We start from the raw sequence: 57671 nt of genomic DNA on the forward strand, positions 1-57671 counted from the left end.
CCGCCCACGGACGGGTCGACCTCGCACACCGACATGCGCCAGCCATCGGGGCCGAGCATCCACTTCTCGAGCAACTCGGGCTCCTGGTGGGCGCGCCACACGAGGTCGATCGGGCCTTCGATGAGCCGGGTGATGCGCACGTGGGTGTCGTCGAGGATCTCGGTCTGCGTCCCCTTGCCGGCGGAGTAGGCGCGAAGCCCTTCGAGCACGCGGTCCAGCTGGTTGATCGCCATCGTCGAGCCCTCGACCGCGCCGAAGTCGACGACCTGCTGGAGGGCGTCGGCCGACGCGAAGTGCGACACGTTGACCATGCGCGAGCCGGTCTCGGTCGGCTCGAACGTGAAGACCACGCGCATGACGGGCATGCCCTCGAGCGGGGCGCCGTCCTCGTTGGCGAAGTTGTCGAGCACCGTGAAGCTGCGGGGTGCGTCGATGTCGAGGAACTCCCACGAGCCGTAGGACTTCTCGCCCTGCGGGCTCGTCATGTAATACACGGCCCTGCCGCCGACCTCGAGGTCGAAGGTCGGGAAGCTCGCCGGCCAGCCGGGAGGGCCCCAGAACCGCTCGAGCTGCCGCGGATCGGTGAAGGCCTGCCACAGCCTCTCGACCGGGGCGGCGAAGTCGGCCGTGAGCGTCAAGGTGAGCGCTTCGGCATCGGTGGTGACGTCGGTGACGGGCATCGTCATTCTCCTTCGTTCCTGGTGTGATCGTTCTTCGGTTCTTCAGTCGGACCGGACGCGCCGGCGGGTTCGGCGAGCAGCGCATCGAGGCGGTCGATGCGTGCACGCCACAGCTCCTCGTAGCGGGCGAGCAGTGCGCGAGCGCGGGCGATCATCGCCGGGTCCGCCCGGACGAGGCGTTCGCGCCCCTCGGCGCGCTTGACGATGAGGCCCGCGGCCTCGAGCACGGTGACGTGCTTCTGCACGGCCGCGAACGACATGTCGTACTCGCGGGCGAGCGCCGACACGGAGTACTCGCCGGAGAGCGTCCGACGCAGGATGTCGCGCCGGGTCGCCGCCGCGAGTGCGTGGAACACGCGGTCGATCTCGTCATCGCTGAGCTCAATTCCTACAACCATTTGGTTGTACGTTACGACGGGACGCCGCATCCGTCAACCCCCTCCTTCGAACTGTCACGGGCAGAGGGGCGCCGGTTCGGACGAACTAGACTGTTCGGGTCCGGCATCCCCGAATTTCTGGAGCTGAGCCGCGTGACCACCCCCGCTTCGACCTCTGTCGCCGACACCGTCGAGAACGCCACCGCCACGCCCGAGAAGGAGCAGCCGTACGCGGCGCTCGGTCTCAAGCCCGACGAGTACGACAGGATCCGCGAGATCCTCGGCCGTCGCCCCACGTCGGGCGAGCTGGCGATGTACTCCGTCATGTGGTCGGAGCACTGCTCCTACAAGTCGTCGAAGATCTACCTCCGCAAGTTCGGGGAGAAGGTCTCGGACGAGATGAGGGAACGGCTCATGGTCGGCATGGGCCAGAACGCCGGCGTCGTCGACATCGGCGAGGGCTGGGCCGTCACCTTCAAGGTCGAGTCGCACAACCACCCCAGCTACATCGAGCCGTTCCAGGGCGCCGCGACCGGCGTCGGCGGCATCGTGCGCGACATCATCTCGATGGGCGCGCGTCCGGTCGCCGTCATGGACCAGCTGCGCTTCGGCGCCGTCGACCACCCCGACACGGCGCGCGTCGTGCACGGCGTCGTCAGCGGCATCTCGTTCTACGGCAACTGCCTGGGCCTGCCGAACATCGGCGGTGAGACCGTGTTCGACGCGGTCTACCAGGGCAACCCGCTCGTCAACGCCCTCGCGGTCGGCGTCCTCCGCCACGAGGACCTCAAACTCGCCAACGCCACCGGCGCGGGCAACAAGGTCGTGCTGTTCGGCGCCCGCACGGGCGGCGACGGCATCGGCGGGGCCTCCATCCTCGCGTCCGACACGTTCGCCGACGGCGGCCCGACCAAGCGCCCCGCGGTGCAGGTCGGCGACCCGTTCGCCGAGAAGGTGCTCATCGAGTGCTGCCTCGAGCTGTACCGCGGCGAACTCGTCGAGGCCATCCAGGACCTCGGCGCCGCCGGCATCTCGTGTGCGACGTCGGAGCTCGCCGCCAACGGCGGCTCGGGCATGCGCGTCGACCTCGAGAAGGTGCTGCTGCGCGACCCCTCGCTCACCCCCGAGGAGATCCTCATGAGCGAGAGCCAGGAGCGCATGATGGCGATCGTCGCGCCCGAGAAGCTCGACGCGTTCCTCGAGGTCGTCGGCAAGTGGGACGTCGAGACGTCGGTGCTCGGCGAGGTCACCGGCGACGGGCGCCTCCAGATCTTCTGGCACGGCGAGCAGATCGTCGACGTCGACCCCTCCACCGTCGCCGTCGACGGACCCGTCTACGAGCGCCCCGTGGCCTACCCGACGTGGATCGACGCGCTGCGTGAGGACTCGGCATCCGCTCTCCCGCGTCCGACCGACGCGGAGACGCTGCGCGACCAGTTCACGAAGCTCGTCGCGAGCCCCAACCTCGCCGACACGTCGTGGATCACGAACCAGTACGACTACTACGTCATGGGCAACACGGCGCTGTCGTTCCCCGACGACGCCGGCATGATCCGCGTCGACGAGCACTCGGGGCTCGGCTTCGCGATCGCCACCGACTGCAACGGCCGCTACTGCCAGCTCGACCCGTACCAGGGGGCGAAGCTCGCGCTGGCCGAGGCGTACCGCAACGTCGCCGTGAGCGGCGCCGAGCCGACGGCCGTCACCGACTGCCTCAACTTCGGCTCGCCCGAGAACCCCGAGGTCATGTGGCAGTTCTCGCAGACCGTGGACGGCCTGTCGGACGCGTGCCTCGAGCTCGGCGTGCCCGTCACCGGCGGCAACGTCTCGTTCTACAACCAGACCGGCGACCAGCCGATCTTCCCGACGCCCGTCGTCGGCGTGCTCGGGATCATCGACGACGTCGCCCGCCGCATCCCTTCGGGCTGGCAGGACGCGGGCGAGAACATCTACCTGCTCGGCGTCACCTCGACCGAGCTGTCGGGCTCGCAGTGGGCGGGGACCATCCACGACCACCTTGGCGGACGCCCGCCGGCGGTCGACCTCGCCCAGGAGAAGAAGCTCGCCGAGCTGCTGCACGCCGGCGGCCAGCAGTCGCTCATCTCGTCGGCGCACGATCTCTCGTCGGGCGGCCTGGCACAGGCCCTGGCCGAGGCCACCATGCGCTTCGGCGTCGGCGCTCGCGTGTGGCTGAACGAGATCCAGGAGCGCGATGGAGTGGATGCCGCCACCGCCCTGTTCTCGGAGTCCACGGGCCGCGTCATCGTCTCGGTGCCGCGCGAGGACGACGTGAAGTTCCGCGGCCTGTGCGAGGGCCGTGGCTACCCCGTGCTGCGCATCGGCGTCACCGACTCGGCGGCGGACGGGGACGAGCCGGCACTCGAGGTGCAGGGCCTGTTCACCGTCCCGCTCGCGGAGCTGCGCGACCTGTCGACCTCGACGCTACCCGACGCGTTCGGCCCGATCATCACCGAGCACACCGCCTGAGCTCGTTCCTTCCCCCGGTTCGGGGCGCGCCGCGTCCGTTCGGGGCGCATTGGATGCGCCCCGAACGGACGGGACGCGCCCCGAACCCACAAGTAGGATGGGCGCATGGCGGCGGAAGACGACGAGTACAACGGTTTCAACGACACCCGGCAGCGCCGCGTGAAGATCGTCGCCTGGGTGACGATCGTCGCCCTCATCCTCGTCGGCGGCGGCGCCACCGTGTTCGCCCTGCTCTTCGGCTGACGTCATGCGGTTCGCCGAGGTGTCAGCAGACTCCCGGCGACAATTGCGCTATATCGCGATTACCATGGCAGGGTGGAGCCCATCCTCCTCATCGTGTCGAGCTGGTGGTGGATCGCTCCGGCTGCCGCAGGCGCCGGGGCGGCGACCTATGCGGGCATGACTACGCGCAGCCGCCGGGCACGACGCCTGGAACTTGACGCCGCGCGCGCCGAGGAGTCTCAGGCATATCGCGACCTCGTCGCCGCCAAGGCGCGGCTGCGCACGGCCCAGGCCGACATGATGACCGCGAAGTCGCGCTCCTCCGCCCCGCCCGCGCACGCCGCCGAGGCGCGACGCGAGTTGCAGGCCGCCAGGCAGGATGAGAAGACCGCATCCCTGGCCCTCCGGGCGAGCCGCACTCGCGTGAAGGCGGGCTGGGCGCAGTACCGCGCCGCCTCCTCCGGCGATCCGCTGCCCATCGACCGCCTCTACGCCGCGCACGATGCCGTGAACACGCGCTGGCTCGCGTACGAGACCGACGTCGACAAGGCGCTGGCGTTCCCGCAGATGACGGATCCGCGGCATCCGGCGACCGTCGTGTTCCTGCGCGCCCAGCGCGAGGCCCTCGCGAAGCGCCCGACCCTGCGCGACCGCGTGACGCCGCAGCAGTTCCTCGAGTACCGGGTCGCGGTGCGCCACCTCGAGGCGACGTTCTCCGAGGCCGAGCGGCAGGCCGGCGTTCCGGGCGCGTCGCGTCCGAACGGCGCCGGGGCGACCGCCGCCGCAGGGCTCACCGCCGCGGCCGCGGTGCTGTCCGAGATCGCCGACCGTCTTCCCGCGCTCATCGCCCGGATCCCCCCGCCACGGGCGAATGAGCCGCCCGCTGGCAGGGTGCCCTGAGCGGACCACGCGGCGGCGACCGGCCGTTAGCATGACAGGGTGGACCAGTTCTGGGCCTTCGCCGGCGACTACTGGTGGCTCGTGTTCCCGCTCATGGGAGTCATCGGGTGGATCGGCAGCGCCTGGGAGCGTGGCGCGCGCATGCGCCACAAGCGCCGCCTCGAGGTGATGCACGCGAAGGCCGAGCTCAAGGCCGCGCAGGCTGCGGCGCGGGGCAAGGCGGTGCCCGCGGCAGCCCTTCCGCCGATCACGGCGGCGACGGCGATCGCTCCGCAGGGCGCTTCGGCATCACGTGAGACCCAGGTGACGCAGCTCGATCGACTGTTCGCCACGCACGACGCGGTCACCGCGCGCTGGCTCGAGTACGAGCTCGACGTCGCGAAGATCATCGCGTTCCCGGCCATGAGCGACGGGCGGCAGCCGCTGACCGCCGCCTTCCTGCGCGCGAAGCGCATCGCCGACGGACTCCGCCCCGCCTCGGCGAAGGCGCGCCTCTCGAAGGAGCAGCTGGCCGAGTACCGCAACGCCGTCGCCGACTTCGAGGTGGCGTTCGACGTCGCCGAGCGCGACGCGCGGCGCCTGCGCGACTCGACCTTCACCGAGGACGAGCGCAAGCGCCTCGACACCGCCAAGAAGCTCCTCACGGTCGCGGTCGACGAGGCCGCGACGCCCGCCGAGCGCCAGCTCGCGTACCGCCGCGTGCGCGAAGAGCTCGACGGCCTCATCTCCATCTCGGATGAGGCCATCGAGGTGCTCGAGAACAAGGTGATGCTCGAGATCGGCCCCGTCGCCTCCACCACGCCGACGGCGACGGATGCTGCGGCCCCGCCGCGTGCGGAGCCCCCTGCGTCGCCCGAGCCCGAGCCGCTCCCCGCGCCGAAGCGGCCGAGCACGACGCCGCCACCGACGGCGACCTGGCCCGTGCCCTCTCGCGGCAACGGCGATTCTCCGGGCCGCGTGACGCACCCCAAGCCCCACCGCTGACCCGCCTGCCCAGGCGGGGTCAGGCGGCGAGCTCGGGGTGGGCGTCGATCCAGCCGTCGATGCGGGCGAACCAGTCGAAGAGCCACGCGGCCCGGGCGTCGAGATCGTCGGGGATCTCCGATCGCGGCACGCGCCAGGCGCGCATCGTGATCCCCTTGTCCATCGGCAGCTCGCGCCAGATGTCGCGGAGGGTGACGAGCCGGTCGAGGCCGGTATGCGCGATGAACACGACGTCCGCGTCGGGTGCGGCGTCCAGCGCCGCGTGCATCCCGCCCGGCTGCGGCGCCATGACGTGCGTCATGGCCTCCGCCCGCTCGGCCATGGCCTCGCGGCCCGCGTCGCGCAGCCGCTTGATGCGCGAGCGGCGTCTCGTCGGACTGACCTGACCCCCCTCGGGGAAGATGACGAACGCGTCTTCGGGTCCGAGCCCCGTCGCCAGTTCACGGAGCGCCGCCTCGACCGAGGCGCCGCCGCCCTTGCGCCCGTGGCCGAACCCCGACGGCACGATGAAGCGCGCCGGGATCCGGTGCAGCAGGATGTCGATCGCCGGATCCCACTGCAGCGTGTACTTGAGCACGATGCGCGGCCGACGGGCGACCTCGTTCAGCAGCGTGTGGATGAGGATGAACGAGTCGCCCGGCCCCCCGTGCCGGCTCGCCACGACGAGCGGAGTGCCGGGGGCGAAGAGCGCCTCGAACGCGGTGCGGCGGGTGGCGGGATCCGCGTCGTCAGAGCCGGTCGTCGTGATCGTGAGCCGCAGCACGCCGCCGAAGATCCAGAACAGGAGTCGCAGCGCCCAGGCACCGAGGCGGTAGTGCGCCGTCACGAACCCCGGCCGGCGCACGGCGTAGCCGAAGCCCGACGCGATCCACAGGGCGAACAGCGCGATCACGAGCATCGCGTCCCACAGCAGGTACACGGTCACGAGCCACAGCACGCGCGGCAGCCGGAAGCGTCCGGGGACGAGTGACGTGAGCGCCAGCGCGACGATCAGCCACAGCGGCGTGAGCAGCAGCATGAGGAGCGCCGCCACGATCACGAGCGGGGCGAGAAGGATGCGGCGCACCCAGGTGGGCAGCATCCGCATCACGTCTCCCGGCTCTCGGCACCCAGCCCGCGCTCGGCGAGGAACTCGCGGCTGGCCTCGTAGGCCGCGTCGATGCGCCGGTGCACGGTGTCCATGCGCCGGTACGACATGAGCGAGTCATCGCCGTCCAGCCCGCCGCCGCTCGGCAGCACGTGCAGCGCGACGCCCTCGGGCAGGGTCGCGACGTCGCGGGCGTAGCGGTGGCGGCGTGCGATCTCGAAGGCGACGCGGGCCGTGTCGACCGCCGACTTCGGAGCGACCAGCGGGGTCTCGATGCGGCCGACCTGCAGCACGTAGACCGTGGTCGCGCCGACCTGCACCGCCTGCTCGATGGGGATCGAGTTGACGATCCCGCCGTCGATGAAGTGCTCGTCGCCGATGCGGGTCGGTGGCAGCAGCCCGGGCACCGAGGCGGAGGCCAGGATGGCCTCGATGAGCGGCCCCGACTCGAACACGTGCTCCGCGGCGCGCTCGATGCTCGCGGCGACGACGCGGAGCCGCACCGCGAGGTCCTCGAACGTCGTGTCGGCGCCGAGCGCCCGCTCCAGCAGGTGCTGCAGCGGAGCGGGCGAGTTGAGGTGCGTCTTGGTCTTCACGAGCCGCGTGAACTGCGCGAACAGCGAGTCGCCGTACACGGCGTTCGCCTCGGGTGAGGTCCACGCGCCGAGCAGGCGCTCGATCACCGCCGGCGTGGGGTCGCTCGCGACCAGCGCGCCGTTGATCGCGCCGATCGACGTGCCCACCACGACATCGGGACGGATGCCGGACTCCAGCAGCGCCCGCAGCATCCCGATCTCGACGGCGCCCCGCACCCCGCCGCCGCCGAGAACGAAGGCCACCGTCATGCCCACACCCTATTGCGGCGCGGGCATGACGGCCGGAGATCAGCGGGTGAGGCTGTCGACCCAGTCGCGGTTGTCGGCGATCCACTTCGCCACGACGGGGCCGTAGTCGTCGCCGTCGTACTCGCCGAACATGGCGTCCTCGAGCGAGTAGAGCAGCTCGTTGTCCATCCGGAACTCCTCGAGCCACTCCGAGACCTCGGGGAACTCGCCGGCGAACGCGGTCGATGCCACCGTGTGGATGCCCTCGGCGTCGCCGAGCAGCCCGTCGGGGTCTTCGAGGTCCTTGAGCGGGAACGCGTTGTACGCCCAGTGCGGTCGCCACAGGGTGACGGCGACGTCGCGCCCGGCGTCCGTCGCGGCCTGCAGCTCGGTGAGCATCGCCGGCGTGGAGGACGTGACGAACGCCATGCCCTCCAGCCCGTAGCCGGGGATCACGTCGTTCTGCGTGACGGTCACGAGGCCCGACCCCGCCTCGATGCCCACGAGCCGGTTGCCGAACACGTCGGCGTTCGCGGCGAGCTCGGTGAGCGAGTCGACGGGCGCGTCCTCGTTCACGGCGATCGTGAGCTTGGCCTCGTCGTTCCAGGCGCCGAGATCGACGAGGTCGTCGCCGTACGTCTCCATGTAGTCCGCATGCGTGAGCGGCAGCCACGTGTCGAGCGTCAGGTCGTAGTCGCCCTTCGCGATGCCGGTGTAGGCCGCGGCCGGATCGGCGTAGGCGAGGTCGACGGTGTAGCCCTTCTCCTCGAGCACGGCCTTCCACAGCTCGGACGCGGCGATGCCCTCGTCCCAGCCATTGAACACGGCGATCGTCAGGCGGCCCTTGTCGGAGCCGCCCGCGCCCGTCTGCGCGAGCGCGCCGTTGACGAGCAGGGCCGCCGTTCCGGCCAGGGCGAGTCCGGCGGCGATGATGCGGCGCGTGGTCATGTCGTCTCCTCCTGTCAGGCCGGGACGGGCTCGGGTCGCGGGGCGGCATCGTCGGCGGGCACGGATGCTGCGCCCTCGGCCGCCGCAGCGGGCTTGGCGTTCACGGGTGCCGGGGTGGCAGCATCCGTGTCCCCGTTCGCGATGCCGGGGGTGCGCGGCCTGCGGGTCCGCGGCTGGGAGAAGCCGGACGTGACGCGGTCGAGGATCATCGCGAGGATGACGACTGAGAGGCCTGCTTCGACGCCGAGGCCGATGTCGATGCGGCTGAGGCTCTGCACGACCTGGCCGCCCAGGCCGCCGGCGCCGACCATGCCGGCGATGACCACCATCGACAGGCTCAGCATGATCACCTGGTTGACGCCGGCCATGATGCTCGGCAGCGCCAGCGGCAGCTGGATCTGGCGCAGGATGCGACCGGGCGAGGCGCCGAAGGCGTGACCGGCCTCGACGATCTCGGGGTCGACGCCGCGGATGCCGAGCTCGGTGAGGCGCACACCGGGCGCCAGCGCGAACGCGATGGTCGCGACCATGCCGGGCACCGGACCGACGCCGAAGATGAGCATCGCGGGGATGAGGTAGACGAAGGCGGGCATCGTCTGCAGGAAGTCGAGCACGGGGCGCAGGATCGCCGAGACGCGGTCGCTGCGCGCCGCCCAGATGCCGAGCGGCACCGCGATCGCGATGGCGACGACCGCGGCGAGGATGACGAGGGCGAGGGAGTCCATCGCGTTCGGCCACTGGCCGACGGCGACGATCACGAGGAGCCCCAGTGCGCTGCCGACGGCGAGCAGGAGGCCCTTCGACCAATACGCGAACGCGGCGATCACGAGGATCACGGCCCAGAACGGGGGCGTCGACAAGGATGCGTCGAGCCAGTCGTAGAGGCCGCGGAAGATCACGGCGACGACGTCGAAGAAGCCGCCGAGCGCATCGATCACCCAGCGCACGCCGGTCTCGACGACATCGCCCAGGGGAAGGCGGATCAGGTCGTTCATCGCAGGGCTCCTTCCGCGGCAGCGGCGGGTTCGTGGGCGCCGACCTCCATCGGAGCTGCGGCCCGGCCCCCCGGCGCGGCGGGATGCTCCACCACCTCGAGCGTCTGGGTCATCACACTCGCCGGCACCGTGGCGGGTACGTCGATGATCGGGTTCTCCCGGGTCACCGGCGGCACGTCACCGAGGGCGGCGAGCAGGGTCACGCGCGGGATCGTGCCGACGAGCCGCCCGGCGTCGTCGATGACGGCGACGGGCACCGGACTCTCGACGGCGCGCTCCACCACGTCGGTGAGCGGGTCGTCGACGTGGACGGCGGGCCGGCTGCCTCGCACCAGCGAGCGGAGATCGGTGCGGCCGTCCTTGACGGCGCGGATGACGGCGCGGTCGGTGACCGACCCGAGGAACCGGCGGTTCTCGATGACCGACACCGAGCCGACCTGCAGGTCGCGCATGACGCGCAGAGCGCCGCGCACGCCCGCGCTCACCGGCGTCGTGGCGACCGGAGGAGCCATGACCGATCCGGCGGTGAGCACGCGGGCGCGATCGACGTCCTGCACGAACTGGGCGACGTAGTCGTTCGCCGGGTCGGTGAGGATCTCCTCGGGCGTGCCGTTCTGCACGATGCGGCCGTCGCGCATCACCGCGATGCGGTCGCCGAGGAACATCGCCTCGTTGAGGTCGTGCGTGATGAACACGATCGTGCGGCCGAGTTCGCGCTGCAGCTCGATGAGCTGCTCCTGCATCTCGCGCCGGATGAGCGGGTCGAGTGCCGAGAACGCCTCGTCCATGAGCAGGATGTCGGTGCCCGAGGTGAGTGCGCGGGCGAGTCCGACACGCTGGCGCATGCCGCCCGAGAGCTCGTCGGGCATCGCGTCGGCGCGGTCCGCGAGGCCCACCTTCGCGAGGATCTCACGCGCCCGGGCCCGGCGCTCGTCGCGGCCGACGCCCTGGATCTCGAGGGCGTACGCGGCGTTGTCGAGAACGGTGAGGTGCGGCAGCAGCGCGAAGTGCTGGAACACCATCGAGATCGAACGCTGACGGATGCCGCGCAGAGCCTTCGCGGAAGATGTTGTGACGCTCTGCCCCTGCACGAAGACGTCGCCGGCGGTGGGCGGCAGCAGGCCGTTGAGCATCCGCAGCACGGTGGATTTGCCCGAGCCCGACAGGCCCATGATCACGAAGATCTCGCCGGGCTGGACGGTGAAGCTTGCGTCGATCACGGCGGCGGTGCCCGCGTCGGCGACGTCGGCGCGCGTGGCGCCGGCGCGCAGCCGCTTGACGGCGTCGCGCGGGTTTCGTCCGAAGACCTTGAAGAGATTCCTCGCCTCGATGGCAGGCGGAACGGTCACTGTGCACCTCGGCAGCTCCGGTGCAGGAGCTGCAGCGGTCGCGCCCGGGTGGCGGCCGTTCCCGCAGCGGATGTCGGATCCGCGCCGCGGCCGCCGACCATACGCTCACCGGTCTGACGCTCGGGCGACACCAGCGACCGCGGACTGGTCGGGAGGGCCCAAGAAGGACCTCATCCACCGTTTCATGCCGCCGCAGGGGTCGCAAATTCGACACCGACCGGCCGTTTCGGTACCTCGCGCACGCGTGATATCACCCCCACGGGCGAAGAGGGGCCGGGTCCATCGCAAGGGCACTGGTTGACGGCATCCGACTTCCATGGTTACTTAGTCAAGTAACTAACCGACCAAGCGGGGGTGGATGTGATCGAAGAAGGCCGGGCGCTGTTCCTCCAGATCGCCGAGAGCGTGGAGGACGCGATCATCGACGGCAGCCTCGCCGAGGAGTCGCAGGCGCCGTCGACGAACGAGCTCGCCGCCTTCTACCGGATCAACCCCGCCACCGCCGCGAAGGGAGTCGCGATGCTCACCGACAAGGGCGTGCTGTACAAGCGGCGCGGCATCGGCATGTTCGTGGCGCCCGGTGCGCGCGAACTCCTGATGAACGAGCGCCGCACGGCGTTCGCCGACCGCTTCGTCGAGCCGCTGCTCGCCGAGGCCCGCAAGCTCGGGCTCGGGCCCGACGACCTGGAACTGCTCATCCGCGACCGCGCTTCGGCGCAGGTCGCCACCACCACGGAAGGGAACGCACGATGACGACCGGGACGCACGTCATCGAGGTGAAGAATCTCACCAAGCGCTACCGCGACGTCGTCGCGGTGGACGATGTGAGCTTCACCATCGAGAAGGACACCATCTACGGCCTGCTCGGCCGCAACGGCGCCGGCAAGACGACGGTCATGTCGATCCTCACGGCGCAGAACTTCGCGACGTCGGGCGACGTCCGCGTGTTCGGCATGCAGCCGTACGAGAACGCCAAGGTGCTCTCGCGCATGTGCTTCGTGCGCGAGAGCCAGAAGTACCCCGACGACGCACTGCCGAGGCACGCGTTCGACACGGCGAAGCTGTTCTTCCCGAACTGGGACGACGAACTCGCCGCGCAGCTCATCGACGACTTCCAGCTTCCGCAGAAGACACGCATCAAGAAGCTGTCGCGCGGTCAGCTCTCAGCTGTCGGCGTGATCATCGGGCTCGCCTCGCGCGCCGAGATCACGTTCTTCGACGAGCCGTACCTCGGCCTCGACGCCGTCGCGCGTCAGATCTTCTACGACAGGCTGCTGGAGGACTACACCGAGCACCCGCGCACGGTGATCCTCTCGAGCCACCTGATCGACGAGGTGTCGAACCTCATCGAGCGCGTGCTCGTCATCGATCACGGGCGGATCGTCATGGACGAGGCGACGGATGCCGTGCGCGACCGTGCCGCGAACATCGTGGGCGACGCGAGCGCCGTCGACGCGTTCGTCGCCGGGCGGCAGGTGATCCACCGCGAGAGCCTGGGGAACGTGGCATCCGTCACCGTCCTCGGCGCCCTCACGCTCGCGGACCGCGAGCGCCTCGCCGCGGCGCGCCTGGACGTCGCTCCGGTCTCGCTGCAGCAGCTGATCGTCCGCACCACACAGAACGCGGCATCCGAGTCCGCGGCGTCCGAGGAAGGAGCACTGCGATGAACCGCACCGTCAACGTCGTGCGCATGCAGCTGATCAACAAGCAGACGTTCGTCTGGGTGCCGCTGATCGTGCTCGGCTCGTCGTTGGCGATGTCGCTCGTGATCTACGCCATCCTGAGCTCCTCGGGCCTTCCCGGCCCCTTCTACGGCGGCGGCTCGCAGGCACCCCTGTGGGTGCTGCTGTTCGTGGGGATCTCGTCCCTGACGCTCACCTTCCCGTTCTCGCAGGCGATGAGCGTCACGCGCCGGGAGTTCTTCCTCGGCACGATGCTCGCCGCGGCGATGTGCGCGGTGCTGCTGGCGGCGGTCTTCGCGATCGGCGGCATCATCGAGGACGCGACGGACGGGTGGGGCATCAACGGGTACTTCTTCGCGCTCGACTGGGTCGTCGAGAACGGCCCGCTCGGCGCGGCGTTCTTCTACTTCGTGATGGCGATGCTCATCTTCATGCTGGGGTTCTGGTCGGCGACCGTCTACAAGCGGTCCGGCGCCCTGCTCCTGACCCTCATCTGGGTGGGCGTCGGCGCGCTGCTGCTCGTCGCGATCTGGGCGATCACGCGCTTCGAGGTGTGGGGCGACGTGATCACGGCGCTGGTCGAGCTCGGCGCGGTGGGTCTGGCCGCGTGGGGACTCGTCCTCACGCTCGTGCTCGGCGGGATCTCTTACCTCACTCTGCGGCGCACGGTTCCCTGATCCCCTCCCGCTCGCTGAGCGAGCTTGCGAGTCGGAACGGATGCTGCCACCCGGCGATCACGCCGGGTGGCAGCATCCTCTGTTCCACGTGAAACGGAAGGTCAGCGGGAGTCGGCGGCCTCCGTGTGGTGACGGATGACCTCGGCGACCACGAAGTTGAACCACTTCTCGGCGAAGGCCGGGTCGAGGTCGGCCTGCTCGGCGAGGCTGCGCAGCCGCGCGGTCTGCTGCTCCTCGCGGGCCGGGTCGGAAGCGGGCATGCCGTGCTCGGCCTTCAGGTGGCCGACCTGCTTGGTCGCCTTGAAGCGCTCGGCGAGCAGATACACCAGGGCGGCGTCGATGTTGTCGATGCTGCTGCGCAGCCGGGCCAGCGTCGTCGTGGGGTCTTCGGTCATGGCGCTCCTTCTCGCCCCTCGACGATACCCGAGCACCTGAGCCGCTCCGCCGTGATGACGGCGCCTCATGCCATCCGGGTGAAGTTTGCCGCGCGTACCTCGTGGCGCGCACTCCCCAGCCCTAGAGTGTGACCCATGACCGATGCCTCGCCTTCAGTCGGTGCCACCTCCGCCGAGGCCGCCGAGCCGCTTTCCGCCGACCCCGCAGCCGGCACCGACGCGGCGGCGGTCTCGCCCGGCGTCAACGGCGCCGCGTCTCCGGAGGCGACCCCGGTGTTCACCGGCGAGGCGCCGGAGGGCAAGACCTTCTGGGCGAACCTCAACAGCCCGTTCCGCCTGGGGCTGGTGCTCACGCTCGGCGGGCTGGCCGCCATCGCCCTGGGCCTGGCGTTCTGGAACCTCTCGACGATCATCATCTACGTCGTCTTCGCGCTGTTCGCGGCGCTCGGCCTCGACCCGGTGGTGCGGTGGTTCGGGCGCCACAACGTCTCGAGGCCGTGGGCCATCGTGATCGTCTACACGGCCTTCGCGCTCGTGTTCGCCGGCGTCATGCTCCTCGTGATCCCGGCGCTCGTGAAGCAGATCACCGCGTTCTTCAGCGACCTGCCCCAGACCGTCGACGAGTTCCAGCAGTCCGACTTCTACGCGTGGCTGAGCTCGACGTTCGGCTCTCAGGTCGGCGCGATCACCGACCAGATCGAGAAGTTCCTCACCAACCCGGCGAACATCGCGGCGATCGGCGGCGGCGTCGTGAACTTCGCGATCAACGTGGGGACGACGATCTCGGGCCTCATCATCGTGCTCGTGCTGAGCCTCTACTTCCTCGCGGGGCTCCCGGCCATGAAGGTCGCGTTCAACCGCTTCGCGCCGGCTCGCAACCGCCCCAAGGCGGCGGCCATGACCGACCAGATCACCGATTCGATCGGCGCCTACCTCATGGGCATGGTGGTGCTGGCGTTCTGCAACTCGGTCGTCGCGTTTCTGCTGCACCTGTTCCTGGGGCTGCCGTTCCCGGCGCTCATGGGCGTGCTCGCGTTCCTCATCACCCTGATCCCGCTCATCGGTTCGGTGCTGTACTGGATCACGGCGACGACGCTCGCGCTCTTCACCGGCTGGGTGCCGGCGCTGATCTTCGCGATCATCTACCTGATCTACATGCAGCTCGAGGCGTACGTGCTCACGCCCAAGGTGATGAACAAGGCGATCTCGGTGCCGGGTGCGCTGGTCGTGATCGGCGCCATGGTCGGCGGCACGCTGCTCGGCCTCCTCGGCGCGCTGGTCGCGATCCCGGTGACGGCGTCGATCCTCCTCATCATCAAGCAGGTCTTCATCCCCAAGCAGGACGCCAAGATCTGACCTACAGCGCGCAGCAACGCCGGGCACAGCGGACTGCCCTCCTCCGGCGGATCAGCGCGCGGGGAGCAGGCAGGTCGGCGACGGGGCCTCGCTGCGGTGGCGCACGCGCCCCGGAACCCCCGTGCGCACGTCGAGCGTGAGCGAGGCCACCTCGTTCGACAGCTGCCCGGCGACGAGCAGGATGTCGCGCACCACGACGTGGTGGCGCGGCCAGTCCACCCCGGCGTCGACCAGGGCGACCGGCTCGACGTACTCGCCTGCGCCGCGCACGCGCAGCGTCGCGAGCGTGTTGCTGCCGCGCACGCCGGCGTAGAGGAACTCCCCGTCGCGTGACGCCGCGAGCTCGGCGGCGCTGTCGCCCGGGAGGGTGCCGGCGCCGAGCGGCGTGCCGCCGACGAGGCTCCACGTGCCGTCGGCCGCCGGCGCGAGCACGAACAGCTCGCACGAGAACTCGGTCACGACGTAGAGGTGCCCGCTCGGGTGCCACGCCATGTGCCGTGGGCCGCTGCCCTGCGGCAGCGCGACCTGCTGCACCTGTCGCAGCCCGTGCGTTCCGTCCCGCCAGAACCGCACGACGTCGTAGCCGAGGTCGGTCGTCGCGATGAGCGCACCCGGCAGGAACACCGCTTCGTGCGCACGGGAGGGACGGGCGACGGATGCTGCGTCCTCCGCCCCGTCGGTCGCCGCGGGCTCTTCGCGGTCGTGGTCGGGAACGAGGTGCGCGTACTCCTCCCCGGCAGCCTCGCGCAGTGCCCGCGCCGCCGCGGCGAGGTCGATGTCGCCGGCCTGCTCCAGCGCGCCGTCGGGCCCGTAGGGGTCGGTCGCCGCAGGAGCGATCACCGGCGACGAGGGGCGGCCCGCAGCATCCAGGTCCATGCGGACCACGCGTCCGTCGCCCCAGCAGCTCGCGACGAGGAAGCGGCCGTCGGGCGACACCGCCACGTGGCACACCGCCTCGCCGGCGGCGACGGGCGCGCCGAGCGCCGCGAACGTCGCCTCGCCGGTGCGGCGGAAAGCCTGCACCTGCGCCCGGGCTTCGAGCGCCGCGAACACGACATCGCCCGGCGCCACGGTCAGCGACCCCGGGTGCGGTGCGAGCCACGACGGCGAGTCCGCGGTGGCGACCTCGCCGGCGAAGGCCAGCGCGCCGCCCGCGGAGGCGTCGTCCGCGGCGCCGGCGAGCAGCATCCCGAATCCGGACGCGCTGCCGCCCATGTCGGCGGTGTATCCGCCCAGCCAGAACCTCATGAGTCTCCGTATGGCTCGAGACGTCTCGTCTCTGCGTTTCGTCTCGCCAGCTCGCTCAACGACCGCGTTCCTCGCTCGCTCAACGACCGGGCAAGGGGTCAGTCGACGAGGTCGTGACGCACGATGACGGCGTCACGGGCCGCGCCCACGCCGATCACCGAGATGCGCGTGCCGCTCATGGCCTCGAGCGCGAGGACGTACTCCTGCGCTTCGGGCGGCAGCTCGTCGAAGGTGCGGGCTCCCGAGATGTCCTGCTTCCAGCCGGGGAAGTACTCGAGGATCGGCTTCGCGTGGTGGAAGTCCGACTGGTTGACGGGGATCTCGTCGAACCGCTCGCCCTCGACCTCGTAGGCGACGCACACCGGGATCCGGTCGAGGCCGGTGAGGATGTCGAGCTTCGTCAGCACGAGGTCGGTGATGCCGTTGATGCGCGTCGCGTAGCGCGTGATCGGCGCGTCGTACCAGCCGACGCGGCGGGGGCGGCCGGTCGTCGTGCCGAACTCGAAGCCGCGCGAGCGCAGGAAGTCGCCGTTCTCGTCGAACAGCTCGGTCGGGAACGGCCCCGAGCCGACGCGCGTCGTGTACGCCTTGACGATGCCGACGATGCGGTCGAGGCGGTTGGGGCCGACGCCGGAGCCCGTCGCCGCCCCGCCCGCCGTCGCCGACGAGGAGGTCACGAACGGGTAGGTGCCGTGGTCGACGTCGAGCATGGTCGCCTGGCCGCCTTCGAAGACGACGACGTCGCCCGCGTCGAGGGCGTCGTTGAGCAGCAGCGACGTGTCGGCGACCATCGGGCGCAGGCGCTCGGCGTACGACAGCAGGTCTTCGACGATCTCGTCGGCCGTGATCGCACGGCGGTTGAAGATCTTGACCAGCAGGTGGTTCTTCTGGTCGAGAGCGCCCTCGACCTTCTGGCGCAGGATGTTCTCGTCGAAGAGGTCCTGCACGCGGATGCCGACGCGGTTGATCTTGTCGGCGTAGGCGGGGCCGATGCCGCGACCGGTGGTGCCGATCTGCCGCTTGCCGAGGAACCGCTCGGTGACCTTGTCGAGCGTGCGGTGGTACTGGGTGATGATGTGCGCGTTCGCGCTCACCCGCAGGCGGGAGGTGTCGAGACCGCGGGCGTGCAGCGCCTCGAGCTCGTAGAAGAGCACCTCGAGGTCGATGACCACGCCGTTGCCGATCACGGCGTTCACGCCGGGAGACAGGATGCCGGAGGGCAGCAGGTGCAGCGCGTACTTCTCGTCGCCGATGACGACCGTGTGGCCGGCGTTGTTGCCGCCGTTGAACTTGACCACCCAGTCGGTGCGCTCACCCAGGAGATCGGTGGCCTTGCCCTTGCCCTCGTCTCCCCACTGGACTCCGACGATCACGATGCCTGGCATGGGCTACTCCCCCGTTATCGGACGGTTACACCCCATCCTATCGGGATGCTTCGTTACGCCTTCTGGCGCCGTGAGTCCTCCCGTGACATCCGGCGTTGGACGCGCGCATGACGCCGCGGGAATCGTGAAGAGCGGATCGCCTCGTGCGAAAGAAGGAGAACTCCCGTGACCGATCAGGTTCACCTCGCCATCGCCCTCGAACGCGCCGGCTGGCACCCCGCCGCGTGGCGCGAGGCCACAGCGCGCCCGCACGAGCTCACGTCGGCGCGGTATTGGCGCGACCTGCTGCGCACGGCCGACGACGCCGGCATCGCCCTGGCCACGATCGAGGACGCCCTCGCGCTCACCGACCGGTTCGAGCCGGCCGACGGCCTCCGCCGCGACCGGGTGCGGGGCCGCCTCGACGCCGTGCTCATCGCGTCGTATGCCGCGCCGCTGACGCGCCGCATCGGCCTCGTGCCGACCGTCACGACGGCGCACCCCGAGCCCTTCCATGTCGCCACCGGCATCCAGACGCTCGACTTCGCCAGCCGCGGCCGCGCCGGCGTGCGGCTCGTCGCGGGCGCGTCGGCCGCCGAGCGCGCCAACTTCGGCCGCCGCACGTCGGGTGTCGACGCCATCCCCGCGTCGGGTCGCGTCGAGGACTCCCCTGAGATTCTCGCGGCCTTCCGCGAGGCCGGCGAGTTCGCCGACGTGCTGTCGCGCCTGTGGGACTCGTGGCAGGACGACGCCATCATCAGGGATGCTGCGACCAGCCGCTTCCTCGACGCCGACCGCGTGCACAACATCGAGTTCGAGGGCGAGTTCTTCTCCGTGACGGGCGCCTCGATCGTGCCCCGGTCGCCGCAGGGCCGGCCGCTGATCACGGTGCTCGCGCACCAGACCGTGCCGTACCGCCTCGCCGCGGAACATGCGGACCTGGTCTTCGTCACCCCCGTCGACGAGACGGAGCGGCCCGGCTTCACCCTGCCCGGCATCCTTTCGGAGCTGGATGCTGCCGCCGACGACCTGCGAACGGGCGACGAGCGCCTGCGTGTCTTCGCCGACCTGCTCGTACTGGTCGAAGACTCGGAGGCCGCGGCGCGCGATGCGCTGGCACGCCTCGACGAGTGGGACGGTGCGCCGCTCGCGTCCGACGCGCGCGTCGTCGCAGGCACGCCCGGCGATGTCGCGGACGCGGTGCGGGAACTCGCCGCGGCGGGCGTCGACGGTGTGCGCCTGCGCCCCGCGCGCCAGCCCGCCGATGTCGTCGCGATCACCGAGAAGGTCGTGCCGCTGCTGCGTTCGACCGGCACACTCCGCGAGGACGACGGAGCTGGGTCCCTGCGCGCCCGCCTCGACCTCGCCCGCCCCGAGAGCCGCTACGTCCGAGAGAAGGTCGCGCTGTGAGCCGCAGCATCCGTCAGATCCACCTCGCCGCCCACTTCCCCGGCGTCAACAGCACGACAGTCTGGACGGACCCGACGGCGGGCAGCCAGATCGACTTCTCGTCGTTCGAGCACTTCGCCGCAACGGCCGAACGCGGACTGTTCGACTACGTCTTCCTCGCCGAGGGCCTGCGCCTGCGCGAGCACAAGGGCCGCATCCACGAGCTCGACGTGCTCGGTCGCCCCAACACGCTGTCGATCCTCGCGGCGGTCGCCGCGATCACCGAGCACATCGGCGTGGTCGGCACGCTCAACACGACGTTCAACGAGCCCTATGAGCTGGCGCGTGAGCTCGCGACCCTCGACCACCTGTCGGGCGGCCGGGCCGGCTGGAACGCCGTCACCAGCTCCGACGCCTTCCACGGGGCGAACTTCCGCCGCGGCGGCTACCTCGACCACGCCGACCGCTACGAGCGCGCGCGCGAGTTCGCGGCGCTCGCGAAGGAGCTGTGGGATTCGTGGGCAGAGGGCGACGTGCGAGCGGATGCTGCCACCGGCGTCTTCCTCGACGACGGCGTTCCGGCGCGCGTGCGCCACAGCGGCCCGCAGTTCGACGTCGACGCGCTGTTCGACGTGCCCCGCTCCCCGCAGGGACGCCCGGTCATCGTGCAGGCCGGCGACTCCGCCGACGGGCGCACGTTCGGCGCCGAGCACGCCGAGGTGATCTTCTCGCTGCATCAGGAGTTCGAGGACGCGCGCGCGTTCTACGGCGACGTCAAGGGACGCCTGGCCCAGTACGGCCGCGACGAGGACTCGCTCAAGATCCTCCCGGCGGTGACCTTCTCGCTGGGCGACACCGAGGCGGACGCCCGCGAGCGCGCCCGCGAGGTCGCACTGCAGCAGGTGCGTCCCGAGGTCGCGCTCACGTACGTCGAGCAGGTGTGGGGCCGCGACCTGAGCGGCTACGACCCCGACGGGCCGCTGCCCGACGTCGACCCCGACACCGGGAACGAGACGGCGCGCGGCTGGGCGAACCGGCACGCGGCGGTGCGAGCCAGGATCGCGAAGCTGCGGCAGCTGTCGGAGACCGAGGGGCTCAGCATCCGTGAGACCGTCATCCGCCTCACGGCCACCCCGACCTTCGTCGGCACGCCCGACCGCATCGCCGCCGAGATCGACCGTTACGTGCAGGAGCGCGCGACGGACGGCTTCACCGTCGTCGGGCACCTGACGCCGCACGGGCTGGACGAGTTCGCCGAGCGCGTCGTGCCGCTCCTGCAGGAGCGCGGCTCGTACCGCCGGTCGTACGACGAGGGCGCCACGCTGCGCGACCTGCTCGGCCTTCCGTCGCCGGTTGCGGCACCGGCCCTCGCGGCACGATGACGGGCCGCGCGCGCCTGCTGTTCGTCGGAGCCGGCCCCCGGGCGATCATGCTCCTCGAACGCGTGCTGGCGCGCGCGGACGAGCACACGCTGCTCGACATCGACCTCGTCGACCCGCATCCCCCCGGTGCCGGCCGCATCTGGCGACACGCGCAGTCGCCTCTTCTGAAGCTCAACTCGATGACCCGCGACGTCACGGTGTTCACCGACGACAGCTGCACGATCGACGGGCCGGTGCGCCCGGGTCCGTCGCTCAGCGAGTGGATCGAGCAGTGGCGCGCCGGTGAGCTCCTCGACGTCGACCTCGACGAGCTGTCGGCCGCCGAGGCCCGCGCCCTCGCGCCCGAGGGCTTCCCGACGCGGCGCCTGCACAGCCACTACCTCGACTGGTTCTTCCGCCGCACCGCGGCGAGCGCGCCGGAGGGCGTGCGCGTCCGGCTGCACGCCGACACCGTGGCGTCGGTACGGGCGACCGCCGATGGACGGCACGCGGTCTCGCTCGAGAGCGGTCGCGAGATCGAGACGGATGCTGTCGCCTACTGCCTGGGCCACACCGAGCGCGAGCCCGACCCCGCGACGACAGCCCTCGCCGTGGCTGCGGCGCGGGAGGGGCTCACGTACGTGGGCCCGGCGTTCACCGCGGACGCCGACCTGTCGCGACTGGCCCCGGGTACGGACGTGATCGTGCGCGGCATGGGACTCGCGGCCGTCGACCTCGTGGTGCTCCTCACCCACGGACGCGGCGGACGGTTCGACCGCGATGCCGACGGGGCGCTGCGCTACCTGCCGTCGGGCCAGGAGCCCCGGCTGCACCTCGGCTCGCGGCGCGGCGTTCCGTATCGCTCCAAGGTGACCTCGACCCTGCAGGGCGACCCGCCGCAGCGCGACGTGCTCACCCCGCAGGCGATCGCCGCTCTCGTCGACACCGGCCGACCGATCGACTTCGATCGCGACGTGTGGCCGCTCGTGGCCGCGGAGCTGCTGCACGGGCACTACCGGGAGCTCTTCACGGGGCACCCGGACCGGGTGGCGAGCACGTGGGAGGAGTTCCGCCCGGTGCTGCAGGCGCACGCGTGGGACGACCCCGCCCTGCGCACCGCGATCGCCGCGGTCGTGCCCGATCCGCTCGACCGGTTCGACGTCGCCGCGTTCGACCGGCCGTTCGCCGACGCGCAGTTCACCGACGCCGGCGACCTGCAGCGCCGCGTGCGCGCGCACATCGCCGACGACCTGCAGCTGCGCACGACGCAGGAGCGCAGCCCCGCACAGGGCGTGTTCATCGCGGCGCTGCTGTCGTTCATGGCGCTGGCCGAGATCCCCAAGGAGCGCTTCACCGCCCGCTCCCGCGCGTACACCCTGCCCGTCCGATGGCACACGTTCTTCAGCTATCTCGCGAGCGGTCCGCCCCCTCACCGGCTCGAGGAGCTGCTCGCGCTCGCCGCCGCCGGGGTCGTGCGCTTCCTCGGGCCCGACGTCGAGGTGGCGGTCGAGCCGCGCGGGTTCGCAGCATCCGCTCCCCGCGTTCCGGGCGAGACGGTCGCCGGGGCGCTCGTCGACGCGTGGCTGCCCGCCGCCGACGCCGCGCTGAGCACCAACGGCGTGCTGCGCGAGCTCGCCACGGTGCACGGCAGCGAGCTGCGGGTGACGGATGCCGAGTACGACGGCTCACTCGGACGCGTGCGCGTCACCGAGGACGGACGCGTGCTGCGGCCCGACGGCTCCCCGCACGACACGCTGTTCGCGATCGGCCCCTTCACCTCGCAGACCGAGGCCGGCGCGTTCACCCGGCCGGCGGCGAACTCGCTGTCGCTGCGCCAGACGGACGTCGTGGCGGGCGCGATCGCCGCGCGTCTCGCCGTGTCGGTGCCCGTCGGCTCGTAGCCCCGGTAGAGCGCACCCGATGTGACGCCGAATGACGGCGCGTGACCGTGCGCGACCGTCATTCACGCCGCGTGACATCACCGATCGAGCGCCACACCGCGTCTCCGAGACGCTGAGACCACGAGCCGGCACCATCGCCGCAACTCGCCCGCCACAGCTTCTGGAGACACCATGTCGTTCACCCGACCCCGCACCGCCGCGCTCGCGGCGATCGGCGTCGTCGCGCTCGCGCTCACCGCGTGCGCGACCGGCGCCGGCGACGCCGCACCCACCGCATCCGCCGAGGCGGAGCCCGTCTCGGGCGGCAACCTGACCTTCGCGATCTCGGTCGACAGCCAGTGCATCGACCCCCAGCAGGTCGGCAACAACGACGCGATCGCCATTGCGCGCCAGACCGTCGCGTCCCTGACGATCCAGGACCCCGAGACCGGCGAGATCCTGCCGTGGCTCGCCACCGACTACGAGGTGAACGACGACGCCACGAGCTTCACGTTCACGCTGCAGGACGGTCCCACGTACGCCGACGGCGAGCCCATCGACGCGGCATCCGTCAAGACGAATTTCGAGGCCATCCAGGCGCTGGGCGCGAAGGCCAGCCTCGGCTCGTCGTACCTCGCCGACCTCGAGAGCGTAGAGGTGCCGGACGAGCACACGGTCATCGTCAACTTCTCGGAGCCGAGCGCGCAGTTCCTGCAGGCGACGTCGACCTTCTCGCTCGGGCTGCTGTCGCCCGCGACAGCCGCGGTGAGCCAGGCCGACCGCTGCCTCGGCGACTTCATCGGCTCGGGTCCGTTCTCGGTGCAGAGCTACACCCCCAACGAGGGCGCCGTGCTCGAGCGCCGCGACGGCTACGAGTGGGGACCGTCGACCGCCGGCCACACCGGCGAGGCGTACCTCGACACCATCACGTACAAGGTCGTGCCCGAGTCGGGCAACCGCACCGGCAGCCTGCAGTCGGGCCAGATCGACGCGACCACGGGCATCGCGACGGCCGACGCCGTGCTGTTCGAGGGCGATGACTTCTGGTCGCTCAATCGCGCCAACCCCGGCTCGGTCTACAACCTGTACGCGAACCAGTCGACCGAGAAGCTCGCCGACGAGAACGTGCGCCTCGCGATCCAGAAGGGCATCGACCGCGAGCAGATCACGTCGACGCTGCTCGGCCCGGACGACCTGCCGGCCGTGTCGCCGCTCGCGTCGTCGACGCCGTACTTCACCGATCTGAGCGACGTGCTCGAGTACGACCCCGAGGCCGCCGCAGAGCTCCTCGAGGAGTCGGGCTGGACCGAGGGCGAGGACGGCATCCGCGAGAAGGACGGCGAGAAGCTCAGCTTCCACGTGACCTACTGGCAGTCGCCCAAGGAGGTGCTCGAGCTCGTGCAGCAGCAGCTGCGCCAGATCGGCATCGACCTGCAGCTGACCTTCGCGAGCATCGCCGACGTGCAGGCCGCGAACGCCGACGGCACGTACGACTTCTCGTACGGCAACCTGACCCGCGCCGATCCCGACGTGCTCCGCACGGTGTTCTCGGTCAGCGGCACCAACAACGCGACCAAGCGCACCGAGCCCGACGAGATCGACGAGCTGCTCGACGAGCAGGCCGCCATCATCGACCCCGCCGAGCGCCAGAAGGTCGTCGACGAGGCCGCGGAGCTGCTCATCACCGGCGGCTACTCGATCCCGATCTACCAGCTGTCGACCACCATCACGGCCGCGTCGAAGGTGCAGGGTCTGACGTTCGAGGCATCCAGCCGCCTGGACTTCTACGACGCCTGGATCGCCGAGTAAGCACCGAGCAAGAACCGCACGCACAGAGAGGGATGAGGAGCGAGATCATGTGGCTGAGCTACATCGCCCGGAGGATCGGTCAGGGCCTCGTGGTCCTGTGGGCCGCGTACACGATCTCGTTCCTCATCCTGTACCTCCTCCCCGGCGACGCCGCGACGCTGTTCGCGGGCGGCGGCGACCAGGAGGCCATCGACCCCGAGCTCGTGGCACAGCTGCGCAGCGAGCTCGGGCTCGATCGCCCGCTGTGGGAGCAGTACCTCGTCGCCCTGGGCAAGGCGCTGACCGGCGACTTCGGAGTGTCGACGCAGACCGGGCGGCCGGCATCCGATCTGCTCCTCGAGGCCCTCCCTCCGACGCTCGCGCTGACCGCCTTCGCATTCGTGCTGTCGGTCGTGTTCGGCATCGTCCTCGCACTCTCGGCGTCCCTCGCCCGCGCGCAGTGGCTGCGCAACCTGCTGTCGTCGCTGCCGCCGCTGGGCGTCTCGATCCCGGTGTTCTGGATCGGCCTCCTGCTGCTGCAGGCCTTCTCGTTCCGCATCCGCCTCTTCCCCTCGATGGGCGATGAAGGCTTCGAGAGCCTCGTCCTCCCGGCGATCACCATCGCGATCCCCTCGGGCGCGTTCATCGCGCAGCTGCTGTCGCGGAGCCTCCGCTCCACGCTCGCCCAGCCGTACGTCGAGATCGTCCGCGCCAAGGGCGCGAGCGAGCGCCGCGTGCAGCTCGGCCACGCGTTCCGCAACGCGGCGATCCCCTCGCTCACCATGGTCGGCGTGCTCATCGGCGGCCTGCTCTCGGGCGCCGTCGTCACCGAGACCGTGTTCTCGCGCCTCGGCATCGGCCGCCTCGTCGTCACCGCCGTCAACAACCGCGACGTGCCCGTCGTGCAGACCGTGGTGGTCTTCGCCGCCCTCGTCTTCGTGGTCGCGAACCTCGTCGTCGACCTCGTCTACCCCCTCATCGACCGCCGCATCACGCTCGCCCGCACGGCGTTCGTCGCAGCCTGACAGGAGCAGTCATGACCGTCGAGAACGTGCTCGCCCCTCCCGCGCGCACCCTTGAGCCGCACGACCCCTTCCTCGAGTCGATCGTCGACCCCGACGCCGATCCGTCGGGCGGCCCGCACGCGGCTTCTCGTGACGAGCGAACGGATGCTGCGACCCGCCGCGCCGCACTGCGCCCGGTGATCGCCGTGCTCAAGCAGCCGACCCTCGTCGCATCGATCCTCGTGCTCGCCCTCGTGACGCTGTGGGCGCTGGTGCCCTCGTGGTTCACGGCGTGGGATCCGATCGTCGGCGTCCCCCAGGACCGCCTGCTGCCGCCGAGCCCCGAGCACCTCTTCGGCACCGACAACCTCGGGCGCGACCTCTACGCCCGCGTCGTCTACGGATCAGCGACGTCGCTCGCCGCGACCTCCGTCGCGGTCATCGTAGGGCTCGCGGTCGGCTCGCTGTTCGGGCTGCTCGCCGGCTTCCTCCGCGGCTTCGTCGACGACGCGATCATGCGCTTCATGGACGTGCTGCTCGCGATCCCGAGCCTGCTGCTCTCGCTCGCCCTCATCACCGCGCTCGGCTTCGGCACCCTCAACGTCGCGATCGCGGTCGGACTCGCGAGCATCGCCTCGTTCTCCCGCGTCATGCGCGCCGAAGTGCTGCAGATCGCGACCGCCGTCTACGTCGAGGCGGCGCACGTCTCGGGCGTGCGCTGGTACACGGTGCTGCGCCGGCACGTGCTTCCGAACGCATCCGGACCCGTCGTCGCACTTGCCGCCCTCGAGTTCGGCGTCATGGTGCTCGCCATCTCGTCGCTGTCGTTCCTCGGCTTCGGCGCACCGCCGCCCACGCCCGAGTGGGGCTCGCTCGTCGCCGGCGGGCGGGACTACCTCGCCGTGGCGTGGTGGCTCACCACGTTCCCGGGCCTCGTCATCGTCGCCGTCGTGCTGTCGGCCAACCGCATCTCGCGCGCCCTCGAGCGCAATGGAGGAATCCGATGACCGCGCTGCTGGAGGTCTCGAACCTGTCCGTCTCGTACACGCTGGGCGGCGAGCCGAAGCCGGCGGTCCGCGACGTGAGCTTCACCGTCGACCGCGGCGAGGTCGTCGCGATCGTCGGCGAGTCCGGCTCGGGCAAGAGCACGACCGCGCACGCGGTGATCCACCTCCTCGCCTCGAATGCGGCGGTGGACGCCGGCTCGATCGTCTTCGACGGCACCGACCTCACCGGGCTCTCGCGCCGCGCCTGGCGTGAGGTGCGCGGTCGCGCGATCGGGCTCATCCCGCAGGACCCGACCACGAGCCTCAACCCGGTCAAGCGCGTGGGTCGCCAGGTGGGCGAGCCGCTCGTGATCCACGGGCTCGCCACGCGCCGCGGCGCGGATGCGCAGGCCGTCGAGCTGCTGCGCCTCGCCGGCATCGGAGAGCCCGAGGCACGCGCCAAGCAGTTCCCGCACCAGTTCTCCGGCGGCATGAAGCAGCGCGCGCTCATCGCCACGGCGCTGGCCGCCGAGCCGAAGCTCGTGATCGCCGACGAGCCGACGAGCGCCCTCGACGTCACGGTGCAGAAGCAGATCCTGGACCACATCGACACGCTGGCGTCGACGCTCGGCACGGCCGTGCTGCTCATCACGCACGACCTCGGCGTCGCCGCCGACCGCGCCGAGCGCATCATCGTGATGCAGAACGGCGAGATCGTCGAGACCGGCGCCGCTCGCCAGGTGCTGGAGGATCCGCAGCATCCGTACACCCGCGCCCTGATCGCCGCGGCGCCCGGGCTGCGCGGCGGGACCCCGCGGGTTTTCGAGCGACCGCTTCGGACGGACACGGATGCTGCTTCCCCGCCGCTCCTGGAGGTCACGGGTCTCCGCAAGGAGTTTCCGCTCCCCGGGCGCGAGAAGCTCCTCGCCGTCGACGACGTGACGTTCCGCGTCGACCGCGGCGAGACGCTCGCGATCGTGGGCGAGTCGGGATCGGGCAAGAGCACGACGGCGCGACTGGCGCTGCGCCTCGAGAAGCCGTCGGCGGGCAGCATCCGTTTCGACGGAAACAACCTCGTCACCGCGAGTCGGGAAGAGCTGCGCGCGCTGCGCCGGCGCTTCCAGCTCGTCTACCAGAGCCCGTTCGCATCGCTCGACCCGCGGTTCACGATCGCCGAGGTGATCGACGAGCCGCTGCGCGCGTACGGCATCGGCAAAGCCGAGCGGGGGCACCGCGTGCGCGAGCTGATCGAGCAGGTGGCGCTGCCGGCGAGCACCGCGTCGCGGCGTCCGGCCGAGCTGTCGGGCGGTCAGCGGCAGCGCGTCGCCATCGCGCGCGCTCTCGCGCTGCACCCCGATCTCGTCGTGCTCGACGAGGCCGTGTCGGCGCTCGACGTGTCGGTGCAGGCGCAGATCCTCGACCTGCTCGCCGCCGTGCAGCGCGAGGTGGGGGTGTCGTACCTGTTCATCAGTCACGACCTCGCGGTGGTGCGCGAGATCTCGGACCGCGTTGCCGTGATGCAGCACGGGCGCATCGTCGAGCAGGGCGCGACCGCGCAGGTGCTGAGCGCACCGCGCGAGGAGTACACGCGCAGGCTGATCGAGGCGATCCCGGGGTCGAGTCTGTCGGCGCCCGTGCTCGCGGAAGGGGCGGTCGCATGAGCGCCCGCGCGACACTGGCCGAGCAGACGACCGAGCTGTTGCAGGAGCTGATCCGCAACGCGGCCGTCAATGACGGGACCCCCGACTCGGGGCACGAGTACCTGCAGGTGGGCACGCTGCAGCGCTTCTTCGAGGGTTCCGGGCTCGAGGGCGTCGTCGTCGAGCCGCACCCCGGCCGGGCGTCGCTCATCATCCGCATCGAGGGCACCGATCCGACCGCGCCGTCACTCGCCCTCGTCGGGCACACCGACGTGGTGCCGGTCGAGCCGTCGGGCTGGACGCGCGACCCGTTCGGCGGCGAGATCGTCGACGGCGTGCTGTGGGGACGCGGCGCGATCGACATGCTCAACCTCACCGCCGCGTACGCCGTGGTGACCCGTGCGATCGCGACGGGTGGGTTCCGTCCGCGCGGCGACCTCATCTTCGCCGCCGTCGCCGACGAGGAGAACGGCAGCCGCTTCGGCGTCGGGTGGCTCACCGAGCACCGCCTCGACCTGATCGACGCCGACTACGTGCTCACCGAATCCGGCGGCGCCCATGCAGGGTCCCGTCCGCACCTCGGCGTGATGGTCGGCGAGAAGGGCGGGGCCGGCCGTCTGCTGCGCGTGACCGGCGCGCCCGGTCACGGCTCTGCACCGTGGGGTTCGCGCAACGCCGCGGTCATCGCGGCCGAGGCCGTGACCCGCCTCGCGCGGCACCGTGGAACGACCGTCATCACGCCGCAGTGGCGCGCGTACGCCGAGGCGCTCGACCTCGACCCCGAGACCCGCACCGCCCTCACCGACCCCGGGCGGTTCTACGACGGCCTGCCGCACCTCGGCAACCTCGACGGATTCGCGCACGCCTCGACCCACACCACGGTCTCGCCCACCATCGTGCGCGCGGGCGAGAAGGGCAACGTCATCCCGGGCACGGCCACCGTCCAGCTCGACATCCGCATCCTGCCCGACGTCACGCGCGACGACGTCGAGGGTCTCATCCGCGACGCGCTCGGCGACCTCATCGAGCACATCGAGATCGAGGGCGACTGGTTCGGCGAATCGACCATCTCATCCGTCGACACGCCTCTCTTCGACGCGCTCGGCAGCGCGGTGCGCCGCGCCTACCCGTCTGCTGAGCTGCTGCCGATGCTCGGCGTCGGCGGCACCGACGGCCGTTTCTACCGGCGCCGCGGCATCCCGGCCTACGGCTTCGGCGTGCTCAGCGAGCGCTGGGACTACGGCACCTTCCGCCGCCTCTTCCACGGCAACGACGAGCGCATCGACCTCGACTCGATCGCCCTCACGGTCGACGCCCTCGACCACGCCGTGCGCACGTTCCACGCCGACTCGAGCACGGCGACGCGCACCCGCGTGTCGGAGCCCGCAAACGCCTGACCGTGGAAGCTGCGCGGGCCGCAGCATCCGTTCCCCATCCACCCCACCGAGGAGCACCCATGACCACCACCCTCAACTCCGATGTCGATCGCGCCGTGTTCGGGCGCGAATGGGAGGACTGGCACCGCACGCACGAGACGCGGCGCGCCGACTCCCTCGGCTTCTTCGCGATCACGGGCCTCTACTGGCTCGGCGCCGACCCGATCACGCTGCCGGGCGCGCCCGGCTCGTGGAGCCTCGGCGCCGACGGCGTGGTCGTCGAGCTCGACGAGGGCGAGAGCCTGACGCTCGACGGCGAGACGATCACCGGCAGCCACGCGTTCGGTGAGATCGCCGAACGCGGCAGCGTCACGCCCACCTTCACCGACGGAGACGTCGCCGGTGCGGTCGAGATCGCGATCCGCGGCGGGCACACCATCCTGCGCCCCCGCCGTGCCGACCACCCGTTCCTCGCGGAGTACTCAGGCACTCCGACGTACGTGCCGAACCCGCGCTGGCGCGTGGTGGCGCGCTTCCGCCCGTTCGACGCCCCGCGGCCGACCGAGGTCGGCGCCGCCGTCGACGGCCTCACGCACGTGTACGACGCTCCGGGAGTGCTCGAGTTCTCGTGGCGCGGCGAGGAGTTCACGCTCACCGCGTTCGAGGGCAAGGCGCCCGGCACACTGCTCGTGCTCTTCACCGACGCGACGAGCGGGCTCACCACCTACGCCGCGAACCGCTCGGTGGGGATCGACGCGCCGGACGCCGACGGCTGGACCACGATCGACTTCAATCGCGCCGTGAACCTGCCGTGCGCGTACACGGACTTCGCGACGTGCCCGCTGCCGCCGGAGGGCAACCGCCTGCCGATCGGCATCGAGGCCGGCGAGAAGACGCCGCTCGCACGCGTGATCTCGAACGCCGCGCTCGTCGCGCCGGGGGTGGCCGCATGAGGTTCCAGCTGCTCGACATCGTCCCCTACCGCGCGGATCCGATCACCGGCCGCCAGGTCTCGCCCGCTGAGCGCTTCGCCGAGACGCTCCAGCAGGCGATCCGCGCCGAGGAGCTGGGATTGGATGCTGTGGCCATCGGCGAACGCCATGCCGGCCACTTCATCTCCTCGTCGCCGACGGTGCTGCTGGGTGCGATCGCGGCGCAGACGCGCAGCATCCGTCTCAATTCCGGCGTGACCGTCCTCTCGGTGCTGGATCCCGTGCGCGTCGCCGAGGACTACGCGACGATCGACCAGCTCTCTGGCGGACGCCTCGACATCACGATCGGCAAGGGCAACGAGGTCGCGCAGTTCCCGCTGTTCGGACTCGACATCGACGACCAGTGGGAGCTGCTCGCCGAGAAGTACGAGCTGCTCCGCACGCTGTGGCGCGAGGAGGACGTCACGTGGCCGGGCACGGAGTTCACGCGGGCGCTGACGGGCGTGACGACGCTGCCGCGGCCTTTCGCCGGCGCGCCGCGCGTGTGGCACGGGTCGGCGACGACGCTGTTCTCCGCAGGACTGGCGGCGAAGTTCGGCGATCCGCTCTTCAGCGCGAACGCGATCCAGCCGCTCGAGAACTACGGCGTGCTGGTCGACCACTACCGCTCCGAGTACGCGCGACATGGCCACGATGCCGCGGGCGCGTTCGTCGCCGCGGGATCGGGAGCGCTTTTCATCGCCGATACGACCGAGGAGGCGATCGCCCAGTACGGCCCGGTCTATAACGCCATCGTCGCCGCCACCAACGTGCCCGGGAACAACACCCCGTTCCGCGACATCGAGCACGCCGTCGCCGAGGGTCCCGCCCTCGTCGGCACACCGCAGCAGGTGATCGACAAGATCGCGCGGTTCCACGGCCGGCTCGGGCACGACCTCCAGTCGATCAGCCTGCCGACGACGGTGCCGTTCGCGCAGCAGCTCGAGATTCTCGAGCGGTTCGCCCTGGAGGTCGCGCCGGTGCTGCGGCGGGAGTTCCCGACGGCGCTGTGGACGGATGCCGACCCCCTCGGTCAGCGGGAGCGCGAGCTCGCGACCGCATGAGTCCCGAGAGCGCGGTCCGCGACGCGACTGCTGCAGTCTCCGGCGAGCGCCGCGTCCCGCGACGCAGCGGCCGCAGGGAACTGCAGCAGTCGCACGCATGGCCGGCGCTCTGGGCGTGTCTGGCGGCGGGCTTCGCGACGCTCTTCGACGCCGTCGTCATCACCTACGCGGCGCCGGCGGTGAGCGCGTCGCTCGGCGGCTCCACCGCGGGCGTGCAGTGGCTGCTCGCGTCGTTCTCGCTGACGTTCGGGCTCGGACTGATCCCGTCGGGGCGGCTCGGCGACGTCTACGGGCGTCGGCTGCTGTTCCTCGTGGGTTCGGGGATCTTCCTGGTCGGCGGCGTGGCCGCCGTGGTCGCGCCGACGATCGGGGTGCTCGTGGCGGCGCGGTTCGTGCAGGGCCTCGGCGCCGGCGTCATCAGCGCCCAGGTGCTCGGCGCGATCCAGGACCTCTTCACCGGGAGGTCGCGCCTGAGCGCCCTCGCCGCGTACACCGCCGTCGGCGGTCTCGCGGGCGTCCTCGGCCCGGTGCTCGCGGCTCTGGTGATCGGGGCCGCTCCCGCCGATGTCGCGTGGCGGGTGGTGCTGCTGACGCCGCTGCCTCTGGTGGTCGCCGCATTCGTGCTCGGATGGCGAGGGATGCCGGGGCCCCGTGCGCGCCCGCACGGGTCGGGGTCCGAGCGCGTCTGGCTCGACCTGCCGGGCATCGTGCTGCTGTGCCTCGTGGTGGTGGCGCTGACCCTGCCCGTCGTGGAGCCGGGACTCTCAGGACTCTCGGGTCTGGCGGTGGCTGGCGCCGCGGTGGTGCTGGGACTCGTGCTGGTGCTGTGGGAGCGCCGGTACGCGCGACGTGGGCGGCTTCCGCTGTTCGCGCCGGCGCTGGTGCGGTCCCGCGGGTTCGTCGTGGGGAACGTCGTCGCGCTGCTGTGGTTCGGCAGCGGCATGGCGGCAGGGTCCGCCGTGACCCTCTACTTCCTGCAGTCGCCGGCGCTGTCGGCACTGGTGATCGCGCTCGTCTTCGCACCGGGTGCGCTGGCCCGGCTGGCCGGATCGCTGTTCAGTCTGCGGGTGGTCGGGCTTCTCGGCTCCTCGGCGACGGTGTGGCTGGGCCTCGGGCTGCAGGCCGTGCTGTTCGCGGGCCTGGCGGTCGTGGCGCCGCTCGTGCCGGGCGGCGTGCTGTTCGTCATCGCGGCCGGCGCCCAGATCGGGCTGGGGATCGGCGGCGGGCTCGTCGAGCCGGTGGTGCGGGCCACGACCCTGTCGTTCGCGCCGGCCGAGCTGCACGGCGTCGCCGCTTCGTTCCTGCAGCTCACGCAGCGACTGGCCGCGACTTTCCTGGTGGCCCTGGCCACCGGCATCCTTCTCACGTCCAGCGGCACCGCGACCGCCGCGACCCTGCAGGCCGCGCTGGTGACCTGTGCGGTGGGCTCGGCGGTGGCGCTGGCCGCGTCGGCCGACCCCGCGTTCCGGCGGGCGGGGACACGGGCCGAGCGGCGCGCCGCTGCGCAGCGGTTCCCGGAGCGCGGTGCGGTCGTGACGGGCGTCCCCGGGCCCGCGCGGTCTATCGTTCGGGGTCGCGAAGCTGGGCGAGCAGTTCGAAGTCGCCCGAACCTGTGAACTCGGTGATGCGCCTGTTCACCACTCGGTACATGGCGAACTCCGCGACATTGGCATGCCGTCTGGTCGGCGCGACTCCGCGGAAGACGCCCAGGTGCGTGCCGTTGCCGCGCAGGTGCGCGGCCACGCGGTCGTCTTCCACGACCAGCTGGATGCGACGCCAGCGCCAGTCGGGGAACGCGTGGAACAGGTCGGCCATGTCTGAGATCCACGCGTCCGCGCCGCCCGGGAGGTGAGCCCGCCGGACCGAGGGAGCGACGAACGCGCGGATCGCGTCGAGGTCGTGACGATTGCAGGCATCGAGGAATTCCGCGTACCACTCATGGGTCTCCCAGGGCTCCATCCCTGCCATTATCCGCGGGATCCAGAACGCCCTCGCGCTCTCGCTTCGTCGGCGCGCAGAGCCACCGCGCGATCGCGCTGCGCGCGTCACCCGATGCGCGCAGCCGCTCCTGACACGACGATCCCGCCCGCGGCGGGGATGTCCACGGTGAGCTCGCTCGGGCGGCCGACGTGGCTGCCCTGGAGGATCACGACGCGCGCCGGCGCCTCCAGTGCGTGGGTGGCGCGGAGGTAGCCGCCGGTCGCGGCCGCCGCCGCGCCGGTCGCGGGATCCTCGATGATCGGCCCGACGGGGAAGACGTTGCGGGCGTGCCACCGATCGGCGCTCTCGGGCCACAGCACGATCATGGTCGCGGGCCACCCCCGCGCGTCGAGCACCGCACGCGCCCGGTCGGGATCGATGGCGAACCCGTCGAAGACCTCGCGATCGGCGAGCACGACGAGCGGGTGCCAATTGCCGCCGAACGCCTGTGCCGGGGCGAAGTCCGGGTGCAGATCCTTGTCCGACAGCCCGATCGCGCCGAGCACGTCGGCCAGAGCATCGGCGAGCAGCGGGGCGATGTCGGGCTCGACGCTCGTGAACGACACGCGCCGGCCCGCGTCGGCGTGCGTCGCGGTGACGATGTCGACGACCCCGACCGGTGTCTCGAACGAGATCGGGCCATCGCCCTCGACCTCGGCGATCGCTGCCGCCGCCGCGACAGTGGCGTGGCCGCAGAACGGCACTTCGGCGTGGGGTGAGAAGTAGCGGATCGCCCGCCCGGCCCCGTTGCCGGCGTCGGTCACGAACGCCGTCTCGGCGTACCCGAGGTCGGCGGCGATGCCCAGCATCGCAGCATCCGTCAATCCATCGGCATCGAGGACGACACCCGCGGGGTTCCCGCCCGCGGGATCTGAGGAGAACGCGGTCCAGCGCTGGATGTCGATCGAGCTCATCTGGTCACGATAGGTCAGCCCGAGGCGCCTCGGTCGCCACACGGCGGCCGATTCCTGCCGATCAGTGTGCGCGGCGCCGGCGGGCGATCCCGATCCAGATCAGTGCCAGTCCGACGACGAGGACGATCGGACCGATCGTCGCCCACAGCGCGGAGCCGCTCATCGCCGACCCGCCCAGCACGTTGAAGCCCTGCAGGGTCCACACCAGCCCGACGAGGACCAGGATCACGCCAGGCACGAGGAAGGGCCACATTCGCTTCACGACCCCGACTCTAGGACGGCGGCGCTCCGCGCGACAGAGCGCGGGCTCAGCCGTCGCCGAGCAGCCAGTTCACGATGCGTCGTGGCGATGGTGCGCGGCGTCTCCGCGAGGCACGCGAGGTATTCCTCCCCCGTGGGCATCTGCGGCGCGGCGGCCATAGACCACTATCCCCACGAGCGGTCGCGCCGGCCAGTGCGGTGGCAGGATCGAAGCGTGGTGTCATTGACGCAGCCGGCGAGCGCGGAGTGGCGCGAGCACCCTGAAGGCTTCCGGCGCTGGGAGAAGTCGACCCGCCTCGGCGACGGACCGGAGATCTGGACCTGGGCTCGGACCGAGGTGCTGAGGTGGGGCGTCAAGACCCGCAGCGGCTTCACCGTCTCACCGGAGCAGGCGGTCCGATCGGGTGACCGTCCGGCGATCGTGGCGCACCCGTTCGGCCTGTCGGTGCGCGAGCCCGTCGAGGTGGTCGCGGTCGTCGACGAGGACGACCGCGTCGGCTTCGCCTATCGCACGCTCGCGGGCCACCCGGTCTCGGGAGAGGAGGCGTTCATCGTGCACCGCGAGGGCGATGCGGTGATCCTCACCGTCCGCTCACTCACACGACCCGGTCGCGGGCACTGGCGGGCGCTCTACCCGGTCCTGCTCGTCGCGCAGTCGGTCGCTCGCCGCCGCTATCTCCGCGCACTCCGCCTGCGCGCGACCCGCTGACGCCACCGGCCCGGCTATTGCCCGCCGAGCTCCCCCGGGTGCGTGAGGCGCCACTCGTCCGTCGGCGGAACGATGGCGCCTTCGATCTCGATCGGAACGGTCACCGTGTTCGGCCCCGCCGTCCACGTGATGCTCCCGACCACCTCGCCGTCCGTGTAGGTCTTCGGGGTCGTCGTCGTCATCTCCACCGAGATCGGGGTGTCGGACCACGTGAAGATCGTCACGTAGTCGGAGACCACGACTTCTGCCGACGAACCCCACGGGGTCGTGATCGTTCCGACCTTCTGGTCCCGCTCGGCGACAGGGACCTCACGGAAGCCGGCACGGATGCTGTCGATCAGGGCCATCACGTTGTGGTTGACGTTGGCGCGCGTCATTCCGCCGAGCAGCACTCCGGTCACCGCGAGCGGCTGTGCGGTCCCGACAGGAACGGATGCGGTGAACAGCAGGTTGTACGTGCCCTCCCCGAGGTTGCCCGTCTTGAGGCCGGTGATGCCGTTGCTTCCGAGCAGGTCGTTGGTGTTCACGATCCGCCCCGGACCGGGCAGCGTGAGGGAGGAGGTCGCGGAGATGCTCGCGATGGCCGGATGCGCGGCCGCGATCTTCCCGAGCGCGATGAGGTCGGCCGGGGTGCTGGTGTTGCGCGGATCGAGACCGGTCGGCTCGACGATGGTCGTGCCGGTGAGGCCGTTCGCGGCGAGCCACCGCTGCGCGGCCCCGCGGAAGGCGCCCTGCGAACCGAAGGCCCAGGTGGAGACGGCCTCGGCGTAGTTGCTCGCCGAGGGGATGAGCATCGTCGCGATCGCGTCGTGCAGCGACAGCGAGCTGCCCGTGGGCATCGCCGCGATCGTCGCGCCCCGCACGTAGTACTGGTCGTAGAGATCGTGGTCGGCCTTGCTGAAGGTGATCGTGGGCCCGGGATCCGCGGCATCCGCCAGTGGATGCCTGTCGAGGATCACGAGTGCCGTGATGACCTTCGTGATGCTCGCGATCGACTGCGGTTCGCTCGTGCCGCTCGTCGCCCAGATGCCGCTCGCGCCCGCACCGAGGTACTCGTCGGCACCCGCGACCGCGATCGCGGCCGCGCCGGAAGAGGGGAGCGCGACGGCCGCAGCCGCCGGCACCGTCACGGGCGGCTCGTGCGTCTCGACGACGGGTGCGCTCAGGGGCGCGGTCAGTGCCCACCACACGTATCCACCCGGGACGCCGAGCAGCACCACGAGCACGATCGCGGTGACGAGCAGCCCGATGCGACGGCGCCGGCGGCGCACCACCGGATCCACCGCGCGGCGCGGCGGATCGCCGAACATCTGCTCCTGGCTGATCAGCCGCGTGAACTCCTCGAGCTCGTCGGTCGGCTGCTGGGGTGTCGAAATGGAAGGCTCCCGTCCCGATGCTGAACCCATCATGCAGCATTGAGACTCCCCGTCTCACCCCATCCACAGGGGTCTGCGTCACGCCGGCGGAGATACCGCGGGCTCGGGCGCAAGGTCGTAGCCGAACGTGTACAGCTCGATCCAGCGGCCGGGCTGCACCTCCCACGCGCCCTCGCGCTCCGACAGCCGCTCGAAGCCGAGCTTCGCGTACAGCGCGTGGGCGCCGGTCATCTCGGGGCCGCTGTTCATCACGACGCGGTGCGAGCCCCGCTCGCGCGCGAGGTCGATGACGTGGCGGGTGAGCGCCTCGCCGATGCCCCGGCCACGGGCGGCAGGAGCCACCGCGAGCTGCCGGAAGTCCGTCTCGCCAGGCTGCGCCATCTCGGCGAGCGGACGGTTCGGCCGCGCGACCCACACCGTCCCGAGGATCTCTCCGCCCGGCTCGACGGCCACCCACACGTCGCCCCCGCCCACACGGCTCGCGACGTCGCGCAACGAGGCGACGTACTCGTCGGACAGCTTGTCGTAGCTCGACAGGTACGCGTCCGCGGTCACCTCACCGGCGCGCTCGTACTCCTCCGTGCGGACGAGCCGAATGGACCACTCCGGAGACACGGATGCTGCCTCCCCGGCGGCCCCGGCCGGCTCCGGCCCGTCGCCCCACGCCTCGGCCAGCAGCTCGTACGACCGCACGCGGTCTGCGTGGTCGTGGGTGACCGTCGTGACCAGGAGCTCGTCGGCGCCGGTCACGCGCTGCAGCGTCTCGAGTCGCTCGACCACGGTCTCGGGCGACCCGACGAACTGCGTGTCGAGGCGGTCGCGGACCACGGCGAGCTCGTCGGCCGTCAGCGGCTCGGCGTCGGCCTCGTCGGGCGAGGGGAAGGGGACGGCGCCCTGGCCGGCGCGGATGCTGTGCACCCATCGACCGTAACCCGCGGCGAGACGGCGGGAGGCAGCATCCGTCTCCGCGACGACGGCGTCGACCGACACGATGACGTAGGGCTCGGCGATGCGACCGGGCCGGAAGGCGGCACGGTATTCCGCGATCGCCTCGAGCACGAATCCGGGGGCGACGTGGTAGTTCGCGCCGAAGGGCAGGCCGAGCTCGCCGGCGAGGCGCGCGCTCGGACCGGCGGTGGAGCCGTGGATCCAGACGGCGACGTCGGCACCCTCGGCGGGCGTGACGTGGATCGGCACGTCCTCGGGCGGCGAGAACGTGCCGTCGAAGAACGACAGGATGTCGGCGACGTCGTCGGCGAAGCGCTCGGCGTCGGCCTCGGTGCGCCCGAGCAGGCGCGCCTGCACGACGAAGCGCTCGGAGTCGAACCCCGCGAACGGGCGGGCGGCGGGCAGCAGAAGCCCGTCGACGACCCGGTCCTCGGACGCGGCGGGGAGCGCGGTCGCCGCCGCGCTGCGCGATCCGGAGCGGCCGATGCCGAGGTCGAACCGGCCCGGGTGCAGCTGCGCCACGATGCCGGCCGCCTCCGCGACCTGCGCCGGGGAGTAGTTGCCGATGATGGTGGCGGCGGTGCCGACACGGATGCTGTGCGTCACGGCGGCGACGGATGCCAGCAGCACGTGCGGCGCGGCGCCCGCGATGCCGGGGTTGAAGTGGTGCTCAGCCACCCAGTAGCGCCGGTAGCCGAGCCGCTCCGCCGCCTGCGCGAGCTCGATGCTGGCGCGGAGACCGTCGGCGGACGTCTGCCCCGAGCCGAACGGCGAGAGATCGAGGACGGACAGCGGAACGCGGGACATGCGTGCTCCCTGGTGGTGGCGCAGTACTGATGGTGCGGGAGGGAAGACCGGCACAGAATCGGAGGTTTTCGGCGACGCGCCGGGGGACGGATGCTGCCGCCCGGCGTGTCGTGCGAAACCTCCGATTCTGTGCTCGCGCGGCGTCAGGACTTGGGCAGTCCCGGCGGGTTGATGAGGCTCTCGTCGACGCGCTCCGACGTGAGGTCCCAGATCTCGAGGACCTCGTCGTACTGGCCGTTCTCGATGAGGTGGTTGAGCGCGATGCCCACCGGCTCGATCAGGCCGTTGCCCTTGGCGGTCGCCGCGGCGATGTTCGCGGTCAGCGGCCAGCCGCCGGGCACGAGGCCGACGAGCTTGGTGTCACCGGTCTCGCGGGCGGCCCAGGCCGACGTCGCGTTCGGACCGAACGTCGCGTCGATGCGGCCCGACTGCAGCGCCAGCACGGTCGCGGCATTGTCGTCGAAGTACTGCAGCTCCGCGGGCTCCTCGCCCGCGGCCTCGAGCTCCTCGTTCCACGCCAGCAGCACCTGCTCCTGGTTCGTGCCCGAGCCGACCGCGATCTTGAGACCCGTGATGTCGGCGGCCTCCTCGATCTTCTCGATGTCGCTGTCGCTCTTCACGTAGAAGCCGAGCAGGTCCTCGCGGTAGCTCGCGAAGTCGTAGAGCTCCTTGCGCTCCTCGGTCACGGTGACGTTCGAGGTGATGAGGTCGTACTTGCCCGACTGGATGCCGAGGGGCCAGTCCGCCCACGCGACGACGACGGGGTTGTACTCGAGACCGAGGGCGTCGGCGATCAGCGCGCCGATGTTCGGCTCGGTGCCCGCCGGGTCGGTCTCTCCCTCCGGGATGTAGCCCAGCGGAGGGACGTACGCGGAGTGCGCCACGGTGAGCTTGCCCGCCTCGACCGGCTCGAAGCCGCTCGCCTCGAGCGCCTCGACGGCCTCGGCCACGGGCTCGTCGAGACGGACCCACTGGATGTCGTCGGTGGTGACGTTCGCCGACTCCTCGATCGCGTCCGGCGCGGCCGCCTCGGCGGGGGCGTTCTGGTTCACGCCCCAGACGATGCCGCCGACGATCGCGGCCACCGCGACGACGCCGACGCCGATCGCGATGCCCTGCTTCTTGCTCAGTGCCATTGCTGTGTTTCCTTCTTCTCGGGTGAGGACTCGATGTCGAGATCTCGGGGTCAGGCCAGGACCTTCGCGAGGAAGTCCTGGACGCGGGGGTGCTGAGGACGTACGAGCACCTCGGACGGCGGGCCCTGCTCGATGACCACGCCGCCGTCGAGGAACACCACACGGTCGGCGACCTCGCGGGCGAAGCCGACCTCGTGCGTGACGATGACGAGCGTCGTGCCGAGCTGCGCCAGGTCGCGGATGACGTCGAGCACCTCGCCGACGAGCTCGGGATCGAGGGCGCTCGTCGGCTCGTCGAACAGGATCACCTTGGGCTTGAGGGCGAGGGCGCGCGCGATCGCCACGCGCTGCTGCTGGCCGCCCGACAGCTGCCGGGGGTAGTGCTCGGCCTTGTCGGCGAGCCCCACTCGGTCGAGCAGGCCGAGCGCGAGCTCGCGGGCGTCGTCCTTCGAGAGCCGGCCGAGGGCGACGGGCGCCTCGGTGACGTTCTCGAGAGCCGTCAGGTGCGGGAAGAGGTTGAAGTTCTGGAACACGATGCCGATCTGCGTGCGGCGCTCCAGCACTTCGCGCTCGCGCAGCTCGTAGAGCTTGCCGTGACGCAGCTCGTAGCCGATGAGCTGGCCGTCGACCGTGACCGAGCCGCGGTCGACGCTCTCGAGGTGGTTGATCGTGCGCAGGAGCGTCGACTTGCCCGAGCCGCTCGGCCCGAGGATCGCGACGACCTCGCCGGGCTCGACGGTGAGGTCGATCCCGCGCAGCACCTCCACGCCGCCGTAGCTCTTGTGCACGTTGTGGATCTCGACGAGCCCGCGCGTGGCGGCCTGGTCGACGGTGTCGATGACGGTTGTCGCCATGTCAGCGCCCTCCGAACTTCGCGTCGTTGCTCGAACCCTGCTGCGCCGCAGTCGTCAGGGGCGCAGCATCCGTCCCCGCGAGAGGCGGTGGAGAGGAACCCGAGTCCCCGAGACGGGCCCACTGCACGGCGATCCAGTGGCGTGCCCGCTGCACCGGTGTCGGCGGCAGCACGCGCACCGTGCCGCGGGCGTAGTGCCGCTCGATGTAGTACTGCGCGATGCTCAGGATCGTGGTGATGATCGTGTACCAGACCACCGCGACCAGCAGCAGCGGGATCACGCGGCTGTTGCGGTTGTAGATGACCTGCACGGCGTAGAAGACCTCGGGGATCGCGATCACGAACACCACCGACGCGCCCTTGACGAGACCGATCACCTCGTTGGTGGCGTTGGGGACGATCGAGCGCATCGCCTGCGGAAGGATGATGCGCGTCAGCCGGCGGCGGGGAGGGATGCCGAGTGCCGCGGCCGCCTCGAGCTGACCCTGGTCGACCGACAGCAGGCCGCCGCGGATGATCTCCGCCGAGTACGCCGCCTGGTTGAGGCTGAGGCCGAGGATCGCCGCCGCGAAGGCGCTGATGAGCTGCACCGTCGGGAACTCGACGATCCAGAAGTCCGTCGTGAACGGGGTGCCGAGCCCGAGCGTCGGGTACAGGTAGCCGAGGTTGTACCAGACGATGATCTGGACCACGAGGGGCACCGAGCGGAAGAACCAGATGAAGACCCAGGCGGCGGAGTTGAGCAACGGGGACTTCGCGAGGCGGGCGAGCGCGAGCAGCGTGCCGAGGAAGAACCCGATGGTCGCCGAGATCACGGTGAGCGCCAGCGTGATGCCGACGCCCTGCAGCACCGGCTCCGACAGGAAGTAGTGGGCGAACACGTCCCACTCGTAGTTCTCGTTCGTCACCAGCGACCACGCGAACTGGGCGACGACGAACAGCACGACGATGCCGATCGACCACCGGAACCAGTGCCGGGTGTGGACCACGCGAAGGTCGCCCAGGTCGACGCGCGACGACGCCGCGGACGGCGGTGAGGCCTCGGCGGCGCCTGCCTGGCGCGGAAGTGTGTCGGTCATGAGGGGCTCCTCGGTCGGGGCGCGGGGGCTGCGGGGGTGCGCCGGTAGGCCGAAGGTAGGGCCGCGCCGCGCCGACGCCCCAGCCGCCGAAGCCCCACGACGACACGGATCGTGACGGTGTGCAACGCGGCGTCACACTCCGGAATCGGGCGACGCAGTCGGGGTCGCTGCGGGCGGTGAGTCCTACCGTGGCTCGCATGTCCGACACCCCGTTCGCTGTCGCCGTCGAGCTGGACGCCCACGGCGCCCATCCCGCGGCATCCTCCGCTTCCGCTGCGCCGTCACCTCGCCTGCTGGCCTCCCGCGTCGCGGACGCCGAGCGCTTCGGCTTCACCGTCACGACCTTCGACGACTCACCCCTGCCTGCCGGCGATCGCGCTCGCCTGGACGCCGTGCAGCGCGCCGCGTTCGTCGCGCCCTTCACGTCGGCCATCGGGCTCGTGCCGGTCGCGCACGTGGCCTACAGCGAGCCGTTCCACGTCGCGACGCAGCTCGCGAGCCTCGACTGGGCCTCGAACGGGCGAGCGGGCTGGATCGCCTCGGCCTCCGGATCCGCGCGCGAAGCCGCGGCCTTCGGCCGCGAGGCGCTGATCGACGACGAGCTCGCCCGCGAGCGCGACGACGTCATCGAGGTCGCCCGCCGGCTCTGGGACTCGTGGGAGGACGACGCCGTCATCCAGGACGTCGCCACGGGCCGCTACCTCGACGCCGACAAGCTGCATTACGTCGACTTCGAGGGCGCACGGTTTTCGGTGAAGGGCCCGCTCATCACGCCCCGACCCCCGCAGGGGCAGGTCGTCGTCGTGGCGCCTGCCGGCACGGCGGGTGCGGATGTCGCGCTGGTCACGGGCGCCGATCCGGCGGAGATCACGGATGCTGCCGCCCGCGCGCGTGCGGAAGGCGCGGCGCTCGTCTGGGCCGAGGTCGAGGTCGTGCTCGACACACGCGGGGTGTCCGCGGCCCGGCGGCTGTCGGCGCTGGGGAGCTGGCCGGAGGTGGGGCGCCTTCGCTACGCGGGTGACGCGGACGGTCTGGTCTCGCTGCTTGCCGAGGTCGAAGCATCCGTCGACGGTGTGCGCCTGCATGTCGCGGAACTCGATGTCGATCTCGAAGAGGCCGGCCGCGCGGTGCTGCCGGCGCTGCGCGAGCGGATCGGCTTCCGTTCGCCGCGCGCCGGAGGGACCCTCCGCGACGCACTCGGTCTCACCCGCCCCGTCAGCCGCTACGCCACCGCCGCCGTGAAGGAGTTCGCATGACCACGTCCCGTCGCATCCAGTTCGGCGTCTTCTTCCAAGGGGTCAACTTCGGCACGATCTGGTCGAGCGACCGCAGCGGCTCGCAGTACGACTTCGAGTCGTTCCGCCGCATCGCGCAGACCGCCGAGCGGGGGCTGTTCTCCGCCTTCTTCCTGGGCGAGGGCCTGCGGCTGCGCGAGCACTTCGGCCGCATCCACGACCTCGACATCGCCGGCCGACCCGACGCGCAGACGCAGCTCGCGGCCCTCGCCGCCGTCACCGAGCGCATCGGCCTCGTCGCGACGCAGAACACCACATACAACGACCCGTACGACCTGGCGAAGCGCCTGAACTCGCTCGACCTGCTCAGCGAGGGCCGCGCCGGATGGAACATCGTCACGACCGACAACGCCTGGACCGGCGCGAACTTCCGCCGCGGCGGCTACCTCGACCACGCAGATCGCTACCGCCGGGCCGCGCAGTTCGTCGCCGCCGCGCAGCGGCTGTGGGATGCCGGAGCCGACGGCATCGGCACGCCCGTGTCGGTGAGCGACCCGCTGGTGTCGTTCGAGGGACCCGCGCCGCTGCCGCCGAGCGCGCAGGGGCGACCCGTGCTGTTCCAGGCGGGCGACTCCGACGAGGGCCGCGAGTTCGCCGCCTCGAGTGCCGACGTCATCTTCTCGGGGCACCCGGGGCTCGAAGACGCCGTGGCATTCGCCGCCGACGTGCGCCGGCGGCTGCCCGCCCACGGTCGCTCGGTGGACGAGCTCAAGTTCTTCCCGGGCGCGCAGTTCATCCTCGCCGAGACCGACGCCGAGGCCCGCGACAAGGCCGAATGGGTCACGCGGGCCCAGGTCTCGCCGCAGACCGCGATCCGCTTCCTCGAGCCGATCTGGGGCCGCGACCTGTCCGAGTACGACGCCGAGGGACCTTTCCCCGACGTCGATCCGGTCGTCGACGAGGTCGACGGTCAGCGCGGCTCGCTCTTCCAGGGTCGGCGCGCGCTCGAGACGGCCCGCGAGTGGCGAGAGAGCGCGGCCGCCGAAGGCCTCTCGATCCGCGAGTTCGTCATCAAGCGGTCGTCGCTGCGCACCTTCGTCGGCGGGTACTCCACGATCGCCGACCGCATCGGGCAGTACGTCGACGCCGGGGCGGTGGACGGGTTCAACGTCTCGCCGTACCTCGTGCCGGAAGGGCTCGACGACATCGTCGACGGGCTCATCCCCGAGCTGCAGGAGCGCGGGATCTATCCGGCCGAGTACCCGGGAACGACGCTGCGGGAGAACCTCGGGCTGCCGGAAGTGGCCGCGGCGGACGAGCTCGCGGCCTGACGTCTCGCCCGGATCAGGAGAACGGATGCGGCGACCCGCGCCATTGCGAAGGCCCGGGCCGCAGCATCCGTTCCCTTCCGACGCGGCGGCGCCGCGCAAAGTCAGCCGAGCATCGCGATGAGGTGCGCATTCCGGGCGCCGATGAGCCTGCGCACGTAGGGGACGAGAATCAGCCGCTCGGCGGCGGCCCCGAAGATGGGGGACGCGAGGGTGATGGTGTCGGTCATCCGGGATCCGTCGGCGAGCTGCTCGAAGCGGTGTTCGTGGACGAAGGTCTTGAACGGGCCGCGGACCTGCTGATCGACGAACCGTGATGGGCGGTCGAGCGCCGTGATCCGCGAGGTCATGGTCCACCAGATGCCGAAATGGCGGGCTCGCCAGGTCACTGTCTCCCCCAGGCCGATCCGGCCCGTGGCCACACCGGCGACGGCACGCTCCGAGGACTGCGACATCGACGCCACGTGCGCGTCGATGTCCAGCGAGAGGTCGAAGAGCGCCGCCGCGGGGTGAGCGGTCTCGGTCACCAGCGTGAAGGTCGAGGGCACGCCTCCATACTGCTCGCACGCGGCCTCTGGTCCGCCCACGGGGCCGGTCGTAGTGTGGGCCCGTGTCGATCAGGTCGGTCGTCAGGAGCGCTGTGGGTGCTGCGCTGCTCGTCAACGCCGTGCCGCACGGGGTGAGCGGTGTGCAGGGGCGTCGGTTTCCGAGTCCGTTCGGCGACCCTCCCGGAGTGGGGCTGTCGCCGCCGCGGGTGAATGTGGCCTGGAGTGCGGCCAACGCGATCGCGGGTGCGCTGCTCCTTCGACGAGGCATCCGCTCCCGGAGCGAAGCCGTGGGCGCCGCCGCCGGGGCGGTCGCGATGGCCGTGACGATCTCGTATCACTTCGGCGACGTGCTGGCGGGTGGCAGCGGGCTGCGAGGACTGGCCCCCAGGCGCGTGGGAGACGGGGTCTCGGGTCCGCCTCGCCTCCTCGTGAAGGCGACCGAGCCGATCGCGACTGCCCTCGCCGGACGCCGCTGGTTCCCGCTGTGGGCGGTGCTGCACCATCGTGGGCGCAAGAGCGGCACCGAGTACACCACTCCGGTCGCGATCGTGCCCTCCGTGGATCCGGCGCTGGTGCTGATCGGCCTGCCGTGGGGCCGGAACACGAACTGGGCGCGCAACGTCATCGCGGCGGGATCGGCCGACGTCACCTGGTCGGGTGCGATCCAGTCGACCTCGTCGCCCCGCATCATCGAGCCGGCGGAGGCGGCAGATCTCGCGAAGCCGATGTTCCGCGCGATCGTGGCGCGGATGCCGGCGGCGATCGTGCTGAGACGGTCACCAGGGTCAGATTTTTGAGCGATCCTGCGTCATGTGGGCGCTGCGCGATGCGACCTGCCACGGCCGGGTGCTGACCGAGGTCGTGGAGCGAGGCGTGCGGCTCGAGCTCGCGGCCGCACTGCGCATCACCGAGCATGCGGCGGGCGATCTGCTGGGCTTCGCGGAGGCTCTGGTGCACTCGTATCCCGCAGTGCTGACGTCGATGGAGCGGGCGCGGGTGACGGAGCGGCACGCCGAGATCCTGGTCGGGGCGCTGAACGAACTCGAACCCGAGTTCCGCGGCCAGGTGATCGAGCCGGGCCTCGCGCTGGCCGAAGCAGAGCCGGTGGGGACGTTCCGCCGCAAGCTCCGTACCCTCATCGACACCGTCCGATCCGCGACGCTCACCGAACGCTACGAGCGCGCCGTGACGAAGCGCCGGATCGCGGCCGAGCCCGACGACGACGGGATGGGTTGGCTGCATCTGTACGCCCCCATGGTCGCGATCACCGCCGCACAGGCACGGGCCACCGCGATGGCGAAGGCCATCACAGCGGCCGACGGCGACACGCGCACTCTCGACCAGGCCCGCGCCGACGTGGTGCTCGACCTCCTCATCGATGGCTCGGTCGAGGCGCAGCCCGAGCAGGCGCGTGGCGTGCGAGCGACCGTGTTCGTCACCGTCCCGGTGCTCGCGCTTCTCCACGAAACCGACGCCTCCCGCGCGGCCGCGGCATCGACCCGCCGGTCGTCGAGGGCATCGGGCCGATCCCGTTGCCCCTGGCCAGAGGGCTCGCCGGCGGCGCACCCGGGTGGACGCGGGTGCTCACCCATCCCGAGACGGGAATGGTCCTCTCCGTCGGCCGCGATCAGTACCGGCCGCCACCGGCGCTGGCGAAGCTGGTGAAGTGGCGGGCGGATCGGTGCATGGGGCCCGGCTGCGGGATGCCGGCCTCCCGGTGCGACATCGACCACAACGTCGACTGGGCTCTGGGCGGAAGCACCGAACTGACGAACCTGGGGCCGCTTTGCGAAGGCCACCACACCGTCCGGCATCACACCTACTGGACGATCGAACAGGTCCCGGGCTCAGGCGGCGCGATCCTGTGGACGTCGCCCGCCGGTCGCCGGTATCTCGTCAAGCCGGAGCGCGCCGTGCCTGTGTTCCGCTCCATCGATCACGGCGACGCGCCGTTCTGATCGCTAGCCTGCTGTCGATGAGTTTCGACGTGCGGACGTGCGGTGCGAACGCGGTGGCCTGGGCGCTCGGGTACGAAGGTTCGACCGCGTACGCGACGCGCTGCCTCGCGTTCGTGGAGGATGCGATCGAGCGCTCGAACGACCTGGAGCTGTTCGGCGGCGACGATGCGGCGGAGTCCGCGCGTCTCTACGGCGCGGGCGCGAACACCGGCGCACCGCCGGCCGACGCTCTCGTGTTCTACGCGAGCGTCGGCGAGCTGTTCGGCGAGCGCCGCGACTGGGGCCACGTCGGACTGAGCCTCGGCGACGGCCGCGTCGTGCACGCCTGGGATCGCGTGCGCGTGGACGAGCATCGTGCCCTCGAGGCGCTGACCCCGGCAACCGGATGGGAGCCGCTGCGATGGGTCGGCTGGGTGCCGCTCAGCCGCGCCCTCCAGGGTGCACGTCCGAGAGCCTGGGACGAGGACGCCGCGGCGGCCGCCGCGCGGATGCAGGCCGAGCGCTTCAACGGCAAGTGACCCGCTCCCGCCTGGCTCACGTACGTCCCGGTGTGAACCACCGTGGCGCCATGTGACGAATCGATTCCCGGTGCCGCATGCCCCGGACGTAGCGTGACGCCGAGGCACGGCATCCGTCCGCGCGGCATCCGTCCGCGCGAGAGCCCCGCGTCCGACATCGTCCGTCCGAAAGGATCACCCGCCATGACCGACACCACCGACACCGCGGCCGAGCCCACCTTCGACGCACCGCTCATCACTGCCGAAGAAGCCGCCGGGCGCGCCGCGGCGGGCGCGCTCGTCGTCGACGTGCGCAGCGACGCCGGCCGGGCGCGCGACGGCGTGATCCCCGGCTCCATCCGCGGCGACCGGAACAACCTCGACGCGCAGTTCCTCATCGACTCGCCCGAGAAGTTCGCCGAGATCACCGACTGGGACCAGGACATCGTCATCGTGTGCGGCACGATCAACGGCTCCGGCCCCGTCGCGGAGCAGCTCCGCGCGAAGGGGTTCACGAACGTCGCCCACGTCGACGGCGGCTTCCCGGCGTGGAAGGAATCGGGCGCCCCGACCGCCGAGGTGGAGCCCACTCCCTAGCAGCGCTCAGGCGGTACGGAGAATCCGCTCGGTCACGCGCGCCGAGAAGTGGAGCGCGTCGACGGGGATGCGCTCGTCGGCGGCGTGGAACTGCGCGAACACATCGAAGTCTCGCGGTACACGCAGCGGAACGAACCCGTAGCCGTGGATGCCGAGCTTGGCGAAGTGCTTGTTGTCGGTGCTAGCCGGCAGGAGGTACGGCACGACGACACCCTCCGGGTCGTCGACCGAGATCGCGCCTTGGAGGACCTCGATGATCGGCGCGTCGACGGGCGCCTCCGTCGCCGACCACCAGCGGCCTTCGCGGATGTCGATGTCCTCCCCCACGAGCTCGCGCAGGCCCTCGCGCAACGCGTCGTCCTGACCGGGGAGGATGCGGATGTCGAGCCGCGCCGCGGCCTCGGCGGGGATGATGTTCGTCTTGTCGCCGGCGTCGAGCACCGTCGGGGTCGCGGTGTTGCGCGTCGTCGCGCCGACGAGCGACGAGACGAACCCGAGGCTGTCGAGGTCGTCGGCGAGCGACTCGTCGGTGAACGACAGACCCCGCGCCTCGCCGAACACGTCGAGGAAGCGCTGCAGCGCGGGCGTGCGCACCACCGGGAAGCGGTGCTCGCCGACCGCGGCGACGGCCCGCGCGAGACGCACCACGCTGTTGTCGGCGGTGGGCCGCGAGCCATGCGCGGCGTGGCCGCGGGCCCGCAGCGTCGACCACGCGACGCCCTTCTCGCTCGTCGCCACGAGGTACGCCCGGCGGTCGTCGCCGGGGTCCGCGGCCAGCGGCACCGAGAAGCCGCCCACTTCGCTCAGCGCCTCCGTGACCCCGGCGAACAGGTCGGGCCGGTTCTCGACCAGCCACCCGGCCCCCCACACGCCGCCGCTCTCCTCGTCGGCGAGGAACGCGAACACCAGGTCGCGCCGCGGCACGATCCCCTCGCGGGCGAAGTGCCGCGCCACCGCGAGGATCGTGCCCGCGTAGTTCTTCATGTCGACGGCGCCGCGGCCGTAGAGGTAGCCGTCCTCGATGTCGGCGCCGAACGGAGGATGCGTCCAGTCCTTCTCCTCGACCGGCACGACGTCGAGGTGCGCGTGCACGAGCAGAGCTCCGGCTTCGGGATCGCTCCCCGCGATGCGCGTGACGAGCGACCCGCGCCCGGGACGCGATTCGACGAGCTCCGAGGCGATGCCGACCTCGGCCAGTCGCTCCTGCACCCAGCGGGCGGCGCGGGTCTCGCCGTCGCCGATGGTCGCGGCCACGCCGGTGTTGACGGTGTCGATCCGGATGAGATCGCACACGAACTGCAGCGCCTCGTCCTCCAGCAGCGTCGGCACGGCGTCCTCCTCGTTCGGGCACGGCGGTCCCTCCGCCGTGGCCGACGCTAGCCGGAGTCGCCACGCCGGCGCCCGACCCGCGCCACGCGGAGTCACACCCCGACGCCCGGCGACACACGCCTGTCGATATGGTGAGCGCATGACGCGCACACGGGGATGGGCGACGGTGTGGTCGGTGCTGCGACTCGCGATGGCGGCCGTCACCGTCGCAGCGATCTCGGCCCAGCTGGCGAAATCCACCGGCACGGCTGTCGAACTCGGCCGCGACGTGCCGACGACGATCGCGAACTTCTTCAGCTTCTTCACGATCCTCTCGAACGCCGCCGCGGCGATCGTGCTGGCCTGGATCGCGGTCTGGTACCTCGTCAAGGGACGGCGGGCGGATGCTGAGCCCACCGGTCTCGCGGTCGCCCTGGCGTGCGTCAGCACGTACATGATCATCACGGGCATCGTCTACAACACCCTGCTGCGTGGCATCGAGTTGCCGCAGGGCAGTGCGCCCATCCCGTGGTCGAACGAGGTGCTGCACCTGATCGGCCCGATCTTCCTGCTCGTCGACGTCTTCGTCGGGCCGCTCCGCCGCGCTCTGCCTTGGCGGAGCCTGTGGGTCGTGGTCGCATTCCCGATCGTCTGGGTGATCTACACGATGATCCGCGGTCCCCTCATCACCAACCCGGTCAGCGGCGACCCGTTCTGGTACCCGTACCCGTTCCTCAATCCGAACAACCCCGGCGGATGGCCCTCGGTCATCCTCTATGTCATCGGGATCGCGGCGGCGATCGTCGCCGTGGGAGCCTTCGTCGTGTGGTGGGGCCGGCGGCGAGGTGCGGCCGCCGCCGGAGCGTCCGATGACGGCGGAGCGACGGCATCCCTCCCGGCATCCGTGGCGTCGGACTGACGCCGAATCAGCCCTTCGCAGGGGGCGGATCGTGTCCCCCGAACGGCGGACACGCCCGGAGTTCCGCGGCTTTTGTCGACGTTGTCCACCAAACGGTGGACACGTTGTAGCTTCCTGACAACACGCGGGAACGGGCGCGCGTTTTCCACCCATCGCCGGCACAAATGTTTGCCACCCCTCGGTATCCACGGGAGTACATCTGTGCTCGGGGCAGAAAGCGACACGCAATCGCGTGATGTCGAAAGGGGTAGGACATGCACTGGGCATGGTTTCGGATCGCCGCGGCACTCACCGGGATCTCCGGGGTGGTCGCGGGATTCATCGTCAACGTAGACCGCGCAGCGCGCCAGGGCCACGGCCTCGGCGATGTGCTGGCGAACTACTTCAGCCTGTTCACGATCGTGTCGACGCTGCTGAGCATCGTCGCACTGTTCGCGGCCGCGTCATGGGCGATGCGGCACCCGGGCTCCTCGCGCGAGCCGTTCGGCATCGCGCTGGCCCTCGCCGCAGTCACGGGACCCGTGCTGCTGCTGGGCCTCGTCTACAACGCGCTGCTGCGCGGACTGCCGTCGGCCATCGCGCTGGGGGACTCCGCCGGGATCGCGATGCTCGACAAGTACGCGGCCGAGGTGCTGCACGTGGTCCTGCCGATCTACTTCGTGCTCGACCTGCTGCTGGCCCCGCGCCGGCGGGCGCTGCCGTGGTGGTCGCTCGCTGTGCTGGTCGGCTACCCGCTGGCATGGACGACGTACACGATGGTCCGCGGCGAGCGCGTCGCGAACCCCGACGGCACCACACCGTGGTGGTACCCGTACCCGTTCCTCGACCCGCACGGCGCGGGCGGCTATTCGTCGGCGCTCACCTACATCGCGGTGATCCTGGTCGGGTTCCTCGCGATCGGCTCCATCATCATCCTCATCGGCCGGTACCGCGAGAAGCGAGCCACGCGCCACGGCGCGCCGGCCGCGCGGAGCACTCTCGCGATCTGACCAGTTTCCCGGAAGGCCGCAGATGGGCGGGTGCCGTGACGCACCCGCCCGTCGTCGTCAGACGCTCCGGTTGCGGCGGCGCATCACGACCATCGCGGACACACCGGCCAGGATCGCGAGCGCACCGACCGCGCCGAGACCCGCCAGGCGCGCACCATCCGCTCCCGTCGCCGGCAGCGGGCTGTCGAAGCGGTTGTCGATCGTCACGGATGCCGCGTCCTCTGCGCCGACCGTCACGACGGCGCGGTTCGCGCCACCGGGATCCGCCGGCGTATACGTGACGGCATCCGCTCCGCTGGTCGAGGTCTCGGTCACGACGCACTCGGCGCCGACCGGGAGGTCCTCGTAGACGACCGGCGCCATCGTCGTGAGCTCACGCACCGCGCCGCCGGGCACCTCGATGCCGGAGCCGTCCCACGTGCACGACGCGGTGACCTCGAACGTGTCGTTCCGGTGCAGCGACGCATCGCCGCCCGACACGGTCTTCACGACCTCGATCTGCCCGACGTCGAACGTGTTCGTCACGGTGATGTCGGTCTCGCCGTCGACGATCTCGATGGTCTCGACCGGCTCGCCCTCGGCATCCGTGATGGTCGTCGTGTGCGCGCCGCCGGTGTCGGTCTCTGTCAGCGTGCACTCGAGGCCGATGAGCAGGGGCGACCAGGTGTAGGAGTATGCCGGCTCCGTGTCGGCTCTCAACACGTGCTCGGCGCCGCCCGGGATCTCCACCGGCTCGCCCGCCTGGTCGACGCAGGAGAGCACGACCGTGAACGGCCCCGCTCCCCACAGCTCGGCGCCCTCGCCGTCGATCACCTTGGTGACCGTGAGCGACCCCGCGTCGAACGTGTTGATCGCTGTGACCACCTCGGTGCCGCCCGACTCGATCGTGAACGGCGAGTCCCTGATCTCGACGGATGTCGCACCGCCGTCCTCCGTCTCGCGCACGGTGCAGCTCGCCCCCGCGGCCACATCGTCCACCTGTGCCTCGTAGCCGTTGCCGTCGTCGAGCGTCAGGAAGCCCGCCCACACGATGCGGGGAGCGCCGCTGCCCGTGTCGAGCGTGCAGACCACCGCGAACTCGAAGGGCCCGGCGCCGAAGTCGGCGGCTGCGTCGCCTGTGCGCAGCTTCTCGATGCGGAACGACCCGACACCGAACGAGTTCGTCGCCAGCACCTGCACCTCGGCGTCCTCCACGATCGTGACCTCCACGGCGGTGCCCTCGACGGGCTCGGCCGCTTCGCCGTCGACCGTGACCTGCATCGTGGTGCCTTCGGCGTCAAGGTCGCCGGTCTCCTCGACGAGGCACGTCGCATTGACAGGCAGCCCGTCGAGCGCCCACGACTGCTCCGGGGTGATCTCCTCGATCATGGGCACGTCGGGACCGTAGCCGTCGGCGTAGGCCGGCTGGCCGTTGAGCTCGCACATGACCTCGAACGTGAACGGACCGTAGGGGATCGGGTTGCCGCGGCTGTCGACGGCATCCGTGTCCACCGCCTTGGTGATGCGCAGCGACGCGACGTCGTAGATGTTCTCGACCGTGACGAGGCCGATCTCCTCGGTGTCGAGCGCGACGGTCGCGGTGCCGATGTCGGTCTGGGTCTGGCCCCACTGCCCCTCGGTCGCCGTGCACTCGGCGCCGAGCGGCAGGCCGTCGATCACGGTCGGATCCGCGCCGGGCACGAGGTCGACCTCGGGCAGACCCTCGATCGGCTCTCCGTCGATCGTGCAGACGAGCTGCACCGGGAACGAGTCGGGTGCGAACTCGGCGGCCGGCCCCGACACGATCTTCTCGAGCGCGATCGAACCGGTCGGGTACGCGACGCCGACGCGGCGCCCTTCGGTGGCCGGCACGAGGACGGTTGCGTCACCACTCAGCGCGGCGCCACCGGTCGAGATCGTGTTGTACGCCGTCGGCTGGTCCTTCACGACCTGCCGGTCCGGGGTCGTCCGCGTCTTGAACTGGAGCGTGAGCGAGTCGCCCGGCTCGAACTTCTCCTCGCCGGGGAAGTCGACCGTCACCTTGATGCTGCGCACGATCGCCGGGTCGACGGTGTCGTCCAGCGGGAGCCAGGCACCTGGCGCGCACGGGGTTCCGACCGGGTTGAGGTCGGCGGTGCACGGGACGGAAGCAGTCGAGTAGAACAGCGAGATGTCTGCGTTGGCCGGCGTCGTCGAGTCGACGATCAGCTCGGCGTCGCCGGCGTACGTCGGCTGCCATTCGCTGCCACGCGGGATGACGACGATGAGGCCCTGGTCGCCCGGGGTCGGCAGGTTGTCGATCGAGACGAGCTTCGAGATCGGCACGGTGCCCGCGTTCGTGACGTGCAGGCGCCACGTCTCGGTATCTCCGGGGAGCGTCAGCGGCACGCACGGGTACCTGTAGAACCCGTCGACGGCGGTACCCTCGCAGGTGAAGTTGGCGTCGTCGCTGCGCACGTTGTCGATGCCCGGCAAGTTGGGCGGGTTGTCGGCCCGCACGGATTTCACGGTGCTCAGGGCGGGGACGGCCAGCGGCCGCACCGTCGCCGTGTCGGCGCACAGTCCGGTGGCCTCGTCGTAGCTCGGCACGCACTCGTCGAGCGGCTCGCCGACGTCGATCGTCGCCGTGTTGGTGACGGAGTCGTTGGGTGTGAGACCGGGGCGCAGCATCATGCGCAGCGTGATCGTGTAGGTCTGTCCGGGCTCGAGCACCGACCCTTCGGGCATCGTGAAGACGATGCTCGTGCCGAGGTCCTGCACGTCGACGTCGTCGGGGTCGGTCGGGAGCGGATCCCCGTTCGGCGGCGTGGGGGCCGCGCCGGCGAGCGCGAACGACCACGGCGGCACGCTCGGATCGCGGTCGGGGTTGAAGATCAGCTGCGGCTCACCGCCCGCGGTGAGCGGCAGCTCGTCGGTGAAGACGATGTCGGTGAGCGCCCGCTCGCCCGTGTTCGTGTAGGCGAGCGTGAAGGGGATCTCGACGCCCGGCCGCACATCGCCGGTAGGCGACTTCACGACGTTGACGGATGCCTCGAGGTGCAGGTTGCGGTACTCCGCCTCGGCCGTCTCCTCGTCGGTGAGCCGCTGCCCGACCCCGATCTGGGCGGAGAGGCCCTCGACCGTCACGGTGTCGAAGAACACACCGGCATCCTGCTCGCCCGGTGCGGCGACCTGGTCGCTGCGCGTCGTGGGCGTGGGCTCGCCGGTGCGCAGATCGGTGCGCCGCTCGACGAAGAAGGGCACGTTGATGATCGGGTTGACCGGGTTCAGCCAGCCGAGCTCGGCGGACGACCAGAACTGGAAGCTGAGACCGTGCAGAGTGCTGGGGGCGTTCTCGAGGAACGCGATCGCCGCCGCCACCGAGAGGTCGCCGTTCCGGGGCATACACGTCCAGTCGCCGCCGACGTCGCCGGCGATCACGTTCGCATCGGTGAAGTCGCCGCCGTCGAGGTAGCAGACCTGCACCTTCGCCACGGGCGGCGGCAGCTGCCACAGCGGGTCGGGGCCGACGAAGTCCATCGCGTTCCAGAACGTGGGGTCGTCGTCCGTCATGAGCATCGTGTACGCCCGCGCCGAGCCGCCGGGCTGGCCGGTCAGGGTCACCGTGACGGGTGAGAAGTCGTTCTCCTTCTGCGCGTTCGGCGAGATCGTCTTCCCGGCGCTGACAGAGAAAGTGGGCTCCTCCAGCGCGATCGACGCGCTGCCGTCGTCGCAGGCCCAGCGGGCGCCCTCGGGCGGCGGGCAGGTGGTGAACGGGTCGACGTCCGCGATGACGCCCTCGGCGGTGTTGGCGATCGGCGAGTCGGCGACCGAGACCCGCTCGGTCGTGCCCTGCCAGAACGGCCGCAGCCGCAGGTCGAACTCGACGACCCCTGCGGCGTTCGACGCGATGCGACCCGTGAAGGTCACCTGCACGCCGGAGACGTCGCACGGGATGGTGTTCGGCTCCAGGGCGAGCGCCTCAGCCCGCGTCAGCTCCACCGGCCCGCCGTCGAAGCACGACAGCGTCACGACCGTGTCGGTCGCACCTGCCGGCAGGTCGATCCGCACGAAGTTGTTGAAGGTGAACGCCTGGAACGGGTCCTGACGCCGGTCGGTCACCGAGCCGGGGGCGGTGTCGGTGATCTGCATCATGTCGACCTTGGCCGGCGTCGTGTTGCGCGTGGTCACGGTGATCCGGCTCAGCGGGTACTGACTGGGAAGGATGTTGGGGTCGTTGGGCACCGCGAGCGGGCCGCCCTGCCAGTTCTTGTCCGTCGTCGTCGTGAGCGGGACGTCGATGATGATGACGTCGTCCTGGTCGTTCGCCGAGAGCGGTTCGCCGTCGGCCGGGAATCCGGTGGCGTTGGCGATGTTGCGCACGACGCCGTCGGTGGTGAGGTTGTAGAGCTCGTCTCCGAGCACGGCCGTCCCGTCGCTGCGGCGCGTGTCCCGCACCTGCCACACGAGCGTCACGGGCCGGTCGTTCGTGAAAGAGCGGGCGACGCCCGAACCCACCGGCGGCGCCGTCGGGTCGCCGGCCGAGGCCGCCCCACGGTCAGGGCTCTCGACGAAGACGAGCCTCACCGCCACGGTCGAGGCCCGCTCGGCCGTCGTGAGGTTCATCCCGGGGAACTGTCCCACGCACAGCGGGCTGCAGGGGTTGTTGATCGCGGTCACCCACACGGAGCCGTTGTAGAGCTGCACGGCCTGCACGGCGTCGTAGGCGATGAGGGGATCGGTCGCGGTCGTGATCGCGTTGATGCGGGTGAGGTCGAACGCGTTGTACAGCGAGGCGGTGATCGCCGTCGTCTCAGGCGCGGCGATGTCGGTGATCTCGACACGCTGGAGGTTCGAGTAGCCGCCCGTCGACCAGCGCAGCGTCGAGGGGATGGTGTCGCCCGAGCGCGCGATGACCGACTTGATGCCCCCCGAGCTCGACGTGCCGAAGGACTTGTCGATCAGGTCGGCGCTGCCCGGGTCGGGCGGGATCAGCTCGAGCACGGGGCAGTCGTCGGGCGGCAGCACGGCCTGCCCGTCGGGCACGCTCGGGTTCGCGCTCGATGCGCCCGTCTGGGCGCAGTTCGGGACGAAGGTGCTCTCCTCGTCGCTGAACGGAGGCTCTTCGGTGTAGCGGCCCTCCTCCCGCAGCGACGACGTGAAGTTCGGGGCGAAGTCGGTGCCCGGCGCGAAGCCGCCCGCATCGCCGGTGTAGTCGTAGACGAACCGCACCCCGCCTGCGACGTCGCCGATGTCGGACGGCACCTGCTGCGAGTAGATCGTCGGCCCGTCGATCGGCCCGGCGAGGGTCTCCCACGCGCCGGTCGTCGTGTCGTAGTACTCGATCGTGAGGGTGGAGTCCGCCGGCACGGGGGTCTGCGTGATCGCGGTCAGGTCGAACGCGTTCCACCACGCGTCGCCCTCGACGGGGTCCTCCGGGTCCTGGATCACGACCTGCTGCGTGCGGCCGGTCGTGCCGGTCGGGTTGTCCGGCGGCGAGGGGCGCTCGGTCAGACCGCCGTTGAGCGTGACGGTGACGACCTCGCCGGGCACGGCGAGGATGGGCGTCGGCCGGACCTGCTTCGAGATGTACGGCTCGATGACCTCGTCGTAGATGTAGAGGTCGTCGGTCGCCTCCGCCGTGCCGGTGGTCCCGGCGTTCTCGCCCTCGACGCCGACCACGTTCGGCACGGTGAGGGGCAGCCCGGTCAGGTCGGGATCGGTGTCGACCGTGAAGGGGATCTCGGTCTCCCCTCCGGGCACGATGTCGCCGGTGAACACGACCTGGAACGACGTGATGTCGGCGGCGTCCACGCCGTCCGGGAGCGCGGGAACCGTGCCGTCCGCGAAGGGCACGGTCACCGTCCCCCCGCCGGCGAGGGTGTAGACGATCTCACCCGACGTCGCGCCGGCGGGCCAGGCCACGGGTCCGGTGAAGCCGCCGAACGTGTAGGCCGCCGGGAAGGAGCCGGTCGCGGGCTCGGTGATGGTCAGGGTGTCGATCGGGATGGTCGAGGCGTTGCGTCCGCCGATCGTGACGGTCGTCGGCTCGCCCGCGATCACGAGGTCGGGATCGAAGGACTTGCTGGCGGCGACGGTCACCGTGTTCTGGCGCAGGGTGAACTGCGCGTCCGCTTCACCGGTGGCGGTCTCGTCGCCGATCGCGACGGTCGACAGGACGTCGTTCGGCACCGACGTTCCGTCGGGCTCGGACGCCGCAGCATCCGTCACCGTCAGATTCAGGGCGACGGAGCCCGAGGCGCCCGCAGGAATGGCCCCGTGGAACGTCACGCGCGTGCCCTTGACCTCGTCGGCGGTGACGCCCGCGGGAAGCGTCCCTCCCGGGGCCTCGACCCAGGCTCCGTCGACGTACACCTCGTACGTGGTGAGGGCGGGATCGGCACCGGTCGGGGGCGTCACGGTGCCGAAGCCGGCGAACGCGAGCGCGTCGAAGGGATTGGGTGCGGCGTCGGGGTCGACGGGATCCTGGATCGACAGCGACTCGACGGTCGCGTTCGACGTGTTCGTGCCGCCGAGGGCGGCCGAGACGGCGGCGCCCGGCGTGGCGATCGCCTCGGTCGGCGTGAACGACTTGCTCGCCGTCGTGGCGAGCTCGAGCGGCACGATGGGGGTGACCGGAGCGACGGCGTCGTCGTCGGCGAAGTTCGTGCCCTCGATGGTGGCCTCGTTGATCACCGGCGTTCCGCTGACGTCGTAGGAGGCGTCGGCGGGCAGCTGCACCGTGATCTCGACGATGCCTGTCGTGTTGTCGAGGATTCCGACGGTGCCGTCGCCGAGCGGGGTCGTCCACGTCACCGTCACGGTGTTGCCGGCGATGACCGGCTCGGCGGCGGTGTTGGCGCCGCCGCCGACCACCGCCTCCACCACGACGAACGGCGCCGGCACGACGTCCGTGAGCACCGCGCCACGGCAGCCGAGGTCGGTGATGGCCGAGCAGCCGACCGTCAGCGTGTAGGTGAAGGTCTCACCCGGCGCGACCTCGGTGACCGATGCGGTCTTGTCGAGCGTCGCGACGGCTGTGATGTCGGCGGGTGCCGGATCGGGCAGGATCGGAGCGGCCGTCGCGGCCGGTGCGATCATCGTCGCGGCGGCCACCGCGAGGGTCGTGACGGCTGCGGCGATGCGCGAGCGCGCTTTGGAGAACAAGTGACCCCCCGGTCCACTGTCGCTGCTACGAATGGGCCGGTCACACTCACGAAGTCACGACCGGATTCCT

General features: G+C 71.0%; 50 protein-coding genes (1 of these 50 cut by a window edge). 29 read left to right on the top strand and 21 right to left on the bottom strand.

Going from position 1 to position 57671, the window contains the following annotated elements:
* Both ACFQ7C_RS04570 and ACFQ7C_RS04575 read right to left on the bottom strand, forming a co-directional pair.
* Positions 1-680 carry the 5' portion of an SRPBCC domain-containing protein gene (locus ACFQ7C_RS04570; RefSeq protein WP_378898338.1) on the bottom strand. The gene continues 301 nt to the left of window position 1, outside the view, so 680 of the gene's 981 nt are visible here — the first part of the coding sequence; it begins with the start codon at positions 678-680; the stop codon falls past the left edge of the window.
* 2 nt (positions 681-682) lie between these two features.
* Positions 683-1078, bottom strand: a complete 396-nt coding sequence (locus ACFQ7C_RS04575; protein ID WP_378898339.1) for an ArsR/SmtB family transcription factor — start codon at positions 1076-1078, stop codon at positions 683-685.
* A gap of 132 nt (positions 1079-1210) precedes the next feature.
* Here ACFQ7C_RS04575 and purL point away from each other — a divergent pair, with 132 nt between their 5' ends.
* From purL to ACFQ7C_RS04595, 4 genes are all read left to right on the top strand, one after another.
* Positions 1211-3544: a phosphoribosylformylglycinamidine synthase subunit PurL gene (purL, locus tag ACFQ7C_RS04580; RefSeq protein ID WP_378898340.1), complete on the top strand. Its 2334-nt coding sequence runs from the start codon at positions 1211-1213 to the stop codon at positions 3542-3544.
* 105 nt (positions 3545-3649) lie between these two features.
* Positions 3650-3787 carry a hypothetical protein gene (locus ACFQ7C_RS04585; protein ID WP_378898341.1) on the top strand — a complete coding sequence of 46 codons (138 nt, stop codon included), beginning with the start codon at positions 3650-3652 and terminating at the stop codon, positions 3785-3787.
* Between the two features lie 72 nt (positions 3788-3859).
* Positions 3860-4666, top strand: coding sequence for a hypothetical protein (locus ACFQ7C_RS04590; protein WP_378898342.1), 807 nt, complete (start codon positions 3860-3862; stop codon positions 4664-4666).
* Between the two features lie 39 nt (positions 4667-4705).
* Positions 4706-5650 (top strand): hypothetical protein, encoded by a 945-nt coding sequence (locus ACFQ7C_RS04595; protein ID WP_378898343.1) that lies wholly within the window; start codon positions 4706-4708, stop codon positions 5648-5650.
* A gap of 19 nt (positions 5651-5669) precedes the next feature.
* Here ACFQ7C_RS04595 and ACFQ7C_RS04600 read toward each other — a convergent pair whose 3' ends face one another.
* From ACFQ7C_RS04600 to ACFQ7C_RS04620, 5 genes are read right to left on the bottom strand one after another with little or no spacing between them, the layout of a single operon-like run.
* Positions 5670-6731 carry a 1-acyl-sn-glycerol-3-phosphate acyltransferase gene (locus ACFQ7C_RS04600; RefSeq protein ID WP_378898344.1) on the bottom strand — a complete coding sequence of 354 codons (1062 nt, stop codon included), beginning with the start codon at positions 6729-6731 and terminating at the stop codon, positions 5670-5672.
* Positions 6732-6736: 5 nt separating this feature from the next.
* Entirely contained in the window at positions 6737-7582 is an 846-nt protein-coding gene (locus ACFQ7C_RS04605) for a patatin-like phospholipase family protein (RefSeq protein WP_378898345.1), read from the bottom strand.
* Positions 7583-7621: 39 nt separating this feature from the next.
* Entirely contained in the window at positions 7622-8509 is an 888-nt protein-coding gene (locus ACFQ7C_RS04610; RefSeq protein ID WP_378898346.1) for a glycine betaine ABC transporter substrate-binding protein, read from the bottom strand.
* A gap of 14 nt (positions 8510-8523) precedes the next feature.
* Entirely contained in the window at positions 8524-9504 is a 981-nt protein-coding gene (locus ACFQ7C_RS04615) for an ABC transporter permease (protein ID WP_378898347.1), read from the bottom strand.
* On the bottom strand, positions 9501-10853 hold the full coding sequence (locus ACFQ7C_RS04620; protein ID WP_378898348.1) for a glycine betaine/L-proline ABC transporter ATP-binding protein: 1353 nt from the start codon (positions 10851-10853) through the stop codon (positions 9501-9503). The genes ACFQ7C_RS04615 and ACFQ7C_RS04620 overlap by 4 nt, the downstream gene beginning before the upstream one ends.
* A gap of 360 nt (positions 10854-11213) precedes the next feature.
* On the opposite strand from ACFQ7C_RS04620, the gene ACFQ7C_RS04625 reads away from it, so the two are divergent.
* The 3 genes from ACFQ7C_RS04625 to ACFQ7C_RS04635 are packed head-to-tail and all read left to right on the top strand — an operon-like array spanning position 11214 to position 13212.
* Positions 11214-11606, top strand: coding sequence for a GntR family transcriptional regulator (locus tag ACFQ7C_RS04625; protein WP_378898593.1), 393 nt, complete (start codon positions 11214-11216; stop codon positions 11604-11606).
* A complete protein-coding gene (locus tag ACFQ7C_RS04630; protein ID WP_378898349.1) occupies positions 11603-12520 on the top strand; it encodes an ABC transporter ATP-binding protein in 918 nt (305 codons plus the stop codon). The genes ACFQ7C_RS04625 and ACFQ7C_RS04630 overlap by 4 nt, the downstream gene beginning before the upstream one ends.
* Entirely contained in the window at positions 12517-13212 is a 696-nt protein-coding gene (locus ACFQ7C_RS04635) for a hypothetical protein (RefSeq protein ID WP_378898350.1), read from the top strand. The genes ACFQ7C_RS04630 and ACFQ7C_RS04635 overlap by 4 nt, the downstream gene beginning before the upstream one ends.
* A gap of 101 nt (positions 13213-13313) precedes the next feature.
* Here the strand turns inward: ACFQ7C_RS04635 and ACFQ7C_RS04640 are convergent, their stop codons facing one another.
* Entirely contained in the window at positions 13314-13607 is a 294-nt protein-coding gene (locus tag ACFQ7C_RS04640; RefSeq protein ID WP_045302127.1) for a chorismate mutase, read from the bottom strand.
* A 135-nt stretch (positions 13608-13742) separates the two neighbouring features.
* Between ACFQ7C_RS04640 and ACFQ7C_RS04645 the strand changes: the two genes are divergently transcribed.
* A complete protein-coding gene (locus ACFQ7C_RS04645) occupies positions 13743-14963 on the top strand; it encodes an AI-2E family transporter (RefSeq protein WP_378898351.1) in 1221 nt (406 codons plus the stop codon).
* 51 nt (positions 14964-15014) lie between these two features.
* Here the strand turns inward: ACFQ7C_RS04645 and ACFQ7C_RS04650 are convergent, their stop codons facing one another.
* Positions 15015-16211, bottom strand: a complete 1197-nt coding sequence (locus ACFQ7C_RS04650; protein ID WP_378898352.1) for a lactonase family protein — start codon at positions 16209-16211, stop codon at positions 15015-15017.
* Positions 16212-16309: 98 nt separating this feature from the next.
* Positions 16310-17596 carry an adenylosuccinate synthase gene (locus ACFQ7C_RS04655; protein WP_378898353.1) on the bottom strand — a complete coding sequence of 429 codons (1287 nt, stop codon included), beginning with the start codon at positions 17594-17596 and terminating at the stop codon, positions 16310-16312.
* A gap of 165 nt (positions 17597-17761) precedes the next feature.
* Here ACFQ7C_RS04655 and ACFQ7C_RS04660 point away from each other — a divergent pair, with 165 nt between their 5' ends.
* The 11 genes from ACFQ7C_RS04660 (at position 17762) to ACFQ7C_RS04710 (ending at position 32650) form a co-directional block, all read left to right on the top strand.
* Positions 17762-18985, top strand: coding sequence for an LLM class flavin-dependent oxidoreductase (locus tag ACFQ7C_RS04660; RefSeq protein ID WP_378898354.1), 1224 nt, complete (start codon positions 17762-17764; stop codon positions 18983-18985).
* The gene (locus ACFQ7C_RS04665; protein WP_378898355.1) at positions 18982-20346 is read left to right on the top strand and encodes an NtaA/DmoA family FMN-dependent monooxygenase; all 1365 of its coding nucleotides are present in this window, start codon (positions 18982-18984) and stop codon (positions 20344-20346) included. The genes ACFQ7C_RS04660 and ACFQ7C_RS04665 overlap by 4 nt, the downstream gene beginning before the upstream one ends.
* Positions 20343-22226 (top strand): FAD/NAD(P)-binding protein, encoded by a 1884-nt coding sequence (locus ACFQ7C_RS04670; RefSeq protein ID WP_378898356.1) that lies wholly within the window; start codon positions 20343-20345, stop codon positions 22224-22226. The genes ACFQ7C_RS04665 and ACFQ7C_RS04670 overlap by 4 nt, the downstream gene beginning before the upstream one ends.
* Before the next feature lie 171 nt (positions 22227-22397).
* Positions 22398-24014, top strand: coding sequence for an ABC transporter substrate-binding protein (locus tag ACFQ7C_RS04675; protein WP_378898357.1), 1617 nt, complete (start codon positions 22398-22400; stop codon positions 24012-24014).
* Between the two features lie 47 nt (positions 24015-24061).
* Positions 24062-25018: an ABC transporter permease gene (locus ACFQ7C_RS04680; RefSeq protein ID WP_378898358.1), complete on the top strand. Its 957-nt coding sequence runs from the start codon at positions 24062-24064 to the stop codon at positions 25016-25018.
* Positions 25019-25029: 11 nt separating this feature from the next.
* Positions 25030-26004, top strand: coding sequence for an ABC transporter permease (locus ACFQ7C_RS04685; protein ID WP_378898359.1), 975 nt, complete (start codon positions 25030-25032; stop codon positions 26002-26004).
* Positions 26001-27644, top strand: coding sequence for a dipeptide ABC transporter ATP-binding protein (locus ACFQ7C_RS04690; protein WP_378898360.1), 1644 nt, complete (start codon positions 26001-26003; stop codon positions 27642-27644). The genes ACFQ7C_RS04685 and ACFQ7C_RS04690 overlap by 4 nt, the downstream gene beginning before the upstream one ends.
* Positions 27641-29020, top strand: a complete 1380-nt coding sequence (locus ACFQ7C_RS04695; protein WP_378898361.1) for a M20/M25/M40 family metallo-hydrolase — start codon at positions 27641-27643, stop codon at positions 29018-29020. Before ACFQ7C_RS04690 ends, ACFQ7C_RS04695 begins: the two co-directional genes overlap by 4 nt.
* A gap of 59 nt (positions 29021-29079) precedes the next feature.
* Positions 29080-29952, top strand: coding sequence for a DUF1684 domain-containing protein (locus ACFQ7C_RS04700; protein WP_378898362.1), 873 nt, complete (start codon positions 29080-29082; stop codon positions 29950-29952).
* On the top strand, positions 29949-31034 hold the full coding sequence (locus ACFQ7C_RS04705) for an LLM class flavin-dependent oxidoreductase (protein ID WP_378898363.1): 1086 nt from the start codon (positions 29949-29951) through the stop codon (positions 31032-31034). The genes ACFQ7C_RS04700 and ACFQ7C_RS04705 overlap by 4 nt, the downstream gene beginning before the upstream one ends.
* Positions 31031-32650, top strand: coding sequence for an MFS transporter (locus tag ACFQ7C_RS04710; protein ID WP_378898364.1), 1620 nt, complete (start codon positions 31031-31033; stop codon positions 32648-32650). Before ACFQ7C_RS04705 ends, ACFQ7C_RS04710 begins: the two co-directional genes overlap by 4 nt.
* On the opposite strand, the gene ACFQ7C_RS04715 is transcribed toward ACFQ7C_RS04710, so the two are convergent.
* From ACFQ7C_RS04715 to ACFQ7C_RS04725, 3 genes are all read right to left on the bottom strand, one after another.
* On the bottom strand, positions 32595-32993 hold the full coding sequence (locus ACFQ7C_RS04715) for an ester cyclase (RefSeq protein ID WP_378898365.1): 399 nt from the start codon (positions 32991-32993) through the stop codon (positions 32595-32597). The two genes, ACFQ7C_RS04710 and ACFQ7C_RS04715, sit on opposite strands and share 56 nt — an antisense overlap.
* Positions 32994-33079: 86 nt before the next feature.
* Positions 33080-33928, bottom strand: coding sequence for a PhzF family phenazine biosynthesis protein (locus tag ACFQ7C_RS04720; RefSeq protein ID WP_378898366.1), 849 nt, complete (start codon positions 33926-33928; stop codon positions 33080-33082).
* 61 nt (positions 33929-33989) lie between these two features.
* Positions 33990-34181, bottom strand: a complete 192-nt coding sequence (locus ACFQ7C_RS04725; RefSeq protein WP_378898594.1) for a hypothetical protein — start codon at positions 34179-34181, stop codon at positions 33990-33992.
* Between the two features lie 222 nt (positions 34182-34403).
* Here ACFQ7C_RS04725 and ACFQ7C_RS04730 point away from each other — a divergent pair, with 222 nt between their 5' ends.
* A complete protein-coding gene (locus ACFQ7C_RS04730) occupies positions 34404-34898 on the top strand; it encodes a DUF1990 family protein (protein ID WP_378898367.1) in 495 nt (164 codons plus the stop codon).
* A 14-nt stretch (positions 34899-34912) separates the two neighbouring features.
* Here ACFQ7C_RS04730 and ACFQ7C_RS04735 read toward each other — a convergent pair whose 3' ends face one another.
* From ACFQ7C_RS04735 to ACFQ7C_RS04755, 5 genes are all read right to left on the bottom strand, one after another.
* Complete coding sequence (locus ACFQ7C_RS04735) at positions 34913-36307, bottom strand: D-alanyl-D-alanine carboxypeptidase family protein (RefSeq protein WP_378898368.1); 1395 nt, start codon at positions 36305-36307, stop codon at positions 34913-34915.
* 45 nt (positions 36308-36352) lie between these two features.
* Positions 36353-38029 (bottom strand): LLM class flavin-dependent oxidoreductase, encoded by a 1677-nt coding sequence (locus tag ACFQ7C_RS04740; RefSeq protein ID WP_378898369.1) that lies wholly within the window; start codon positions 38027-38029, stop codon positions 36353-36355.
* Between the two features lie 143 nt (positions 38030-38172).
* Positions 38173-39165 carry an ABC transporter substrate-binding protein gene (locus ACFQ7C_RS04745; RefSeq protein WP_378898370.1) on the bottom strand — a complete coding sequence of 331 codons (993 nt, stop codon included), beginning with the start codon at positions 39163-39165 and terminating at the stop codon, positions 38173-38175.
* A gap of 50 nt (positions 39166-39215) precedes the next feature.
* Positions 39216-40019: an amino acid ABC transporter ATP-binding protein gene (locus ACFQ7C_RS04750; protein ID WP_378898371.1), complete on the bottom strand. Its 804-nt coding sequence runs from the start codon at positions 40017-40019 to the stop codon at positions 39216-39218.
* 1 nt (position 40020) lies between these two features.
* Positions 40021-41097 carry an amino acid ABC transporter permease gene (locus ACFQ7C_RS04755; RefSeq protein WP_378898372.1) on the bottom strand — a complete coding sequence of 359 codons (1077 nt, stop codon included), beginning with the start codon at positions 41095-41097 and terminating at the stop codon, positions 40021-40023.
* Positions 41098-41294: 197 nt separating this feature from the next.
* Here ACFQ7C_RS04755 and ACFQ7C_RS04760 point away from each other — a divergent pair, with 197 nt between their 5' ends.
* Positions 41295-42353 (top strand): LLM class flavin-dependent oxidoreductase, encoded by a 1059-nt coding sequence (locus tag ACFQ7C_RS04760; RefSeq protein WP_378898373.1) that lies wholly within the window; start codon positions 41295-41297, stop codon positions 42351-42353.
* Positions 42350-43663, top strand: a complete 1314-nt coding sequence (locus ACFQ7C_RS04765) for an LLM class flavin-dependent oxidoreductase (RefSeq protein ID WP_378898374.1) — start codon at positions 42350-42352, stop codon at positions 43661-43663. The genes ACFQ7C_RS04760 and ACFQ7C_RS04765 overlap by 4 nt, the downstream gene beginning before the upstream one ends.
* A gap of 101 nt (positions 43664-43764) precedes the next feature.
* Here the strand turns inward: ACFQ7C_RS04765 and ACFQ7C_RS04770 are convergent, their stop codons facing one another.
* Positions 43765-44208 (bottom strand): SRPBCC family protein, encoded by a 444-nt coding sequence (locus tag ACFQ7C_RS04770; protein ID WP_378898375.1) that lies wholly within the window; start codon positions 44206-44208, stop codon positions 43765-43767.
* A gap of 62 nt (positions 44209-44270) precedes the next feature.
* Between ACFQ7C_RS04770 and ACFQ7C_RS04775 the strand changes: the two genes are divergently transcribed.
* The 5 genes from ACFQ7C_RS04775 to ACFQ7C_RS04795 all read left to right on the top strand — a co-directional run bounded on the left by ACFQ7C_RS04775 (position 44271) and on the right by ACFQ7C_RS04795 (position 47260).
* Entirely contained in the window at positions 44271-45005 is a 735-nt protein-coding gene (locus ACFQ7C_RS04775) for a nitroreductase family deazaflavin-dependent oxidoreductase (RefSeq protein ID WP_378898376.1), read from the top strand.
* Between the two features lie 13 nt (positions 45006-45018).
* Positions 45019-45873 carry a DUF222 domain-containing protein gene (locus ACFQ7C_RS04780; protein WP_378898377.1) on the top strand — a complete coding sequence of 285 codons (855 nt, stop codon included), beginning with the start codon at positions 45019-45021 and terminating at the stop codon, positions 45871-45873.
* Positions 45874-45893: 20 nt separating this feature from the next.
* On the top strand, positions 45894-46166 hold the full coding sequence (locus ACFQ7C_RS04785; RefSeq protein ID WP_378898378.1) for an HNH endonuclease signature motif containing protein: 273 nt from the start codon (positions 45894-45896) through the stop codon (positions 46164-46166).
* A gap of 17 nt (positions 46167-46183) precedes the next feature.
* Positions 46184-46684 carry a hypothetical protein gene (locus ACFQ7C_RS04790; protein WP_378898379.1) on the top strand — a complete coding sequence of 167 codons (501 nt, stop codon included), beginning with the start codon at positions 46184-46186 and terminating at the stop codon, positions 46682-46684.
* 183 nt (positions 46685-46867) lie between these two features.
* Positions 46868-47260, top strand: a complete 393-nt coding sequence (locus ACFQ7C_RS04795; RefSeq protein WP_378898380.1) for a rhodanese-like domain-containing protein — start codon at positions 46868-46870, stop codon at positions 47258-47260.
* Positions 47261-47266: 6 nt separating this feature from the next.
* Here ACFQ7C_RS04795 and ACFQ7C_RS04800 read toward each other — a convergent pair whose 3' ends face one another.
* Positions 47267-48589, bottom strand: a complete 1323-nt coding sequence (locus ACFQ7C_RS04800; protein WP_378898381.1) for a M20/M25/M40 family metallo-hydrolase — start codon at positions 48587-48589, stop codon at positions 47267-47269.
* A 139-nt stretch (positions 48590-48728) separates the two neighbouring features.
* Between ACFQ7C_RS04800 and ACFQ7C_RS04805 the strand changes: the two genes are divergently transcribed.
* Together ACFQ7C_RS04805 and ACFQ7C_RS04810 are read left to right on the top strand one after the other, a co-directional pair.
* On the top strand, positions 48729-49487 hold the full coding sequence (locus tag ACFQ7C_RS04805) for a Pr6Pr family membrane protein (protein ID WP_378898382.1): 759 nt from the start codon (positions 48729-48731) through the stop codon (positions 49485-49487).
* 254 nt (positions 49488-49741) lie between these two features.
* A complete protein-coding gene (locus tag ACFQ7C_RS04810) occupies positions 49742-50476 on the top strand; it encodes a Pr6Pr family membrane protein (RefSeq protein WP_378898383.1) in 735 nt (244 codons plus the stop codon).
* Between the two features lie 57 nt (positions 50477-50533).
* Here the strand turns inward: ACFQ7C_RS04810 and ACFQ7C_RS04815 are convergent, their stop codons facing one another.
* Entirely contained in the window at positions 50534-57601 is a 7068-nt protein-coding gene (locus ACFQ7C_RS04815; RefSeq protein ID WP_378898384.1) for a DUF5979 domain-containing protein, read from the bottom strand.
* Between the last annotated feature and the right edge of the window lie 70 nt (positions 57602-57671).

The sequence above is a fragment of the Microbacterium sp. NPDC056569 genome (assembly GCF_042793475.1).
Classification (GTDB): domain Bacteria; phylum Actinomycetota; class Actinomycetes; order Actinomycetales; family Microbacteriaceae; genus Microbacterium.

Coding starts and splice junctions, on each gene's coding strand:
- ACFQ7C_RS04705 (WP_378898363.1), top strand. CDS start 29,949: ATGAGGTTCCAGCTGCTCGACATCGTCCCCTACCGCGCGGATCCGATC.
- ACFQ7C_RS04685 (WP_378898359.1), top strand. CDS start 25,030: ATGACCGTCGAGAACGTGCTCGCCCCTCCCGCGCGCACCCTTGAGCCG.
- ACFQ7C_RS04735 (WP_378898368.1), bottom strand. CDS start 36,307: ATGATGGGTTCAGCATCGGGACGGGAGCCTTCCATTTCGACACCCCAG.
- ACFQ7C_RS04755 (WP_378898372.1), bottom strand. CDS start 41,097: ATGACCGACACACTTCCGCGCCAGGCAGGCGCCGCCGAGGCCTCACCG.
- ACFQ7C_RS04810 (WP_378898383.1), top strand. CDS start 49,742: ATGCACTGGGCATGGTTTCGGATCGCCGCGGCACTCACCGGGATCTCC.
- ACFQ7C_RS04585 (WP_378898341.1), top strand. CDS start 3,650: ATGGCGGCGGAAGACGACGAGTACAACGGTTTCAACGACACCCGGCAG.
- ACFQ7C_RS04650 (WP_378898352.1), bottom strand. CDS start 16,211: ATGAGGTTCTGGCTGGGCGGATACACCGCCGACATGGGCGGCAGCGCG.
- ACFQ7C_RS04690 (WP_378898360.1), top strand. CDS start 26,001: ATGACCGCGCTGCTGGAGGTCTCGAACCTGTCCGTCTCGTACACGCTG.
- ACFQ7C_RS04785 (WP_378898378.1), top strand. CDS start 45,894: ATGGGGCCCGGCTGCGGGATGCCGGCCTCCCGGTGCGACATCGACCAC.
- ACFQ7C_RS04710 (WP_378898364.1), top strand. CDS start 31,031: ATGAGTCCCGAGAGCGCGGTCCGCGACGCGACTGCTGCAGTCTCCGGC.
- ACFQ7C_RS04765 (WP_378898374.1), top strand. CDS start 42,350: ATGACCACGTCCCGTCGCATCCAGTTCGGCGTCTTCTTCCAAGGGGTC.
- ACFQ7C_RS04635 (WP_378898350.1), top strand. CDS start 12,517: ATGAACCGCACCGTCAACGTCGTGCGCATGCAGCTGATCAACAAGCAG.
- ACFQ7C_RS04780 (WP_378898377.1), top strand. CDS start 45,019: ATGTGGGCGCTGCGCGATGCGACCTGCCACGGCCGGGTGCTGACCGAG.
- ACFQ7C_RS04630 (WP_378898349.1), top strand. CDS start 11,603: ATGACGACCGGGACGCACGTCATCGAGGTGAAGAATCTCACCAAGCGC.
- ACFQ7C_RS04615 (WP_378898347.1), bottom strand. CDS start 9,504: ATGAACGACCTGATCCGCCTTCCCCTGGGCGATGTCGTCGAGACCGGC.
- ACFQ7C_RS04790 (WP_378898379.1), top strand. CDS start 46,184: ATGAGTTTCGACGTGCGGACGTGCGGTGCGAACGCGGTGGCCTGGGCG.
- ACFQ7C_RS04745 (WP_378898370.1), bottom strand. CDS start 39,165: ATGGCACTGAGCAAGAAGCAGGGCATCGCGATCGGCGTCGGCGTCGTC.
- ACFQ7C_RS04795 (WP_378898380.1), top strand. CDS start 46,868: ATGACCGACACCACCGACACCGCGGCCGAGCCCACCTTCGACGCACCG.
- ACFQ7C_RS04680 (WP_378898358.1), top strand. CDS start 24,062: ATGTGGCTGAGCTACATCGCCCGGAGGATCGGTCAGGGCCTCGTGGTC.
- ACFQ7C_RS04760 (WP_378898373.1), top strand. CDS start 41,295: ATGTCCGACACCCCGTTCGCTGTCGCCGTCGAGCTGGACGCCCACGGC.
- ACFQ7C_RS04600 (WP_378898344.1), bottom strand. CDS start 6,731: ATGCTGCCCACCTGGGTGCGCCGCATCCTTCTCGCCCCGCTCGTGATC.
- ACFQ7C_RS04695 (WP_378898361.1), top strand. CDS start 27,641: ATGAGCGCCCGCGCGACACTGGCCGAGCAGACGACCGAGCTGTTGCAG.
- ACFQ7C_RS04750 (WP_378898371.1), bottom strand. CDS start 40,019: ATGGCGACAACCGTCATCGACACCGTCGACCAGGCCGCCACGCGCGGG.
- ACFQ7C_RS04605 (WP_378898345.1), bottom strand. CDS start 7,582: ATGACGGTGGCCTTCGTTCTCGGCGGCGGCGGGGTGCGGGGCGCCGTC.
- ACFQ7C_RS04575 (WP_378898339.1), bottom strand. CDS start 1,078: ATGGTTGTAGGAATTGAGCTCAGCGATGACGAGATCGACCGCGTGTTC.
- ACFQ7C_RS04720 (WP_378898366.1), bottom strand. CDS start 33,928: ATGAGCTCGATCGACATCCAGCGCTGGACCGCGTTCTCCTCAGATCCC.
- ACFQ7C_RS04670 (WP_378898356.1), top strand. CDS start 20,343: ATGACGGGCCGCGCGCGCCTGCTGTTCGTCGGAGCCGGCCCCCGGGCG.
- ACFQ7C_RS04610 (WP_378898346.1), bottom strand. CDS start 8,509: ATGACCACGCGCCGCATCATCGCCGCCGGACTCGCCCTGGCCGGAACG.
- ACFQ7C_RS04725 (WP_378898594.1), bottom strand. CDS start 34,181: ATGTGGCCCTTCCTCGTGCCTGGCGTGATCCTGGTCCTCGTCGGGCTG.
- ACFQ7C_RS04805 (WP_378898382.1), top strand. CDS start 48,729: ATGACGCGCACACGGGGATGGGCGACGGTGTGGTCGGTGCTGCGACTC.
- ACFQ7C_RS04645 (WP_378898351.1), top strand. CDS start 13,743: ATGACCGATGCCTCGCCTTCAGTCGGTGCCACCTCCGCCGAGGCCGCC.
- ACFQ7C_RS04640 (WP_045302127.1), bottom strand. CDS start 13,607: ATGACCGAAGACCCCACGACGACGCTGGCCCGGCTGCGCAGCAGCATC.
- ACFQ7C_RS04715 (WP_378898365.1), bottom strand. CDS start 32,993: ATGGAGCCCTGGGAGACCCATGAGTGGTACGCGGAATTCCTCGATGCC.
- ACFQ7C_RS04740 (WP_378898369.1), bottom strand. CDS start 38,029: ATGTCCCGCGTTCCGCTGTCCGTCCTCGATCTCTCGCCGTTCGGCTCG.
- ACFQ7C_RS04655 (WP_378898353.1), bottom strand. CDS start 17,596: ATGCCAGGCATCGTGATCGTCGGAGTCCAGTGGGGAGACGAGGGCAAG.
- ACFQ7C_RS04675 (WP_378898357.1), top strand. CDS start 22,398: ATGTCGTTCACCCGACCCCGCACCGCCGCGCTCGCGGCGATCGGCGTC.
- ACFQ7C_RS04700 (WP_378898362.1), top strand. CDS start 29,080: ATGACCACCACCCTCAACTCCGATGTCGATCGCGCCGTGTTCGGGCGC.